This window comes from Umezawaea sp. (assembly GCF_036375055.1).
Classification (GTDB): Bacteria; Actinomycetota; Actinomycetes; order Mycobacteriales; family Pseudonocardiaceae; genus Umezawaea.
Genome location: NZ_DASUSQ010000109.1, coordinates 1 through 57523, shown reverse-complemented (window position 1 = coordinate 57523; position 57523 = coordinate 1). Strand labels below are relative to the sequence as shown.

The following is a 57523-nucleotide window of genomic DNA, read 5'->3' as shown; positions in this document are numbered from 1 at the left end:
CTCGCGGTCGGCCTGGTCCGTGACGCCGTACATCGTGAGGAGGTCGGCGACGTCGCGCTCCTTGAGACCGACCCGGCCGAGCTCCAATCTGCTGATCTTCGATTCGGAACCCCGAATCGAATATCCGGCGTCCGCGCGGGAGATCTCGGCGGCCTCGCGCAGCCGCCGCAACTGGGCCCCGAGGACGATCCGCAGAGCGGTAGGTCCACCGGACGAGGCAGCGGGATCAACCGTGGTCATAACCGTCCTCCTGCGATTCCCGGCACCTGCGTCCACCCGTGACAGCCGGTCCACCCGAACAGCGGTTGCGCTCAGCGAAGGCCTCGAAGCCCGGTAACCGAACGTACACCGCCTGTCCCCAAGGTCAACTTCGTGCCTGATGCTCGCACTTCGAGCCCATATGCTTACGCTAGGTGCACTGTGATCCGGTGCACACACTCCCCCGGAAAACAACGCTCTGTGAGGCCCCAGATGCCTGGTAGCCCGTCCCCGTCGGACGTTGCCGCACCCGTCTACATCGACACGACCAAGGCGAGCATCGCCAGGGTCTACGACGCCTTCCTCTACGGGAAGGACAACTACGAGATCGACCGCGAGGTCCTCCGGCGCGTGCAGCGGGTGGCACCGGAGGCGGCGACGCTGGCGTGGGACAACAGGGCGTTCCTGATCAGGGCGAGCCGGTTCATCGCGAGCCAGACGGGCATCACGCAGTTCCTCGACCTCGGCTCCGGGCTGCCGACGGCGGAGAACACCCACCAGGTCGTGCAGCGGCTCCAGCCCGACGCGACGGTCGTCTACGTCGACAACGACCCGGTGGTGCTGGCGCACGGGCGGGCGCTGCTGGAGGAGAACGACCAGACGCACTTCACCGCGGAGGACATCTTCGAGCCGGAGAAGATCCTGGAGAACGAGGTCGTGCGCAAGCACATCGACTTCGACAAGCCGGTCGCCCTCTTCCAGATGGGCACGCTGCACCACTACGACGGCGAGCGCTCCCCCGCCGACATCATGAAGGCCTACGTCGACGCGCTGCCGTCGGGTTCCTACGTCGGGCTGTCGCACTTCTACGACCCGCAGACCGAGGAGCACAGCGAGCTGGCCCGGCGCATGGAGGAGACCTTCCTGCACAGCCCGATGGGCACCGGCGTGTTCCGCAAGCGGGACGAGATCCTGGCGATGTTCCCCGGCCTCGACCTGATCGACCCCGGTCTGACGCTGTGCGCCGAGTGGTGGCCGGACGGCCCGCAGATCAAGCCGCTCGACCAGGTGTCGTACTGCATCGTCGGCGCGGTCGGCCGCAAGCCCTAAGCACAGCGCCACCGCGCGTGGGCCACACGATCGGGTGACATTTGCCGCCGTTCGGCCTCACGTGGGTGTCCTTGGACGGGTGGGGGCACCCGCGTGACCGGCCACTTCCCCGGTGACTTGACCGGCAACGGTTGTAAGTGTGCACTCACATACATGTCGCTCACCGAGACACCCCGCTCCACCGCCGACGCCCGTCGCACGACGGTCGTCGCCAAGGCGGTGGCGGTCTTCGGCCGCGGCGGCTACCACGCCACGCCGGTCACGGACGTCGCGAACGCCGCCGGGATCTCCCAGGCGTACGTGCTCCGGCTGTTCGGCGGCAAGCTCGGCCTGTTCACCGCCGCGCTCGACCGCTGCTACCTGCTGATCCGCGAGGCCCTCACCGCGGGCGCGGAGCAGGTGCCGGACGGCACGCCCGCCGAGGTGCTGGAGGCGATGGGCGACGCGTACGCGGGGCTCATCGCCGACCGCGACCTGCTGATGCTCCAGATCCACGCGCAGAGCGCGTCGGACGTCCCGGAGATCCGCGACGCGGTGCGGCGCGGCTACGCGTCCGTGGTCGAGCACGCCAAGGAGCTGTCCGGCGGCGGCGACGCCGAGGTGCAGCGGTTCATCGCCCTGGGCCAGCTCTGCCACCTGATCGTCGCCGCCGACCTGGGCGCGGTCGACGCGAACTGGGCCAGGGTCCTGACGGCCGGGATGCGCCACCCCTCCTGACCCCCGACACCGTGCCCCACCCGCGTTCCTGCACGCCCGCAGAAGTATGTGACCACTCACAAACATGAGCAGCACGCCATGGCGCGAACCATCGAGACCGTCCTCCCCGGCGTCGTGGAGCCGACCGGTCACCGCCGTCGGCGCGGGCGTGTCGCCCTCACTGGCGGGCGGGCGCTTCGCCGCGCTGACCAAGACCGGAGCCCAGGCGAGCCACGTGGTGCTGGACGCCGCCGACCTGGCGCCGGTCCCCGACGGCGTCGGCTCCACGCTCGTCCAACTCGCCCGGCACGCCGGTATCCGGGTGATCGGCACCGCGTCGCCACGCCACCACGACACCGTGACGGCTGGGCGCACCACCGGACCCCCGACCTCCCGGCACGGGTGCGGGCGCTCGCACCGAACGGGGTCGACGCGGTGTTCGACCACGTCGGCGGTCCCGGCGTGGTCGACTCGTTCCGACTCCTGGCGAAGGGCGGGACGCTCGTGTCCTACGGCAGCGCCTCCCCCCGCGACGACGGCGGGTCGAAGCGGCTCCCCGTGCTCAAGCTGATCGGCAGGCTGCCGTGGTGGAACCACCTCCCCAACGGCCGCAACGCCACTTCTACAACATCTGGGCGGGCGTACGCCGCACGGCGGCGTTCCGCTCCAGGCCGGCCCGAGGACCTGGGCCGCGTGTTCGACCTGCTCGCAGCCGGCACGGTGACCGCACAGGTCGCCGCGACGTTCCCGCTGACCGAGGCCGCGGCGGCGCTCACGCTCGCCGAGTCCGGCACGGTGGCCGGGAAGGTCGTGCTCGTCCCCGCCACCGACGCCTGACGCCGTGCCCGCGGAATCCACAGTGGACCCACCCAGCCGTGACCGGTTCCGCTCGGGGGACGCGCCCCGCGCCCTCTCCGATCGGGCAGGTGGTCACCCCCTGCCCTTCACCCCGGTCGAAGGGCCGGATCCAGGGGCCCCGAGCACAACCGGCCACACCCACGACGCGAACGACCGGACCGCCTTCCACGTACCAACCGCGCGGTGGCCGACCGCACCAGCTCGATCACCCGCCGAACCACCCGGCGACGTCCAACCGGAACCCGTCCGCGGGCACCACCGCGCGCAACCCGCCTTCCAGGTCCCGCAACCGCCGCTCCCCCAGCACCTCCGCCCACTCCCCCCGCAACCGGTCGAAGATCTCCGCCGACCGCTCCAGCGCGTCGATCCCGTGCGGCGTCAGGCGGACCAGCTTCCGCCGGGCGTCCACGGGGTCGTCGACGCGTTCGGCGTACCCCAGGACCTCCAGCCGGTCCACCGTCTTCCCGGCCGCCTGCTTGGAGATCCCGAGCCGTCGCCCCACGTCGCTGGCGGTGGCGCCACCGACGCCGATGGCCTGCATGGCGAAGCCGTGGGCGGGCCGGACGTCCGGGTGCCCCACCAGCGCCAACTCGGCGTGCAGGCGGTCGATGAGCGAGCGGAAGCCCGCGAACAGCAGCAGCGGCAGCTCGAACCCCGGCTCAGCCATTGCAAAACTCGACAACCAGGTTTACGGTTTGGTCAACCACGTTGTCGATTCTAGGGGAAGTGCGCCATGTTCACCGACCACACCACCGACACCGCGCCACCGGCCGCGCGCAAGACCATGACCGCGATCGAGACCAGGGTCGGGCGACTGCCCCCCGCGGTGGCCAGGATGGCCGAGTCACCGGAGCTGCTCGACGGTTTCCTCAGGAGCAGCGGACTGTTCGACGCGTCCACACTGGACCCGGTCGCGCGCGAGGTCGTCGTCATGACGATGGCGACCCGCAACCCCTGCCACGTCTGCGTCGCGGTGCACACGGCGAAGCTGCGCGCGCTGGACGCCGACGAGGACCTGGTGGTGGCGCTGACCGGGAGCGGACCGCTGCCGGACGAGAGGCTCGACGCGCTCCGGACGTTCACGCTGGAGGTCCTGCGCACCGGGGGCGAGGTGGACGACGACACGCTCACCGCGTTCCTGCGCAACGGTCACACGCGCCGCAACGCGCTGGAGGTGGTGCTGGGCATCGGCGCCTACACGATGTCCACGCTGGCGAACAGGATGACCCGCGCCCCGCTCTAGCGCGCCGCCCACAGCGCCGTCCAGCGGGCCTCCAGCTCGGCGAACGCCTCGTCGTCCAGACCGTAGGTGCTCAGCACGGCCATGGCCGACGGCGCGTCCACCAGGACGAGCAGGCCCTCGCCCCAGGCGTCGACGGTGACGCCGACCTGGTTGGCGGACCGGAACCACGGTTCCCCGTCGAGGTCGACGGTCTCCAGCAGCGTCGTCGCCGGGCCGTCGCCGGAGAAGTACAGGGTCCGCCGCTCCGCACCGGGCTGCCGCTCCACGGCGAACCGCAACTGCTGGAGGAACGTCGTCCACCCCTCGGTGACGAGGTCGTGGAAGGCGTCCGCGTCGTCCCCGCGCGGCGCGCGGTCCAGCACGACCGCGGTGCCCTCGCCCGACGGGGTCAGCCGGAAGCGGTCGCCGCCGCTCAGCGCGAGGACGTGACCGTCCTCGACGACGTCGGTGAAGTAGATCTGCTCGACCTCGGCGTCGAGGCCGTCGTAGTCCCACCCGTGCCACCGGCGGACCACCTCCTCGTCCCGCAACGCCTTCCACACGGTGTCGAGCGGCGCGGCGACGGTGACCTCGAGTCCGGACACGGCTGACCTCCACGGAGACGGCTAATCAGGTCCACAATGCCAGTTCCACGGCTACCGGAGGAGCGGAACGGGATGACGGGCTGGACGTTGCGCGGTGGGACCGACCCGGACTCGGCGAACCTGGCCGCACTGCTGGCGCACCGGGGGTTCGAGGGGCTGTCCGAGGCCCTGCTGTTCGGGATCGGCGGCGGGATCGGGGCCGGGTACATCCTGTTCCAGTTCTCCCACGACGGCGGCCGCGTCGTGGGGGTGGGCTTCGACAACACGTGGCAGTACCTCGGCAGGCGGGTCGACCGGACCGTGGAGCGGCTGGGGATCGCCGTCGACCGGCACCGGACCGCGGGCGGCGCCGGGGCGGCCAAGCGGCTGACCGCGGAGCTGGAGCGGGGCAGGCCGTGCCTGGTGTGGCCGGACCGGTACCACGTGGGCTACTGGCACCTGCCCGAGGCTCTGGACGGGTTCGGCGGTCACTCGATCGTGGTCTACGGCGAGAGCGGCGGCCGGGTGCTGGTGGACGACCGGAACCTGGCGCCGCTCACCGTCGACCGCGCCGACCTCGACCGGGCGCGGGCGCGGGTGGGCACGTTCCGCAACGCGCTGCTGGTCGTCGACGACGAACCGCGCGAGGTGGACGTCCGGAACGCCGTCCGGGCCGGGCTGGCCGACGTCGTGGAGCACCTCGGCAGGCCGTCGGACTCCTTCGGGCTGCCCGCGTGGCGCAAGTGGGGCCGGATGATGACCGACGAGCGCGCCGCGAAGGCGTGGCCGAGGGTGTTCGCCGACGGGGTGGGGCTGACGGGCGCGCTGCTGAGCGTGTGGGAGGGCGTCGAACCGGCCGGGATGACCGGCGGGAACCTGCGACCGCTGTTCGCGGACTTCCTGGACGAGGCGGCGGCGCTGCTGGACGTCCCCGCGCTCGCCGACGAGGCGGTGCGCTGGCGCGGCATCGCGGAGCGGTGGCACGAGCTGGCGGAGGTGGCGCTGCCCGCGGACGTGCCCGTCCTCGCCCGGCTGCGGGAGCTGACCGCCGCGGTGGCGAACGGGGTCGCGCGCGGCGACGAGGGCGCGGAGGACCGCGCGACCGCCGCGGCGGAGCTGTGGGAGCTGCGGGCCGCCCACACCGCCGAGCCGCCGTTCGACGGTGCCGCGACGGGAGAGGTCTTCCGCCGCACGGGCGCTGCGCTGCTGGGCCTGCACGCTGCCGAAACGGCCGCGATCTCGGCCCTCGCGGAGGTGAGGGTCGGTTAACCTGCCCCGGTGGAGTGCACACCGACGTTCCTGCGGGCCCGCAGGCCAGAGCACAAGCAGCAGCGCTACGACGCGATCCGCGCCGCCGCTCGCGCGCTGGCCGTCGAGCGCGGCGTCCGGTCGGTCAGCCTCGGTGACATCGCCGCGGCGGTGGGTGTGCACAAGTCGGCGATCCTGCGGTACTTCGAGACGCGCGAGGAGATCTACCTCAGCCTCGGGGCCGACGCGTGGAGCGAGTGGAACCGGGCGGTGCACGCGGAACTCGACGGCGTGGTGGACGGGTCGCCGCGGCTGGTCGCGGACGTCCTGTCGCGCACCCTCGCGGAACGGCCGCTGCTCTGCGACCTGCTGACCCAGGCCCCGCTGACCCTCGAACGGCACGTGTCCACGAGCGCGCTGCGGTCGTTCAAGGTGGAGCTGCTGGAGGCGGCCGAGTCCCTGGCCGAGCTGGTGGGCCGGGTGGTGCCGGAGGTCGGGCCCGAGCGCGGGTTCGACGTCATCGGCGCGCTGGCCTGCTTCGCGGCGTCGCTGTGGCAGGTCTCGCACCCGTCGGAGGAGCTGGCCGCGCTCTACGCCGCGGAACCGGAGCTGGCACGCGGGTGCCCCGACTTCGTGCCCGCCGTCCACCGCTTCACCCTGGTGTTCATCACGGGCCTGATCGCGACCGAGGACTAGCGCCGCACCGAATGGCAAAAACGGTGAAAGGCCGTGCGCGGCGGCGGGTGGTGCCGATGCGCGGTGGTGCCTACGGGTGATCGCTCGATCACTCCGAGCAGCATGGCGCTGAGCCGTTCGGCCGCGTGCCACCGGGTGCGGCTCCCCCGCCGGGCTACCCTGGCCGAGGAGCGCATGGAGGTGGTGGTGGACGTCGACCTGCGGAAACTCCGGTACTTCGTCGCGGTCGCCGAGGAGTTGAACTTCCGCCGCGCCGCCGAGTCGTTGCACGTCGCGCACCAGGTGCTGTCCCGCCAGATCAGTGCGCTGGAGGGCGAGCTGAAGGCCCGGCTGTTCCTGCGCGACAAGCGCGGCACCGAGCTGACCCCGGCGGGCGCGCAGCTGCTGACCGACGCCAGACCGCTGCTCGCGAACGCCGACGCGCTGCGCCGCAGGGTGGGCAGGGTGGCGCGCGGGGCCGACCGGTTCACCGTGGGGTTCGTGCCGGGGCTGGTCGTGTCGGCGGCGATCCGCGTGCTGGCGTCGCGGCACCCCTCCCTCACCGTCGACGTGGTGCGCACCGGCCCGCACGACCAGACCGACGTGGTCCACGACGGGCGGGTGGACGTGAGCTTCGTGCGGCTGCCCGTGGACCAGCGCGGGCTGCACCTGCGGCCCCTGTTCACCGAACCGCGCGCGGTCGTGCTGCCGGTGGGCCACCGCCTGGCGGGGGCGACGTCCGTCGGCATCGCCGACCTCGCCGACGAGCACCTGGTGCAGGACCCGGACTCGGTGCCGCAATGGCGTGACACCGCCGCGGAACGGCGCACCGGGCGGCGGTCCGCCGCGCCTGCCGTGCGCACGGTGGAGGAGGAGCTGGACCAGGTCGCCGCGGGAGCCGGGGTGCTGGTGCTGCCGCTGTCGGTCGCGGGCTTCCACACCCGCCGCGACCTCACGTCCGTGCCGGTCTACGACATCGGCCCGTCGCACGTCTGCCTGGCGTGGGACGCCTCCCGGCGGAGCCCGCTGGTCCACGAGTTCGCGGCCATCGCCGAGGAGCACCACCGGGCGCGCCAGGCCACCTGAGACGATAAGAGGACACTGGCCTGTTGTTAAGTGGACGCCGTTCTATTAACGTGGCACCCAAGTGGGGTACGCCATGAACGGAGCTGCAACGTGGTCGAGATCCGAATGCGGGTCAACGGCGTGACCGAGAAGGTCGACCTGTCACCGCAGGTCAGCCTGCTCGACGCGCTGCGTGGGGAACTGGGGTTGACCGGTACCAAGAAGGGGTGCGACCAAGGCGCCTGCGGCGCCTGCACGGTGCTGGTGGACGGGGAGCGGATCAACTCCTGCCTCGCCCTGGCCGTCCAGTACGACGACCGCGACATCACCACCGTCGAGGGTCTGGCCGACGGGGGCGAGGCGCACCCGCTCCAGAGGGCGTTCATCCGCAACGACGGCCTCCAGTGCGGCTACTGCACCTCGGGGCAGCTGTGCTCGGCCGTCGGGATGCTCAGCGAGCACGCGGCAGGCGCGCCGAGCGCCGTGACCGAGCACCTGTGCGACACCGACGTGGTCCTGTCGGACGACGAGATCCGGGAGCGCATGAGCGGCAACCTGTGCCGCTGCGGCGCCTACAACGGCATCGTCGCGTCCATCAGGGAGGTGGCGGCGCCGTGAAGACCTTCGCCTACCTGAGCGCGCCGGACGTGCCGAGCGCCGTCCGCGCGATCTCCACCGAGCCGGGGGCGAAGTTCCTCGGCGGCGGGACCAACCTGGTCGACCTGATGCGCGAGGGCGTCGAGGCGCCGGACACGGTCATCGACATCACCCGCCTGCCGCTGACCGGGATCGAGGAGCTGCCCGACGGTGGCGTGCGGATCGGCGCGCTGGTCCGCAACAGCCACCTCGCGGCGAACCAGCTCATCCGGAGCCGCTACCCGGTGCTGTCCCAGGCGCTCCTGACCGGCGCGTCCGCGCAGCTGCGCAACATGGCGACGGTCGGCGGCAACCTGTTGCAGCGCACCAGGTGCCTCTACTTCTACGACGGCGCGGCGGCGTGCAACAAGCGCGAGCCGGGCAGCGGGTGCGACGCGATCGGCGGCTTCAACCGGGGCAACGCGATCCTGGGCGCCTCGGAGAGCTGCATCGCCACCCACCCGTCGGACATGGCCGTCGCGCTGGTGGCGCTGGACGCGGTCGTCGAGGTCGAGAGCGTGCGCGGCACGCGCCGGATCCCGCTGGTGGACTTCCACCAGCTCCCCGGCACGACGCCGCAGGTGGAGACCGCGCTGGCGGCCGACGAGCTGATCACCGCCGTCGAGCTGCCGCCGCTGCCGCTGGCCGCGACCTCGCGCTACCGCAAGGTCCGCGACCGCGCGTCGTACGCGTTCGCGCTGGTGTCCGTCGCCGCGGCGCTGGAGGTCGAGGGCGGTGTCGTGACCGGCGTGCGGATCGCGCTCGGCGGCGTGGCCACGAAGCCCTGGCGCGCCCACGAGGCCGAGCGGGTCCTGCTCGGCGCACCGGCCACCGACGAGTCGTTCCAGCGCGCGGCCGAGGCCGAGCTGGCGCCCGCTGTCGCCAGGTCTCAGAACGAGTTCAAGATCGAGCTGTCGCGGCGGGCGATCGTCGCCACGCTCCGCAGGCTGCTGACCGAGGGAGGCGCGGCGTGACGCAGGTCCAGAACCCGCCGGTCGTCGGAACCACGTCGACCGGCAAGTACGTCGGCCGGGCGATCGACCGCGTCGACGGGGCCGTGAAGACCGACGGCAGCGCCACGTTCGCCGCCGAGGTCCCGTACGCGAACCTCGCGCACGCCGTGCTCGTGCACTCGACGGTCAGCCGCGGCCGGATCACCGCCATCGACACGACCGCCGCCACCGCGCTCGACGGCGTGATCTCGGTGATCACCCACGAGAACGCCGTGCCCATGCGGCCTCCCGCGAAGGTGAGCCCGGTCGACATCGACTCGATGGCGCCGGGAACGATGGTCAACTACCTCAACACCGACGAGGTGTCGTGGAACGGCCAGCCGATCGCGGTCGTCGTCGCCGAGACGCTGCACGCCGCGCACGAGGCGGCCTCGCTGGTCCGCGCCACCTACGACGTCCAACCGTCCACGGTGGACTTCAAGGCCGAGGCGCCGAACGCGGAACCCCAGCCGAGCAGCCTGATCCTGCCGTCGGGCGGGAGCAAGGGCGACGCCGAGGCCGCGCTGGCCGCCGCGCCCGTGTCGGTCGACCTCCGGTTCACCACGCCGATGCACCACCACAACGCCATCGAGCCGCACGCCACCACGGCCGCGTGGGACGGCGACAGGCTGACGGTGCACGACGCCTCGCAGAGCGTCGTGTGGATCCGCAAGCACCTGGCGCACAAGTTCTCCGTGCCCGCGGAGGGCATCCGCGTGATCGCCCCGTTCGTCGGCGGTGGGTTCGGCGGCAAGGCCAACGTGTGGGCGGGCACGATCCTGACCGTGCTGGCCGCGCGGATGACCGGTCGGCCGGTGCGGATGCTGCTCACCAGGGAGGGCGTCTACCGGACGGTCGGGGGGCGCACGCCCACGATCCAGCGGGTGGCCCTCGGGGCGCGCCCCGACGGGCACCTGACCTCGTTGATCCACACGAGCGTGTCCCAGCTGGGCAGGGTCGGCGGCATGGCGGAGCCCGTCACGTCGCAGTCGAGCCACCTGTACGCGGCGGACAACATCCTGCTGAAGCAGGACGTCGTGAAGCTGGACCAGATCGCGAACACGTCGATGCGGGCCCCCGGTGAGGCGATCGGCACGTACGCGATCGAGGTCGCGATCGACGAGTTGGCCTCCGAGCTGGGCATGGACCCGATCGCGCTGCGGATGCGCAACGAGCCGGAGACGGACCCGATGCACGGGCGGAAGTTCTCGCACCGGATGCTGCGCGAGGCCTACGCGCGCGGGGCGGAGCGGTTCGGCTGGGCCGACCGGGCTCCCGTTCCGGGCGCGACGCGGGACGGGCGCTGGCTGGTGGGCACGGGTGTCGCCACGGCCTACCACCCGTCGTTCCAGCTGCGCGCCAACGTGACCGTGCGCGTGTCGGTCGACGGCGGGGTGCTGGTGCGGTGCGGGTTCCAGGAGATGGGCATGGGTGGAGCCACCGCCCAGGCCCAGATCGCGGCGGACGCGCTGGGGGTGCCGTTCGAGTCGGTGCGGGTGGAGTACGGCGACACCGCGCTGCCGTTGGCCCCCATGGCAGGCGGGTCGGCGCAGACGGCCAGCGTCGCGACCAGCCTGCTCGCGGCCTGCGAGAAGCTGAAGAAGTCCGTGCTGGAGCTGGCGGGGAAGTCCCCGGAGTCGCCGCTGCGCGGGGCTCGGCTCGCGGACCTGTCGGCTCGCGACGGCGGGCTGTTCCACGGCGGCAGCGGTGAGACCTACGCGTCGATCCTGGCTCGGGCCGGGGTTCCCTCCGTCGACGAGGCGATCGGGTCGGAGACGAAGCTCGGGAACCTCGTCGGGAACGTGAAGTTCATGTCGAAGTTCATGATGGACCGGCGGCGGTGGGTGAAGGCGGCGTGCGGCGCGCAGTTCTGCGAGGTGCGCGTGGACGTCGACACCGGCGAGGTCCGGGTGTCGCGGTGGCTCGGGGTGTTCGACGTGGGCACCGTGATCAACGCGAAGACCGCCACCAGCCAGCTGCGCGGCGGCATCGTGATGGGCATCGGCGCCGCGCTGTCCGAGGAGTCGCTGGTGGACCCGCGGTCCGGGCGGATCATGAACCCGAGCCTGGCCGAGTACCACCTGCCGGTGCACGCCGACGTGCCGACCATCGACGTCGAGTACCTGGACGTGCCGGACCCGACCATGCCGCTGGGCCTGCTCGGGATCGGCGAGGTCAGCATCACCGGCGTCGCCGGAGCCATCGCGAACGCCGTGCACCACGCCACCGGCAAGCGGGTGCGCGACCTGCCGATCACGCTGGACAAGCTGCTCTGACGGCTCGTACCGGATCGGGAACCGTTGCCCGCCAACGGTTCCCGATCCGGCGTGCCGCGGGACGGACGCCGGTCCGCGGGCCGCGCCGGACCCCGTGGTCCACGTGGTCGCGCCGGTGTGCGCGGCACCCCGGCGGTGCCGAACGCTTCGGGAGCGCCGCGTCACACCACCGCGAACCAACTTGTTGGTCGGTTAGCCTGGATCCGTGACAGGACAAGCAGTCGACGTCCACCGCCCCTCCACACCCCTCGCCACCCGGTCCCCCACGACCGTGGTGGCGGTCCTCGCCTCCGGCGGGCTGGCGGCGTCGCTGATGCAGACGATCGTCATCCCGCTGGTCCCCGAGTTCCCCCGGCTCCTGCGCGCGTCCCCGGTCGACACCTCGTGGGTGATCACCGCGACGCTGCTCGCCGCCGCCGTCATCACCCCGGTCAGCGGGCGTCTCGGCGACCTCTACGGCAAGCGCCGGATGCTGGTGGTCAGCCTGGTGACGCTCGCCGCGGGCTCGGTGATCTCCGCGCTGGCCGAGTCGGTGTGGCCGATGGTCGCGGGCCGGGTGCTCCAGGGCTGCGCGATGGGCGTGGTGCCGCTGGGCATCAGCATCATGCGCGACCAGCTCCCGCCGTCACGGGTCGGCGCGGCCATGGGGCTGATGAGCGCGACGCTCGGCGTCGGCGGCGCGATCGGCCTGCCGCTGTCCGCGGTGGTCGCCCAGCACACCCACTGGCACGTGCTGTTCTGGGGCTCAGCCGTCCTCGGCCTGGTGTGCGCCACCCTGGTCAGGACGCTCATCCCGGAGAGCCCGCGAGCGCCGAGGGCCCGGTTCGACCTGCTCGGCGCGGTGTGGCTGTCGGTCGGCCTCACGGCCCTGCTGCTGGCCACGATCAAGGGCGGGGGCTGGGGGTGGACCGGCGTCCCGACGCTCGCGCTGTTCGGCACCGCGGCGGTCCTGCTGCCGCTGTGGGCCCGCTACCAGCTTCGGACCACCGATCCCCTGGTGGACCTGCGGGTGTCGGCCCGCCGCCCGGTGCTGCTGACCAACCTGTCCGGCGTCCTCATCGGGTTCGCCATGTACGCCTCCTCGCTGCTGTTCCCGCAGCTCCTCCAGGCTCCGGTGGAGACCGGGCAGGGCCTCGGGCTGTCGATGGTCGGCGCGGGTCTGGCGGTCGCGCCGCTGGGCGTGGTGATGATGCTGCTGTCGCCGTTCTCCGCCCGGATCTCCGACCGGTTCGGCGCGCGGACGACGCTGCTGGTCGGGGTGGCGGTCATCGCGGTGGGCAACGGGATGGCGGTCGTGCTGACCTCGGCGGTCTGGCAGGTCGTGGTCGCCTCGGCGATCATCGGCGGCGGCATCGGCATCGCCTTCTCCGCGATGCCCGCGCTGATCATGGGGTCGGTGCCGCTCGGCGAGACGGCGTCGGCCAACGGCGTGAACACCCTGATGCGCTCCATCGGCACGTCCACGGCCAGCGCGGTGCTCGCGACCGTGCTGGCGAACACCGCCACGGCCACCGGCCCGTCGCGCTTCGGCTTCCACGTGTGCTTCATCGCCGCCGCGGGCGCGGCGCTCCTGGGGCTCGCCGTTGCCGCGTTCATCCCGAAGGGCACGGCATGATCGACGGATCCCGACCACCAGGAGGAGCAGCATGACCGACACCGCGCCCGTCTCGGACCTGCGGGGCTGGAAGCACCGACCGTTCACCGCGGCGGGCATCACCCACGACTGCTTCGAGAAGGGCGAGGGCCCGGGGGTGGTGGTGCTGCCCGAGATCCCCGGCATCCACCCCGAGGTGCTGGGCTTCGCCGACCACCTCGTCGACCAGGGGTTCACCGTGGTCCTGGTGTCGCTCTACGGCGTGCCCGGCAAGGAGGTCTCGACGGGCTACGGGCTGTCGTCGATGGCGAAGGTCTGCGTGTCGAAGGAGTTCCGCGCGCTCGCCACCAACGCGCACCGCCCCGTCACCGACTACCTGCGCGCGGTGTCCCGCGACCTGGCCGCCCGCACGCCCGGCAAGGGCGTCGGCGTGATCGGCATGTGCTTCTCCGGCGGCTTCGCGCTCGCCGCGGCCGTGGACGACGTCGTGCTCGCCCCGGTGATGAGCCAGCCGTCGGTGCCGTTCCCGTTCGGCGCCGCCCGCAAGCGCGACCTCGGGCTCTCGCCCGCCGAGGCCGACCGGATCGTCGCCCGCACGAGGGACGAGGGCCTGTGCGTGCTCGGGATGCGGTTCAGCGAGGACTTCATGGTCCCCGGTGAGCGCTTCCAGCACCTGCGGGAGCGGCTCGGCGACGCGTTCGAGGTGATCGAGCTGGACTCCGGGCCGGGCAACGGGGGCGGCTTCACGACGAAGGCCCACTCGGTGGTCACCGGTGAGGTGCGCGACCGGCCGGGCCACCCGGCGCTGGGCGCGCGGAACCGGGTCGTGGAGTTCTTCCGCGAACGCCTCACGGCGTGAGCCTGCACTGCTGGTGAACACGTCGGCGTTCGACGCGTGCCGGCGCGGGCCGACGCGCCGGCGGTAGGTTCGGCCGGTGCGCGTGGGAGAAGCCAGGGCGGCCGCCGCCGCGTGGGTGCGGGAGCAGGGGGCCACGGCGTACCTCACCGGGTCGGTGGTCGGGATGCCGGACGACGCGGAGCTGCCCGTCGGGTCCGACGTCGACGTGTGCGTGGTCGTGGACGAGGCGGGGCCCAAGCCGGGCAAGTTCCTGTTCCGCGGTGCCCTGCTGGAGGTCACCCCCGTGACGTGGCGGGAGGTTCGGGACGCGCTCGGTTCCTACCACGTGGCGGGCGGGCTGCGGACGGACACGGTCATCGCCGACCCGACGGGTGGGCTGCGACCGCTCCAGGCGGTGGTGGCGCGGCACTTCGACGACCCGGTGTGGGTGCGGCGGCGCTGCGAGGAGGCCGCGTCCCGCGTGGAGCGGGGACTTCGGGGCGTCGACCCGGCGGCGCCCTGGCCGCGGCGGGTGATGTCGTGGCTGTTCCCCACGGGCGTGACGACCCACGTGCTGCTGGTGGCGGCCCGGCGCAACCCGACCGTCCGCCTCCGCTACCTCAGGGCCCGGCCGCTGGCGGGCGACCTCTACCCGGACCTGCTGGCGCAGCTGGGGTGCGCCGACTGGACCCCCGACCAGACCCGGCACCACCTCGCCGCGCTGGCGACGACGTTCGACCGGACGGTCCCGGTGGCCCGCACCCCCTTCCCGTACAGCAGCGACATCACGGCGGCGGCCCGGCCGATCGCGATCGACGGCGGCCACGCGCTGGTCGACGCGGGCGACCACCGCGAGGCGGCCTTCTGGATCGCCGTGACGTTCGCCCGCTGCCACACGATCCTGGCCGCCGACGCACCGGACCTGCACCGCGCCCTGGCCCCGGCGTTCGACGCCGTGCTCGCCGACCTCGGCGTCACCGGCGGCGCGGACCTCGCAGCGCGGGCCCGGCGGACCCTCGACTCGCTGCCCGCGGTGCGGGCGCGGGCCGAGGAGCTGGTGTCAGCGACCGGGTGACCCCTCGGCCGCCGCGTCGATCTTCTCCAGCAGTTCCCGCAACTGCGCCTGCTGCTCCTCCGACAGGGGCGCGAACAGCGACGCGGCGGCCTCCGCCCGCGCCTCCCGGAACGCCTCGCGGGTCCGCGCGCCGCGCTCGGTCAGCTCCAGCAGCACCGACCGGCGGTTGGCCGGGTCGACGCGGCGACGCACCAGGTCGGCGTCCTCCAGCGCGTCGACCAGCGGCGTGACGGCGCGCGGGACGACGTGGAGGCGGTCGGCGAGGTCGACCATGCGCGGGGGCGTGTCGCCGTAGCGGGCGATGACCTCCAGGGCACGGGACTGGGCCAGGGTGAAGCCGAGCGGGGTGAGGCGTTCACCGTAGGCGCGGCGGATGCGACGGGCCTGCCTGAGGAACAGCTCACCCAGCCCACCTGCGGTTTCTTCCGTGTGCACGAGTCGAGAATAACAGAGGCACTTTCATTGTTACCATAGGTAAGAGTTACCCCACGGAGGTGTCCTTGCCGACCACCACACCCGAGCACCCGGTCCGCGTCCGGCGGATCCTGGGCCTGTTCCGGCCCTACCGACTGCGCCTCGGCGTCGTCGCCCTGTTCGTCCTGCTGTCGTCGCTCGTGGCGGTGGCGTCGCCGTTCCTGCTGCGCGAGATCCTCGACGTGGCGATCCCGCAGGGGCGCGTCGGGCTGCTGACGCTGCTCGCGGGCGGCCTGATCGCCGTCGCCGTCGCGACCAGCGTGTTCAACGTGATCCAGACCTACGTGTCGACCGCCGTGGGCCAGGACGTGATGCACGACCTGCGCACGAACGTCTACGACCACCTCCAGCGCATGTCGCTGGCCTTCTTCACCAAGACCCGCACCGGCGAGGTCCAGTCGCGCATCGCCAACGACATCGGCGGGATGCAGTCGACCGTCACGTCCACCGCGACCTCGCTGGTGTCGAACGTGACCACGGTCGTCGCGACCGTCGTCGCCATGACCGCCCTCGACTGGCGGCTCACGATCGTGTCCCTCGCGCTGCTCCCGCTGTTCGTGTGGATCAGCCGCCGGGTGGGCACCGAGCGCAAGAAGATCACCGGCGAGCGGCAGCGGCAGCTCGCCACCATGTCCACGAACGTCCAGGAGTCGCTGTCGGTCAGCGGCGTCCTGCTCGGTCACACCATGGGCCGCACGGACTCGCTGACCACGTCGTTCGCCGAGGAGTCGGCGAAGCTGACGAAGCTGGAGGTCCGCGCGAGCATGGCGGGCCGCTGGCGGATGTCGACCGTCGGCATCGTCATGGCGGCCATGCCCGCGCTGATCTACTGGGCGGCGGGCGCGAGCGGCGCGCTGGGCGTGCCGATCGCGTCGCTGGGCACGCTGGTCGCGTTCGTGTCGTTGCAGCAGACCCTGTTCCGCCCGGCCGTGTCGCTGATCCAGACGGGCGTGGAGCTCCAGAGCTCCCTCGCCCTGTTCCAGCGGATCTTCGAGTACCTCGACCTGCCGGTCGACATCGAGCCCCCGGCGAAGCCGGTGCCGCTCGGTGTCGTCCGCGGGGAGGTGCGCTTCGAGAACGTGTCGTTCTCCTACTCCGACGAGCACCGCACCCTGTCCGACATCGACGTCGTCGTGCCGCCGGGCACCAGCCTGGCCGTCGTGGGCGAGACGGGTTCGGGCAAGACGACGCTGAGCTACCTCGTGCCGCGCCTGTACGACGTGACCGCGGGGAAGGTGACCATCGACGGCGTCGACGTGCGCGACCTGGACTTCACGACCCTGGCCGAGGCGGTCGGCGTGGTGTCGCAGGAGACGTACCTGTTCCACGCGTCCATCGCGGACAACCTGCGCTTCGCCAAGCCGGACGCCACCGACGAGGAACTGGTGGCCGCCGCGCGGGCCGCGCAGATCCACCAGCACATCAGCGGACTGCCCGACGGCTACGACACCCTCGTCGGCGAGCGCGGCTACCGGTTCTCCGGCGGCGAGAAGCAGCGGCTGGCCATCGCCCGCACGATCCTGCGCAACCCGCCGATCCTGGTGCTGGACGAGGCGACCAGCGCGCTGGACAACCAGACCGAACTGGCCGTGCAGGAGGCCATCGACGCGCTGTCGGCGGGCCGCACCACGATCACCATCGCGCACCGCCTGTCCACGATCCGCGACGCCGACCAGATCCTGGTGCTCGACCGGGGCCGGATCGCCGAGCGCGGCACCCACGACGAACTGCTCGACCTCGGCGGTGAGTACGCCGCGCTGGTCCGCCGCGACGGCACCCTCGAACCCGCCGCCTAGGCGGGGGTCGTCGTGCACCGGTGATCGGCGTGGTCGAAGATCGGTGCCATGAGCACCGTCCTGATCACCGGTTCGGCAGACGGCCTGGGCCTGATGGCCGCGAAGCTCCTGGTCGACGAGGGTCACGAGGTCGTCCTGCACGGGAGGGACCCGCGACGCGCGGAGGACGCGCTGGCCGCCGCCCCCGGAGCGGCGGGCGCGCTGCACGGCGACCTGTCGACCATCGCCGGGACCACGTCGCTCGCCGAGCAGGCCGACGCGCACGGCCGGTTCGACGCCGTGATCCACAACGCGGGCGTGTACCGGCTGCCCGAGCGCGTGGGGACGGTGGACGGCCTGTCGACGGTGTTCGCCGTGAACGTGCTCGCGCCGTACCTGCTCACCGCGCTGGTGCGCCGCCCGGAGCGGCTGGTGTACCTGTCGTCCGGGATGCACCTGAACGGCGACCCGGACCTGGGCGACCTCCAGTGGACGCGCAAGCCGTGGAACGCCTCCCAGGCGTACTCGGACTCGAAGCTGCTCGTCGTGGCGCTCGCGTTCGCCGTCGCGCGGCGCTGGGCCGACGTGCGGTCCAACGCCGTCGACCCCGGCTGGGTGGCGACCAGGATGGGCGGCCCCGGCGCACCGGACGACCTCGCGCAGGGCCCGGAGACCCAGGCGCGCCTGGCCGTGCACTCCCCCGCGAGCGGCGGCTACTACTACCACCAGATGCTGGGCGAGACCCATCCCGCCGCGTCGGACATCGAGGTGCAGGAGGGCCTGCTGGCCGTCTGCCGCGAGATCACCGGCGTGGAGCTGCCTACGTCGTGAGCCTGCCGAGCGCCAGGTCGAGGTGGGCGCGCACGGCCGCGCAGGCGCGGTCGACGTCGCCGGAGCGGATGTCCTCCAGCAGCGCGCGGTGCGACGCGGCGAGGTCCTGCGGGCCGGGGTACCAGCGGTGCAGCTGCGCCAGGCAGAGCTGCATCTCCTCCTGCACCGCCGGGTAGATCCGGCTGAGCCGGGGGCTGCCCGCCGCGTCGACGAGAGCGGTGTGGAACGCCGTGTGCGCCTCGACCCGGTCGCCCCACGCGGCGGTGTCCGGCAGCGCCTCCATGGCGGCCAGGCTCCGCTCGGCGGCGTCGAGCGGCAGGCCGTTCTCCACGATCTCGCGCACCGCCAGGAGTTCCAGCGGTGTGCGGACGAAGAACAGGTCGCGCACGTCCGCCTCGGTCAGCACCGGCACGGTCAGCGAACGACCGCCGGACGACCGCACCAGGTGACGGCTGACGAGCACCTGGAGCGCGGACCGCACGGTCGGCCGGGCCACGCCGAACGCGCTCGCGAGCCCGGCCTCGGTCAGCGCCTCGCCCGGCCGCAGCTCCCCGCTGAGGATCCGCTCGCGCACCTCGGCCACCAGGGCGTCCCGCGTGCTCGTGGTCCGCAACGTCAGGCTCACCCGCCCAGCCTATCAGCCGGACCGGTTTCGGATATACGGTATAACCGTATGACTGAGCAGGAGAGGTGGGTGTCGTGGCTCGCACCGCCGCACTGGGCGCAGCCGCCGGAGGAGCCCTGCTGTGGGGCACCATCGGTCCGGTCGCGACCGTCTTCACCAGCGCCGAACTGCTCCCGGCTGGCGGTGCCCGGCTGGCGGTCGGCGCGCTGGCCCTGCTGGCGCTGGGCGGTCGCCCGTTCACCCGCGCGTGGCGGCGGAGGGACGTGGGCCCGCTGCTCGCGGGTGCCGTCGGCCTGGCGGGCTTCCAGCTCTCGTACTTCGCGGCCGTCGACGCGGGCGGCGTCGCCGTGAGCACCGCGGTCGCCATCGGCCTCGCCCCCGTGCTCACCGGGCTGTGGACGGCGGTCGTCGACCGCCGCCTCCCCTCCCGCTGGTGGCTCGCGGGCACCGCCCTGGCCGCGGTCGGCCTGTGCCTGCTCACGGTCGCGGGCGGCGAGGCGGTCACGCTCTCCCCCACCGGCCTCGCACTGTCCACAGTGGCCGCCGCCTGCTTCAGCACCCAGGCGCTGGCGATCAGGAGGCTGACGGACCACCACCGCGGCACCACCGCGCTGGCCGCCCTCTTCACCGCCGCCGCGCTGCTGCTCCTGCCGGTCACCCTCGCCACCGCTACCCCGACCCTGCTCTCCGGCCGGGCCGCGGTGAGCCTGCTGTACCTGGGGATCGTCGCCGCGGGCATCGCCTACTGGCTCTTCGCCCACGGCATCCGCCACCTCGGCGCCCCCGCGGCCGTCACCGTCAGCCTGCTCGAACCGGCGGGTGCCGCCGCCATCGCCGCAGTGGTCCTGCACGAGCCCGTCGGCCCCGCGCAGTGGCTGGGCATCGCCCTCGTCTGCGGCGCGATCGTCCTGACCGCCCTGTCCGACTTCCACCCGAATGCCGTGCCGGATCACCTTGATGACGATCGCCACCCCGCGCACTCTGGATCGGCGGTGCGGCGCGGGAGGAGGGGACTGTCGTGATCCGGGAGTACTTCGTTCGGGGTGAGCGCAGGACGGTGGACGAGGTCGACGACGTGGTGGCGGTGCGGGTGGACGGCCCGGTCGTCGCGGAGGCGCTGACCGAAGACGACGAGCTGACCCCGTTCCGGGAGGCGCGGTGGGTGTTCGTGCCCGCCTCGGCGGCGCTCGTGCTGGAGAGCGCGCAGGACGCGGGCCGCCTCGTGCGGCGGCCGAGCGGGCGGCTCGGGATCGTGACGCGGCGGCTGACCGTGCAGTTGAGCGAGGACCTGTCGCGGGAGGCGGCGGAGCAGGCACTCGCCCGGCGCGGGCTGACCCTCGTGCGGCGGCTGGGGTTCGCGCCGAACCTGTTCGAGGTCGACACGACCGAGCACGCGGACTCGCTGGCGGCGTCGGTGGAGCTGAACGCCGACCCGCTGGTCGCGCTGGCCGAACCCAGCCTCGTCGAGCACGTGCCGCAGCGGACCGCGCCGGGCGACCCGCGCTTCGGCGAGCAGTGGCAGTGGGCGAACACCGGGCAGGGCGGAGGTGCGGGCGGAGCCGACGTCCGGGCGCTGGCCGCGTGGGGGACGACGCGCGGCGCGGGCATCCGGGTCGCGGTCATCGACAACGGCTTCAACGCGGAGCACGAGGACCTCAAGGCCGGTGTCCACGCGGCGTCCGGGTTCTTCAGCCGGACGGGCGCGTTCGTGCGCGGTGTCACCGGGATGCCGAAGAACGACCACGGCACGTTCTGCGCGGGCATCGTGGGGGCGCGGCAGAACAACGAGCTGGGCGGCAGCGGTGCGGCGCCGGAGGCCGACCTGCTGCTGATCGCCTGCCTCGGCGACCAGGTCGGCACGCAGACGACGCTGGCCCGCGCGGTCGGCTACGCGGCCGACCCGTCGACCGAGGGCGGTGCGGCCGAGGAGGGCGCGGACGTGCTGGTGTCGAGCCTCGGGCCCAACGGCGCGGACTGGGACCTGACGGCGACCCTGTCCCTGGCGCTGGAGTTCGCGGCGTCGAGGGGGCGCGGCGGACGAGGACTGGCGATCTTCTGGGCCGCCAGCAACGGCCGGGACGTCGACGTGCTCAAGGACGAGGTCGTGTCGCACGCGGACGTGATCGCCGTCGTCCGCTCGACGCGCCGGGACCTGGAGGACAACGCCGCGCGCGGGCCGGAGGTCGAGCTGATCGCGCCGGGCGTGGACGTGGTGAGCACGACCGGCGGCGGCGGGTACGGCACGAGCACCGGCACCAGCTTCGCGGCTCCGTGCGCGGCGGGCTGCGCGGCGCTGGCGCTGGCGGTGAACCCGGAGCTGACCCGCGACGAGCTGCGGAAGGTGATGCGGGACAGCGCGGACAAGATCGGCGGTGTCGCCTACGACGCGGACGGCCACCACGACGACTACGGCTTCGGGCGCGTCAACGCCGCGCGGGCCGTGGAGCTGGCGGCGGCGGTGGTGCGGCCGTGAGCCCCGACGAGCCGGTGTTCCGCGTCCGCGTCGAGGCCGCGTCGCTCGACGACCTGCGCTCGGTCGTGGACGAGCTGGACGCGGACGTCGGCTGCCGGGGCGTGGCGCGGGCCGAGGGCGACGGCTTCGCGGTGGACGTCTACCTCCCGGGGTCGCGGCTGGCCACGAGCCGCTCGGCGACGCTGACGGTGGTGGAGAACCAGACCGAGGTCGGCCTCGCGCGGCAGGCCGAGGTGGGGCGGGGCAACCGCTTCGCGGTTCGGGGTGAGGTGCCGCGCGGGCTGGGTCGCAAGGAGTAGCGGTGGCGTACCTGAACCCGGCGGAGGTCGAGTCGGCGCTGGAGAACCTGGCCGCCGCCTACCCCGGAGCCTGCGAGCTGATCACGTGCCCGAACCCGACCCACGAGGGCCGCACGACCAGCGTGCTGCGCGTCGGCACGCGGTCCGGTGTGGACGGTGTCCTGCTGCTGGGCGGCGTGCACGCCAGGGAGTGGGTGCCGCCGGACGCGCTGGTGTCGCTGGCGGCGGACCTCCTCGAAGCGCACCAGCTCGGCACCGGCCTGGTCTACGGCGGGCAGCGCTACACCGCCGACGAGGTCCGCCGGGTCGTCGAGGACACCGCGCTCTACGTCTTCCCGTGCGTGAACCCGGACGGCCGCGCGCACAGCCAGACCGCGGACCCGCTGTGGCGCAAGAACCGCCGTCCCCACCCGGACGGCGGCGGGTGCGTCGGCGTGGACGTCAACCGCAACTTCGACTTCCTCTGGGACCACCGGGCCAGGTTCGCCGCGGACTCCGGTGTGCGCACGTCCGCGAACCCGTGCGACCGGCAGGTGTACCGCGGCCCGTCGGCGGCCTCCGAGCCGGAGACGCGCAACGTGGTGCGGCTGCTGGACTCCCGGCCCGACGTCCGCGTGCTCGTGGACGTCCACAGCGCCGTGCCGGTCATCCTGCACGCGTGGGGCAGCGACCGGAACCAGTCGACGCGGCCCGAGCAGACGTTCCTCGACGCGCGCTTCGACGGCGTGCGGGGACGGCCGAACGACACCGGGTACGGCGAGTACATCACGCCCACCGACCTCGGCACCGTCACCGCGCTGGCCCGGCGGATGCGCGACGCGGTCAAGGCCGTGCGCGGTGACGACTACCCCGTCGAGCAGGCGTACGGCCTCTACCCGACGTCGGGCGCGAGCGACGACCACGCCTACGGCCGCCACGTCGCCGACCCGACGCGGAGCAAGGTGTTCGGCTTCACGATCGAGTGCGGCCACACCTTCCAGCCGACGTGGGCGGAGGCGGAGGAGGTGGTCCGCGAGGTCTCCTCCGCCGTGCTGGCCCTGGCGCTGGCCCTCCCCGCCGCGCTGTCGGGCACCGACCGCTAGTCCCCCACCCCGGCGGGCACCCCGACCTCGACCAGCCCGCGCAGGAACGACGGCAGCGGGTCCCGGTGCAGGACGCCGAGGCGCTGGGTGGCGCGGGTGAGGGCGACGTACAGCTCGGCCGCGCCGCGCGGGCCGTCGGTGAAGATCCGCTCCGGTTCCACGACCAGGACGGCGTCGAACTCCAGGCCCTTCGTCTCCGACGCCGGGACCGCGCCCGGCACGCCCGGAGGCCCGATCACGACGCTGGTGCCCTCGCGACCGGCCTCGTCCCGCACGAACTCCTCGACGGCGGCGAGCAGCCCGTCGTCGGTGACCAGCCGGGACCACGGCCGGACGCCGCACGCGCGGACCGACTCCGGCGGCTGGGCCTCCGGCGCGAACTCGGCCAGCACCCCGGCGGCGACGGTCATGATCTCCGCCGGGGTGCGGTAGTTCACCGTCAGCGACCGGTAGACCCAGCGGCCGGGCACGTAGGGCTCCAGCACCGCGTCCCACGACCTCGCGCCCGCCTCGGACCGGCGCTGGGCGAGGTCGCCGACCACCGTGAAGGACCGGCCGGGACAGCGCCTCATCAGCACCCGCCAGTCCATTTCGGACAGCTCCTGGGCCTCGTCGACCACGACGTGCCGGTAGGTCCAGTCCCGGTCCGCCGCGGCGCGCTCGACGAGTTCCCGCGTGTCGTGCTCGACGAAGCGGTCGGCCAGGTCCTCGGCGAACAGCAGGTCCGTGGCGTACAGGTGGTCCTCGTCGTCCATCGAGTCCTGGCGGCCGACGAGGCCGTCGAGCACGGCGGTGGCGTGCCTGGCCTCGGCCTGCCGGGCGCGCTCGGCGGTCCGGTCGACGGGCTCGTGCGGGCCGAGCAGGTCGACCAGCTCGTCGAGCAGCGGCACGTCCGACACCGTCCAGGCGTCGCCGTCGACGCGCGCCAGCGCCGGGTCCGCGCCCGCGGCGCTCAGCCTCCCGGGCGAGGTGTACAGCGACGCCAGCAGCTCCGCGGGCGTCAGCACGGGCCACAGTTCGGTGAGCGCGGCGGCGAACCCCTCGTCCTCCGCCAGCTCCTTGCGCAGGTCCGCCCGCATCCGCTCCCACGACGCGCGGTCGTCGCGGGTCAGCCAGCCCTTGCCGATCCGACCGATCGCCCGCTCGGTGAGCGCGTACGTGACGACCTCCTCGAACACCGCGCGGGCCTCGTTGTGCGGCAGGCCGCTCGCCCGCGCCTCCTCCCTGGCCCACTGCGCGGTCTCGGCGTCGATCCGCCCCGTCACGCCCCCCAGCTCGACCGGGATCGGCCGTTCCGGCAGGCGCTGCCGGTCGGCGACGGCCGCCACCAGCACGTCCAGGACCTTGGGGGAACCCTTGAGGCGCGCGACGTCCGGCGCGTCCTCGGCGGTCACGTGCAGGCCGGGCACGAGGTCGCCGGTGGTCGTGAACACCACGTCGGACTCGCCGAGCGACGGCAGGACCCGGCTGATGTGGTTCAGGAACGCCGGGTTGGGGCCGAGCACGAGCACGCCGTGGCGCTCCATCCGCTCCCGCTGGGTGTAGAGCAGGTAGGCGACCCGGTGCAGCGCCACCACGGTCTTGCCGGTGCCGGGCCCGCCCTCGATCACCAGCACGCCGGGGTGGTCGAGCCGGATGATCTCGTCCTGCTCGGCCTGGATCGTGGCCACGATGTCGCGCATGCCCTCGCCGCGCGGCGCGTTGACCGCCGCGAGCAGCGCCGCGTCCCCCCGCTCGGCGCCGTCGGGGCGGCCGAGCACCTCGTCGGTGAAGTCGACCACCCGGCGCCCGCGCGTGTGGAACTGGCGGCGGCGGCGCAGGCCCTCGGGGGTCGCGCCGGTCGCCGTGTAGAACGGCCTCGCGGCGGGCGCGCGCCAGTCCAGCAGCACCGGCTCGTAGTCGTTCCCCTCGTCGAAGAGACCGATCCGGCCGATGTAGGAGCGGTCGCCGGACAGGGCGTCCAGCCTGCCGAAGCACAGCCCGTTGGCGCCGAAGTCCAGCCGCTTCGCCTCCCTGGCCGACGCGCGCACCCGGTCGTCGCGCTCCATGGGCGTTCCACCGGTCCCCCGCAGCGCCGCCTCGTACTCGCGCTTCACCCGTGCGCGCTCGGCGTCGAGCCGCGCGTACAGCCCGGCCACGTACCCGCGCTCGGACCGCAGTTCCTCGTCGTACCCCTGATCGGACACAGGTCCCCCACCACGTTGGACGGAATTCTCGTTCGGCGATCCCGCACGGGTCACGCGGACACCGCCCGCTGTGCCGCGGTGACCGCGTCGGCGGGCGGCGCCCCGACGTCGCCCCTCGACCCGTACGTCGACGACAGCACTCGCACTCGTGGCTCCATTTCCGCGGGTTCCGGCTTCGGCCGGTGATTCTGCGGCACGACGGGGGTCTTGCCACAAGCCCCTGGGTGCGCTATATGTTCAAGTGGGAAGGAGCGGGTGTCCCCCCTTCCCGACTCCCCTCGGTCCTTCCTGAACCGTCCGCTGTGGTCAGAACCGGCGGACCGGTCGAGGTCGTCCGTGCAGGCGGGATCGATCCACGGCGACGTCCACCTCCACGCCGCCCCCGTCCCTCCCCCTCCGGTCCGCTTCGTTCCTCTTCGTCCTCATCGTCATGGTGGTGTGCGTCCTGCTGCGGCGCCGGAACCCGCCGCCGTGACTACATTGCGGCCATGCGGATCCTGTCGCTGTTGCCCGCCGCCACGGACCTCGTCGTCGAACTCGGCCACCTGTCGGACCTGGTCGGCCGCACCCACGAGTGCGACTGGCCGGTGGAGGTGGGAGCGGTGCCGGTCGTCACGGCCGCTTCGTTCGACCCGAACACGCTGTCCAGCAGGGAGATCTCCGACGCGGTCGGGGGGAGTCACCGCGGTTCGTCGCTCTACGCCCTCGACACCGATCTGGTCGCCGCGCTCGCGCCCGACGTGGTGCTGACGCAGGACCTGTGCGACGTCTGCGCGGTCTCCTACGAGCGCGTGTCGGACGCCGTGCGGGTGTTGGAGGGCGACACGCGGGTGATCAGCCTCGAACCCCGCACGCTGGACGAGGTGCTCGACTGCCTGCGGGTGGTGGGGGACGCGGTGGGCAGTCCGGACGTGGCCGTCGAGCGGATCGCGGCCCTTCGGGAGCGGTTGGCCGCCGTGGAGGCGGCGGTGCGGGGGCGGGAACGGCCGCGGGTGGTGGCGATCGAGTGGTTGGACCCGCTGTGGCCCGCGGGGCACTGGGTGCCGGAGCAGATCACCGCCGCGGGCGGGACGCCGTTGCTGGCCGCACCCGGTGAGCACACCGGGCCGATGACCTGGCGGCAGGTGCGGGACGCGGAACCCGACGTGGTGCTGCTGCTCCCCTGCGGGCTGGCGCCGGAGCGGACCGTGGCCGAACTCGGGGTGCTGACGGCGTTGCCGGGGTGGTCGGAACTGCCGGACGTGTGGGTGCTGGACGGGCCCGCCTGCTTCAACCGGCCCGGTCCGCGCGTGGTGCGCGGGGCCGAGGTCCTCGCGCACGTGCTGCACGGCGTGGGCGGGGTCGAGCCGTCCGAGGCGTTCAGGCTCGGCGGAACAGCCGGGCCACGGGACGTTCCGCCTCGTCGCTGACCACGCGGTACTTCCCCCGCGCCGACAGCAGCACCGACGCGTCGAACGTGAACTCCGGGTCGTCGACGGGACCCGCGGCGAGCAGCCAGCCGCCGGGCTTGAGGCAGCGCGCGGCGTTGGTGCCGACCGGGCCGGCGTGCAGCGAGAGCAGCAGGTCCCACGTCGCGACCGGCAGCGCGCCGAACACCCGGTCGTACTCGCCGCCGAGGAACCGGATGCGCGGTTCGCCCTGGTAGGTCTTGTGCTGGTCGGCGAGCCGGATCGCGGAGGCCGGGTCCGCGAAGGCGGTCCTGGTGCGCTGGTCGGTGTCCACGTAGGTCACGTCGGGCCAGGTGTAGGACGGCGTCACGTCGAGCGAGCTGACCGGGTAGAGCACGCGCCGCGCCCCCGTGTGGGCGGCGACCACCGCGTACAGGCCGGTGCGGTCCACCGCGGAGTCGAGGTGGTCGGTGAACGTGCGGGTGGACGGCGTGGCGCGGCGTGACACGGAGAACTCCTGGTGCGTCGGGGATCGCGGGCAGCGTAGTCGGACCGCAGGTTGTTCACATTCAAACCACCGCGTACAGTGGGCCACATAGTTTAAGCTTCAACCAAATGGAGCCCGCGATGACCCGCATGCCGTCCCTCTACCTGTCCCACGGCGCGCCGCCCCTGGCGGACGACCCCATCTGGCCGGGGGAACTCGCCGCGTGGTCGGCGGACCTGCCCGAGCCGACGGCGATCCTGATGGTCTCCGCGCACTGGGAGGAGGCGCCGCTGACGGTCAGCGCCACGACCACCGTCCCGCTGGTCTACGACTTCTACGGCTTCCCCGAGCACTACTACCGCGTGGAGTACGCCGCCCCCGGAGCGCCGGAGCTCGCCGAGCGCGTGCGCAAGCTGCTGCGCACCCCGGCCACGCCGGTGCGCCAGGACGAGACCCGCGGCCTCGACCACGGCGCCTACGTGCCGCTGGTGGAGATGTTCCCGGACGCCGACGTGCCCGTCCTCCAGGTGTCGATGCCGACGCTCGACCCGGCCGAGCTGATGCTCATCGGCCGCAAGCTGGCGCCGCTGCGCGACGAGGGCGTGCTGATCATCGGCAGCGGGTTCTTCACCCACAACCTCCGCGCGCTCAGCTCGACCGGCCGGGTCACGAGCGTGATGGCCGAGTTCGACGACTGGGGCAGGCGCGCGCTGGAGGCGCACGACCTGGACGCGCTGCTCGACTTCGAGCACAAGGCGCCCGCGTGGCGGCTGGCGCACCCGCGCACCGAGCACTTCGCGCCGCTCTTCGTCGCGCTGGGCGCCGGGGCCGACGACATCGCGTCGCAGCGGACCGTCATCGACGGCTTCTGGATGGGCCTGGCGAAGCGGTCGATCCAACTGGGCTGACCAGCCTGTTCGAATTTGAACGACAAGGGTAGGATCGGCCCATGGCGGAACCGAAGTGGCTCGACGCGCGCGAACTGGCGGCCTGGGAGGGCTACCTGGAGGTCAGCACGTTCCTCAACCGCCGCGTCGAGCAGCAGCTGAAGGACGACGCGGGCCTGTCGCACCCGCAGTACGAGGTGCTGGCCCGCCTGTCCGCCGCGCCCGGCGGCGAACTCCGGATGACCGAGCTGGCGGGCGCCGCGCTGACGTCGAAGAGCGGCCTGACCTACCAGGTCGCGCAGCTGGAGAAGTCGGGTCTCGTCCGCCGCCGCTCCTGCGAGTCCGACGAGCGCGGCATCATCGCCTGCCTGACCGAGGCCGGGTGGCAGAAGCTCCGCGAGTCGGCCCCCGGTCACGCCGCCCTCGTCCGCGACCTGTTCCTGGACGGCTTGACCCGCAAGCAGTTCACCGCCTTCGCCGAGGGCGTCGAGGCGATCCGCAAGCGCCTGCGGGCGGACGGCTGACCCGGCGGCGAACGATCCCGGCCAGCGGGCGCGGGCGACCGCAGTCGTCCGCACGGCACCGGAGAAGCCTTCCGGCGCGGATGTGGCCGAATGGGCGGCAATCAGTGGACGAACGCACACCGATCGGCTTTCGCGACCCCGGACGACGTTGTCCCGACGACTTCCGCACTCCTCTGACAACAAGCGCAGAACAGCCGTCCCACATTCTTGCGGTCATTCGTTATTCCCCGAAACGACATCGGGACAACAGATGTGGGCCTGGTAACACCGAGTGCGTCTTACCTGGTCCGGACCTGTGCGCGGTGTATGTTCCCTGAACGCTCTTCCACGGTTGTCGAAGGCGTATTCCCATTCGGCGAATTGTTGCCGGCCCACACGTCATCTCACCGCGGGGAGCAAAGATGACCTCACGCCACACCGACCACGTGCTCACAGCCCGGAATCCAGGGGAGCCCGCCGAATTCCTGGCGAGCCACCCCGGCTACGAGCTGACCCGCGGTCTCGACCGGTTGCGTCGCACGGAGTACTCCTACCTCGACGAGCAGAACCACCTGTACCTGGACTTCGCGGGCTCGGGTCTCGCGGCGGCGTCCCAGCACGAGGCCCACCAGCGCCGGGTGCGCGGCATCCTGCCCGGCAGCCCGAGCACGACCGCGCCCGCGATCGACCACGCCCGCCACGCCGTGCTCCGCCACCTGAACGCGTCGCCGCACGAGTACACCGTCGTGTTCACCGCGAACGCCTCGGCGGCGGCCAGGCTCGTCGGTGAGCGGTACCCGTTCGGCAGGCACGGCAGGCTCGTCCTGACCTCCGACAACCACGAGTCGGTCAGCGGCGTGCGCGAGTTCGCGGCGACGACCACCGTGATCGCGACCCAGCGCCCCGACCTGCGCGTCTCCACCAGCACGGTCATCGCCGCGCTCGGCCGCAAGCGCCCCGACCGCAGGCGCGGCCTGTTCGCGTTCCCGGCGCAGAGCGGGTTCACCGGCGTGCAGCACCCGCTGGGCTGGATCGACATCGCCCGCGAGCGCGGCTACGACGTCCTGCTCGACGCGGCGGCGTACCTGCCGACGAACACCCTCGACCTGAGCATGGTGCGCCCGGACTTCGTCACGGTGAGCTGGTACAAGGTGTTCGGCTACCCGACCGGCGTCGGCTGCCTGGTCGTGCGCCGCGACGCCCTGTCCCGCCTCGGGTCCGCGCTGGAGGACAGCAGCCTCAACTTCCTGTCCATCCCGGACGTCGAGGTGGGACTGTCCCTGCTGGCGGACACCGGTGTCGAGCTGATCTCCCGCCGCGTCCGCTACCTGACCGGCTGGTTCCTCGACCGCCTCACCACGCTGCGCCACGGCAACGGCACCCCCGTGGCCCGCGTGTACGGGCCGACCACGACGGTGGCCAGGGGCGGCATCGTGAGCTTCAACCTGCTGGACCCGACGGGCCGGGTGCTCGACGTCCGCACGGTCGCCGAGGAGGCCACGTCGGCGGGCATCTCGTTGCGCGCGGGCGGTTCCGGCACGCCCGGCGCGGGCACGAACGCCGCCGAGCTCTGCCCGAGGTCGCTGCGGGCGCTGCTCCGGCACGGGACGCGGCACGTCGGCGAGTCGCTCGACGTGGCGGGTCTGCCCAGCGGCGGCACCGTGCGGGTGTCGTTCGGGGCGCCGTCGGCGGTGCGGGACGTGGAGCGCTTCATCGCGTTCGTGGAACGGCACTTCGAGGACCGGCTCGCGGACGAGCCCGCGTGACCGGAGGGGGCGGCCCCTACCGCCCCCTCAGTGCGTTCACCGCCATTCCATTGCAACGAAATCAATCGATCGTTGCGTTAAATTCAGGACCGTTGCAATGATTTCACGCCATCTAACTGCATAAATACTGATCAAGCGCAACAAAGTCTTTGCCGTATCCACGAACGCAACGTAGCTTTTCCAGTGTCGGAAACAACGAGCACTGGAGCTGAGCGCGATGCGCACCTTCACCACCCCCACCCCCATCTCCACCGTCCTGGACATCCCCGCCGGACTCGTCCGGTTCATCGCCGCCGACCGGACCGACACCACCGTCGAGGTCCGGCCCGCGGACGCGGGCAGGTCCCGCGACGTCGAGGCCGCCGAGGGGACCGCGGTCGACTACCGCGACGGCGTCCTGCGCGTCCAGACCCCCACGACCAACCAGCTCCTCGGTCCCTCCGGGGCCGTCGAGGTCACCGTCCAGCTCCCCGCGGGCTCGCACGTCGAGGCCAAGGCCGCCAGCGCCGAGGTCCGGGGGGTCGGACGGCTCGGCGAGGTCGCCTTCGACGGCGCCCACGGCGCGGTCAAGCTCGACGAGGCCGCGGGCGTCCGCCTCACCACCCACGCGGGCGACGTCTCCATCGGCCGCCTCACCGGCTCCGCCGAGATCAGCACCGGCAAGGGCGACATCCGCATCGCCGAGGCCGTGCGCGGCACCGTCGTGCTGCGCACCCAGGCCGGTGACGTCGCGGTCGACGCCGCCACCGGCGTCTCCGCCTCGCTGGACGCGGGCACCACCTACGGGCGGGTCCACAACGCGCTCACCAGCAGCGGGAACGCGGGCGACCGGCTCGACGTCCACGCCACCACCTCCTACGGCGACATCACCGCCCGCAGCCTCTGACCAGCACGGGGAGGACGAGAACGATGAGCACCACCCAGGACTACCAGGCCGCGGAACAGCTCCTCCGGCGTCCCGCCCGCCCCGGCGAACTCGTCGTCGGCGACCGGGTCAGACCGCGCTGGATCGACGGGGGCGCCCGGTTCTGGTACTCGGTGAGCACCGGCGCCGGCAGGCGGTTCGTGCTGGTCGACCCCGCCGCGGGCACCCGTGCGCCCGCGTTCGACCACGCTCGGCTGGCCACCGCGCTGGCCACCGCCTCCGGGCAGCCGGTCGACCCGGACGCCCTGCCGTTCGCGGCGATCGAGCTGAACGGCGACGCCGTGGAGTTCGCCGCGTTCGGCGAGCACTGGCGCTGCGACCCGGAGGGCCGCACCTGCGAGCGGGCCGAGTTCACGCCGCCGGGCAGCCCGCTGGACGTGCCGTCGCCCGACGGGAGGACCGCCGTGTCGCAGCGCGGGCACGACCTGTGGGCGCGCTCGCTGTCCGACGGCCGCGAGTGGGCGCTGACCACCGACGGCGCGGACGCCCACCGGTACGGCCCCGGCCCGGACTCCACGAGCAACGGCACCCTGCTGCGCAAGATCGGCCTGCCGCACCTGCCGCCCGCGGTGGCCTGGTCGCCCGACTCGACGAGGGTGCTGGCGCACCGGACCGACGAGCGCCGTGTCCGGCTGACCCACCTGGTGCAGGCCAGGCCCGCCGACGGCGGCGCCCCGGTGCTGCACGCCCAGCGGTACGCCTACGCCGGGGACGAGGACGTGCCGCTGGCCGAACTGGTCGTGCTCGACGTCGCGAGCGGCACGGTGGTCCGCGCGCGGACCGAGCCGCTGGTCATGACGAGCGCGTCGCCGATCTCGACCGGGTGGGCGTGGTGGGCCCCGGACGGCTCGGCGGTCTACTTCCTCGACCGGCCCCGCGACCCGCGCACGCTCTCCCTGCGCAGGCTGGACCCGGTCACCGGCGAGGTCACCACCGTGCTGGAGGAGACCGGGCCCACCCGCGTCGAGCCCAACCAGTGGCTGTACGAGCCTCCGATCGTGCGGGTGCTGGCCGACGAGGTGCTGTGGTACTCGCAGCGCGACGGCTGGGGCCACCTGTACCGGTACGACCTGCGCACCGGCGAGCTGCTCGGCCGGGTCACGACCGGTGAGTGGGCGGTGCGGCAGGTGCTGCACGTCGACGAGGCCGAGCGGGTGGTCCACTTCACCGCCTCCGGGCTGGTCGAGGAGGACCCGTACCGGCGCACGGTGTGCCGGGTCGGTCTGGACGGCACCGGTTTCGCCGTGGTCACCGACGACGGGCTGGACCACGTCGTCACCGTGTCGCCGGACGGGAGCACCTTCCTCGACTCCGCGTCCACTGTGGACACCCCACCGGTGGCGGCGCTCCGCGACTGGTCGGGGCGGGTGCTGGTCGAGCTGGAGCGGGCCGACGTCGGCAAGCTCACCGCCACCGGCTGGACGCCCCCGGAGCGGTTCCGCGTCAAGGCGGCCGACGGGGTGACCGACGTCCACGGCGTGCTGCACCGGCCGCGCGGGTTCGACCCGTCCCGGAGCTACCCGGTGGTGGACAGCCTCTACCCCGGCCCGCAGGTCACCAGGGTCTCGCCCAGCTTCGACCCCGGTGCGACGGGCCTCGACGCCGAACCGCTCGCGGCGCTGGGCTTCGTGGTGGTGGCGCTGGACGGGCGGGGCACGCCGGGGCGGAGCAAGGCCTTCCACGACGCCTCCGCCGGCAGGCTGGGCGACGCGGGCGGCCTGGTCGACCACGTCGCGGCACTGCGGCAGCTCGCGGAGACCCGGCCGTGGATGGACCTGGACCGGGTGGGCGCGTTCGGCCACTCCGGGGGCGGTTTCGCCGCGGTGCGGGCGATGCTGGACCACCCCGACGTGTACCGGACCGGCGTCGCCCTCTCCGGCTGGCACGACGCCCGCTGCTTCAACCCCGGTTTCGTGGAGACCTACGACGGCGTGGACGTCCCCGAGGTGTGGGCGCGTTCCTCGAACACGGACCTCGCGGACCGGTTGGCGGGCCCGCTGCTGCTCGTGCACGGCGAACTCGACGACCAGGTCCACCCGGACCACTCGCTGCGGCTGGCGGACCGGCTCGTCGCCGCCGACAAGGACTTCGAGCTGCTCGTCGTGCCGGGGGCCGAGCACACGTTCATCGACTGCCTGGCCTACGTCCGCAAGCGCTGCTGGGACTTCCTGGTGCGCGAGCTGATGGGCGTGCGCCCACCGGCCTACCGCCCGGCCCCCATCGGCATCGACCCCGAGGCGCTGGGAGAGATGTTCTCCTGACGCAGGACGCTAGACCCCTCGGGGCACCAGCCCGTTGAGGTGGGCGTAGACCACGGCGTGGACCCGGTCGCGCAGACCGAGCTTCGCGAGGATGCGGGACACGTGGGTCTTCACCGTCTCGTCGCCCACGTGCAGCTCGGCCGCGATCTCCGCGTTCGTGCGCGCCTCCGCGACCAGCAGCAGCACCTCCCGCTCCCGCGCGGTCAACTGCTCCAGCCCCGGCGCGGTCGCGGCGGGCGCGATGCTGCGGGCGAAGCGGGCCACCAGGCGCTGGGTGACGGACGGGTCGATGAGCGCGTCGCCGCGGGCCGCCACGCGGATCGCGCTGATCAGCTCCTCCGGCGGCAGGCTCTTCAGCAGGAACCCGCTGGCACCCGCGCTGAGGGCCCGGTAGACGTACTCGTCGCTGTCGTAGGTGGTGAGCACGACGACCTTCGTGCGGTTGTCGGGCGCGGCGAGGATGGCCTCGGTGGCGCTCAGGCCGTCGAGCTTCGGCATCCGGACGTCGAGCACGGCCACGTCGGGGCGGAGGCGGGCGACCTCGGCGACGGCGGCGCGGCCGTCCGCGACCTCGGCGACGCAGTCGAGGTCCGGCTGGGTGTCGAGGATGGCCCGCATGCCCGAGCGGAGCATGGCGTGGTCGTCGGCGAGCAGGACGCTCAGCATGGTGGGGCGGTCTCCAGGGGGAAGGCTACGGCGGTGCGCCACGTGCGCCCGTCGGGGTCCAGCCCGCACGTGGTGACGCCGTGGAACAGGCGGGCCCGGTTGCGGATGCCCTCCAGCCCGCGGCGGTGCCCCTCGGCGCGGGCGCCGACCAGGGCGGGCACGCGGTTGGTGGTGGTCAGCGCGAGGGAATCCTCCCGGAACGCCAGTTCCACGTCCACACCCGACGGGTCGCCGTGGCGCAGGGCGTTGGTCAGCATCTCCTGCACGATGCGGTACAGCGTGATGCCGAGCGACTCCGGCAGCGCGCGGGGCACGCCGGACGTGGTGAGCCTGGCGGGTATCCCGGCGGCGCGCACGCCCTCGAACAGCTCGTCGAGGTTGTCCAGGCCCGGCTGCCGCGCGCTGTCGGTGTTGTCGCCGTGCAGCAGGTCGAGCAGGTGCCGCAGGTCGATCATCGCGGCCCGGCTGGCGGTCTCGACGGCGCTCAACGACGTGGCGAGCGGCGCGTTCCCCTTGTCCAGCCCCAACCTCGCGGCGCCCGCGTGCAGGTTGATGGCGCTCACGTGGTGCGCGATGACGTCGTGCAGGTCGCGGGCGATGGCGCTGCGCTCGGCCGCTATGGCCCGCGCCAGCGCCTCCTCGGCGTCGCGCCTCTCGCGCTCCGAGCGCTGGTCCAGCTCGGCGATGTGCGCCCGCCGCTTGATCGTGTAGCGGCCGACCAGCCACGGCAGGAGCGACCCGCTGACCACCTCGAACGGCAGCGCCTTCAGGTCGCCCGCGCCGTCGTGGACGGCGAAGTGGGTGGCGACCAGGCCCAGTGCCATCGTGGCGAGGGTGGCGAACGCTGGCGCGCCCACCAGCCAGGCGCCCGCCCGGTAGGCGGCGATCATCATGCCCGCGTCGTTGCCGCAGAACTTCAGGGGCCGCTCCAGCACCAGGGGTATCAGGATGTACACGCCGGTGTGCGCCACGGCCACGACCCCGGACAGGCGGGCGGGGCCCGCGAGCGCCAGGTCCACCACGACGATCAGCAGCAGCCCCACCACGGCCATCCCGGAGAACGGCAGGGGTGCCTTGATGACGTACACGTAGGCGTCGGCGAACAGGCACACCAGCGCCACGAGCAGCGACTGCCGGGTCAGCGACACCCTCGGGTCGTCAGTGCGCCTCCACATCCCCCTCACAGCGTCGATCCTCCGCCCCCGCGCGCCGCCGCGAGTCCCCCGCCAGGGGGATCCACGGTCCCCCCGGGGGCTCGGGTCCCTCTCGCGGGGGAGGCGGGTTCACCCCCGACCGTGACGATCCCACCGCCCGCGATCCCTAGGTTCGACGGCGATGGGGGCGATGATGAGAGCGATACTGGTGATCTTGTGCGCGGTCGGCTTCGCCTGGGGCGGAACGGTTCCGGCGCTCGCGGACGGCGCGCCGGGAGCAGGCGACATCCAGGTCGCGCAGACCATGGGCGACCGCGAGCTGACGGTGGTGCTCCGGCGGGTCGAGCCGGTGCCCGGCCCGGTGCACGTGGACGTGGTGACGCACGTCGGCAGCCCGGCGGGTGACTTGAGGCTGAGGTTGAGCCGCGACGGCACGGCGGTCAGCGAGACGACCGTGCGGCTGACGGCGGAACCCGGCTTCCACACCGGCACGCTGCGGGTGGACGGGCCGGGGCCGTGGGAACTGGCGCTCGACGACGGGCAGCGGGTCGCCACGATCCCGTTCGTGGTGCCCGCGCGGGTGATGTCACCGCCGCAGAACGCGGCCTACGGCGGGTTCGTCGCGGCGGGCGCGCTGATGCTGGTGACGCTCGTGGTGGCGCTGCGCCGCGGCGGCGTCGCCGCGTTCGCGCCCGCGGCGGGTGTGGTCGCGGCGCTGGCCGTGGCGGTCACGGCGGCGCTGCTGTCGTCGTCCGTGCCACCGCCACCCGCTCCGGGCAGCGACCTCGACCCGACGGTGGACAACGTCACCGACCCCTACGCCAACGCGCGGGCCGCCGCGGTGGACCACTCGCGCCCGCCGGTGAACCTGGTCGCCACGGCCGTGGGCGACGACCTCCGGCTGGCCCTGACCGACGGGTCGACCGGACGGCCGGTGGACGACCTGCTGGTGCACGACAACGCGCTGGCCCACCTGGGCGTGGTGTCGCCGAGCGGGAAGCTGTGGCACCTGCACCCGGTGCGGGTCGGGCCGGGCGACTACCGGGCGAAGCTGGTCGCGCCCGAGCCTGGCCGGTACGCGGTGGCCGTCGAGATCGCCCGCCGGGGCGGCGGCAGGCAGCTGCTGCGCACCACGGCCGCGCTGACCGCCTCGGGCACGGCGGTGCCCGCCACCGAGGACGTCGACCTGGACCGGAGGATCGCCGCGGCGGGCTCGCCGAGCACGGTCACCGCCCGGTTCGGTGCCGACGACCTCCAGCCGTGGCTGGGGATGCTCGGCCACATGGTCGTGGTCGGGCCGGTGACCGGGGAGGTCGCGGACGCGCCGGTGTGGGCGCACGTGCACGCCATGACCCCGCCGGCACCGGGGATGCCGGACGAACCGGACGAGAGCGTCGCCGCGTTCGGGCCGGACGTGCCGTTCACCTACACCTTCCCGCTGCCCGGCCGGTACCTCGTGTGGGTGCAGGCCGAGCGCGGCTACGCGGTGCGCACGGTGCCCGCGGTGGTCGACGTCCCGGCGGCCGGGGGTGCGGCTCGATGAGCAGGCGCACGGTCGTCGCGAGCGCGGTGCTGGCGGTGGTGGTCGCGCTGGTGGCGCTGGTGGTCCGCTCGACGGCGGGTGGCGGCGCGACCACCGCGTCCGCCTCCGGTGAGCGGTACACCGTCCGGCTCTCGGTGGAGGACCCGCGCACCGGCCCGAACTCGCTGGGGTTCGAGGTCACCGACCGGTCCGGGGCGCCGGTCCTGCCGGACGAGGTCACCGTCGAACCGGTGATGCCGCAGATGGGGCACGCGCTGGCCCCCGTCACCGCACTACCCGAGGGGCGCGGCCGGTTCCGCGCCCCCGCCGCGGACCTGCCGATGGCCGGTCCGTGGCAGATCACCGTCTCGCTGCACGACGCGAGCGGTGTCGACCACGTCGTTCTTCCGTTGCTGGTGAAGGGATAAGGGGAACCGAACATGGATCTCACCGCGTCGGGGGCCTCCGTGGCCACGACGACCAAGGCCGTGCCGCGCGGGATGACCGCGGCGAGCTTCGTGCTGGGCGGCACCGTGCTGTCGCTGACCGGGCTGACCTGGGACATCCAGTGGCACAACGACGTCGGGCCGGACACGTTCTTCACGCTGCCGCACCTGCTGCTGTACTCGGGCAGCGCGTTCTCCGGCATCGCGAGCCTCGTGGTCGTGCTGGTGACGACGGCCGCGCAGCGCTCGGGCAAGGCGGTGGACCCGATGGTCGGCGGCCGGGCGGTCGCGGTGCTCGGCCGCGCGTTCGCCGCGCCCGTCGGCTACCTGATCTCCGGCATCGGCGCCGCGTCGTTCCTGCTCTACGGCCTGTGGGACCAGTGGTGGCACGGCCTGTACGGGTTCGACGCGACGATCGCGTCGCCGCCGCACATCGGGCTGCTGCTGTCGATCACGATCACGATGGTCGGCGCGGTCATGGTGTTCGCCGTGGCCAGGTCGCGGACCTGGGGCCTGGCGTCGGCGCTGGTCTCGCTGGCGGTGCTGCTGACGTTCAGCACGGTGACCGCGATCGGCCTGTCGGAGATCGACGCCGGGCCGGTGAACACCGTGACGGTGGGCCTGTCGTTCCTGTGCGTGCTCATCGTCGTGATGGGTGCCCGCCTGCTCGACCGTCCGGGCGGGGCGCTCGGCGTCGCGCTCGCGGTGGCCGTGCTCCAGGGCGTGTTCTGGTGGTTCTCGCCGTGGGCGACCGAGGCCTACGCGAACGCGATCGGCCTGCCCATGCGCGACTACGTCGACGGCGTGCCCGCGCTGCCCGCGCTGATGCCGATGAGCCTGCCGCTGGTCGCGGTCCTGGTCGAGGGGCTGCTGGCCCTCGGACGCCGCGACGGCCGGTCGCTGAGGGTGTTCGGGCTGGTCGCGGGCGCGATCGGCGGCCTGCTGGTGGCGGCCGCGGCGCCCGTGCAGAACAACTGGCTGTACGGCAACGGGTTCCCCCCGACCGCGGGGATCGTCGGCACCGCGGTGGCCGGTCTGGTGTTCGGCGCGCTGGGCGGCCTGCTCGGCGTGCGCTTCGGCGGGATGCTGCGGCACCTCGCCCCGGTTCGGGAAGGGCGGTAGCGGCATGAGGAGGACCGTGGTGGCGCTGCTCGGCGTCGTCGGGCTGCTGTTCGGCACGGCGGGCACGGCGCTCGCGTACGAGCCGGTGAACGTCGTGCACACCGAGCGGGTGCAGGCCGGGCCGTACTCGCTGACCGTCGGGTTCAGCACGTGGCCGGTGAAGGCGCTCCAGTCGCTGGACTTCACGTTCGTGCCGGACGGCGGGATCGAGGGCAGGAGCGGCACGCTGTCGGTGTCCAGGCCCGATGGGAAGAGGGCGGGCAGGCCGGACCCGCTGGTGCGGCACCCGCGCAAGCTGGAGGTGTGGGGCCTGGACATCACGGCGCTGCCGGACCCCGGTGACTGGACGTTGGCGTTCGCCGTCGACGGCCCCGACGGACCGGGCACCGGTCGGCTGGTGCTGCCCGTCCAGGAGCAGCCCGGTCCCCCGATGGGGTTGAGTTGGGCGATCAGCACCGTGCCGCTGTTCGGCCTGGTAGCGCTCATCGTGATCGCGTGGCGCAGGACGCGCGAGGACACCTCGGTTTAGTGCTGGGCGGTCTCCTGGGGAACACTGGTGGCGCCCACCCGTCCGGCGGATACCCAGGAGGCCGACCCCCCGTGCGACGCAGGAACATCGCGACGACGCTGGCGGCGCTGGCCCTCGGGGCGATGCTCGCCGCCACCTTCCACCAGGAGGTGGCGCCGAGGCTCGGCCTCCCCGACGTCGCGGCGCCCGCCGGGTCGCGGGACGGCGGGCAGGCCCAGGCGGCGGCCCCGACGGACCCGTGCGCCCCGGTCATCGCTGGCCTGTCGACCCGGCAGCAGCTCGCGCAGCTGCTCCAGGTGGGGGTGAAGCCGGAGAACTCCGAGGACGCGGTGGCGATCGTCACGGCCGAGCAGGTCGGTGGCATCTTCATCGGCGGCGACGCGCCCGGTCTGCTCACCGGGGGCGCGCTGGCGCTGGTCAGGGCCGTGTCGAAGCTGCCGATCACGGTGTCGGTGGACGACGAGGGCGGTCGCGTGCAGCGGATCGACGCCATGGACGGCCCGCTGCCCAGCGCCCGCGCCATGGTCGCCGCGAACTCCCCCGAGCAGGTCCGCGAGCTGGCCAAGACGCGCGGCGGGCAGCTGCGGGCCAGGGGCGTGACGATGGACCTGGCCCCGGTCGTGGACACCAGCGCGCAGGCCGACGACACGGTCATCGGCGACCGGTCCTGGAGCGCGGACCCGGCCGTCGCCCGCGCGTACGCCGCGGCGTTCGCCGCCGGGCTGCGGGACGCCGGGGTCCAACCCGTGCTCAAGCACTTCCCCGGCCACGGCAACGCGAGCGGCGACTCCCACCAGGGTCTGGTCGCCACGCCGCCGCTGGCCGAGCTGAAGACCAACGACCTGGTGCCCTACCAGGACATCCAGTCCTACGGTCCGATCGCCGTGATGGTCGGCCACCTCGACGTGCCCGGCCTGACCGACGGCACGCCCGCCACCCTGAGCCCGGCCGCCTACCAGCTGCTGCGCACGGAGTACGCGTTCGACGGGGTGGTCATGACCGACGACCTCGGCGCGATGAAGGCCGTCACGAACCTGGTCGACCTGCCCGAGGCCGTGCGGCAGGCGCTGGCCGCGGGTGCGGACGTGGCGCTGTGGTCGAACGGCGGCCGGGTCGGCGAGGTGCTGGACGGGCTGGAGCAGGCCCTCGGCAACGGCGGTCTCGCCAAGGAGCGGGTGTCCGACTCGCTGCACCGCGTGCTGAGGTCCAAGGGCGCGTGCTGACCCGCCTCGACGCCCACCGCGCGGCGGCCACGACGCTGACCGGGCTCGACGACGGGGAGCTGGCGGCGCTGCTGGAGGGCGCCACCCCGCTGGGGACGGGCATCGGCGGCACGGCGGCGGCGCTGGACGTCGACGGCGTGCGGGTGTTCGTGAAGAGGGTGCCGCTCACGGACCTGGAGCTGCGGCCGGAGAACGTGCGGTCCACGGCGAACCTGTTCGGGCTGCCGACGTTCTTCCAGTACGGCGTCGGGTCGGCGGGGTTCGGCGCGTGGCGGGAACTGGCCGTCCACGAGAAGACCACGGCGTGGGTGCTGGGCGGCGAGCACGCCGGGTTCCCGCTGCTGCACCACTGGCGGGTGCTGCCCGGCTCGACGCCGCGGGAGGACGACGACGACCTGGAGCGCACCACCGCCTACTGGGGAGGGTCGGCCGGGGTGCGCGCCCGCCTCGAAGCGCTGCGCGACTCGTCGGCGCACCTGGTGCTGTTCCTGGAGTTCCTGCCGCGGACCGTGCACGAGTGGCTGCTGGAGCGGGTCGCCGACGGCGGGCTGGACGCGGCGATCCCGCTGGTGCACCGCGAACTCCTCGCGACCGCGGACTTCCTGCGCTCGCGCGGGGTGCTGCACTTCGACGCGCACTTCAACAACCTCCTGACCGACGGGGAGCGCCTCTACTTCGCCGACTTCGGGCTCGCCATCAGCTCCGACTTCGACCTCTCCCCCGCCGAGCGGGACTTCTTCGCCGCGCACCGCGACTACGACCGCCACTACGTGGTGTCGCACCTGCTCGGCTGGTTCGACCGCAACCTGGACCCGGTGCCCGAACCGGCGGCGGTGCTCGCGCGGCGCTACCGCGCGGTCGCGGACGCGATCGCCCCGTACTACCGGCAGTTGCGGGGCCCCGACCGCGACACCCGCTACCCGAGCGCCGCGCTGGAGCGGGCGTGGGAGTTGCCGGAGGGCCCGTAGCCGGGGAAGGTGTGGCGATGGGAACCTCGGAGGAGCGGGACGGCGTCGCGCTGACCAACCTGGACCAGCCGTTGTTCGACGGGTCCGAGGCGACCAAGCGCGACCTGGTCGACTACCTGGACGCGGTGTCGGACAGGATCGTCCCGGTGCTGGCCGACCGGCCGCTGTCGGTGGTGCGCGTGCGGCCCGGCCAGGCGCCGTTCATGCAGAAGAACCTGCCGAAGTACACCCCGGAGTGGGTGCGCAGGCAGCCGATCTGGGCCGAGGCGTCGAAGCGGGAGATCTCCTACGGCGTGTGCGACGACCGGCGGACGCTGCTGTGGTTCGCGAACCAGCGGGCGGTCGAGTACCACCCGACGCTGTACCCGCGCGACCGGTGGAACCACCCGACGCACCTGGTGCTGGACCTGGACCCGCCGCAGGAGGACGCGTTCCACCTGGCCGTCCGGGCCGCGCACCTCGTGCGGCGGGCGCTCGCCGACTCCGGGCTGGAGGGCGCGGTGAAGACCAGCGGTGCCAAGGGCGTGCACGTGTTCGTGCCGATCGTGGACACGCCCGCGGACGACGTGGCCGCCGCGTGCCGCGCGCTCGCGGCGCGCGCCGAACGGCTGGACCCCGACGTGGCGACGACGGCGTTCATCGTGGACGACCGCGGCGGCAGGGTGTTCCTCGACTCGACCCGCGCGGGCGGCGCCACGGTCGCCGCGGCGTACAGCCCCCGGCTGCGGCCCGGCGCCCCGGTGTCGTTCCCGGTGTCCTGGGACGACCTGGACCGCGTGTCGCCCGCCGACTTCACCCTGAAGACCGCCGCCGGGCTGCTCGGCGACCGCGACCCGTGGGCGGAGTCCATGCCCGAGCCGCTGGCGCTGCCCTCGGACCTGGTCGCCGAGGGCCACACCATCCCCGTCGCCCGCGTGCAGGCGATGCACGAGGGCAAGCGCCGAGCCAAGGCCCGGCGCGGGGAGTAGCGCCTCAGCGCGCCAGCACGTCGGTGTTGTCGACGTGCTGGTCCACCGAGCCCCGCCACGACAGCGCCGCGACCTCCGGGTCGGAGAGGGTGGCGCGCAGGGCGTTCGCGAACCGCTCGGCGTGCAGCACCTGGAACGGCCGGTCGTGGTACGGGCGGGTGGTCGGGTCGACCGGCTCGGTGAGGCCGAGCGCGTTGTGCCGCGCCGCGACCGCCTCGTACGCGCGGGCGAGGTGCCGTTCGCGGTCGCGCCAGCCGGTCGCGGTCACCACCGCCAGCAGGTCCGGCGCTCCCGCGAGACCGGCGTACTGGCTGCCCGCCCACTTGCCGTACAGCGGGTAACGGCGGGCCATGAGCAGGCACAGCCGCATCAGGTCGCGCACCAGCCTGGCCGCCACGACGGCGGAGCCCAGCTCGTCGCCGACCTCGCCGCACCGCCCGACGAACGCCTCCTCCTGCGAGAGCCGCCGCCACTGGCACGCCAGCACGTACCGCCACACCTCGTCCGGGTACCAGCTCAGCCGGGCCCGCGCCACGCGCAGCTCGCCCAGCCCGTCGTGGAAGACCGCGCCCGCGGTGGCCTCGGCCAGCGCCTGGGTGGGCGTGCCCAGCCAGGAGGCGGTGTCGACCGGCCCTCGGGGGTCGAACCCCAGGTGCTCCTCGGCCCAGGCGCTGAACGACAGCACGTCCACGCGGTGGCGCACCGGCCCGTCCGTGGCCTCCATGACCCCGATCGGCCCGTCGCCCGCGAAGTGCGTGGGGTAGCCGAGGAACGTCTTGGGCAGGTGCTCCGACAGCATCCGGCTGATCTCGGCCTCGTCCGCCGTGACGAACAGCTGGAGCCGAGGCCCCCACTCGTGGTCGGCCGACCGGGCCGTGTCGAACCCGAACACCTCCGACCCCTGCCCGATCCGCGCGGACCCGTGCGGCACCGGCCCGAAGTGCTCGTGCAGCAGCGGCCGCACGGCCTCGTCGTAGAACCGGCGCGACAGCTCCAGCCCCGGCACGAAGTCCGTCACCCGGACACCGCCGCGCACGCGGTCCTCGACACCCGGCGCTCGCGCGCGGGCCTGCTGAACGACACGGTGTTCTCCCCCCGGAGCCGCGGACGCGGCAGCCGCAGTCTGCCGCATCCGCGAACCCCCGCACCACCGCGTCGGCCCGGCCGGACGCGGACGAGGTGCACCCCCTGCACCAGCGACCCGAGGGCCGTGCCGGGCGGCCACGCCGAGGTGTCCCGGCCAGGCCGCGAACAGCGCGGCGCAGGCCGCCCTGCCGACTCAGGAGGGCAGCGGCGCGTGGCTGGGCACGGCCAGCCTGTTCCACGTGTTGATGGTGATGATCGCCCACACCAGCGCCTGGTACTGGGGTTCGGTGAACACGGCCGTCGCGCGGTCGTAGACGTCGTCCGGGACGTCCTGGGTCACCGAGAGCCGGGTGACGGCCTCGGTGAGTTCGAGCGCGGCGCGCTCCTGCTCGGTGAACAGCTCGGTCTCGCGCCACGCGCTGAGCACGTAGAGCCTGCGCGGCTCCTCGCCGCCCTTGACCGCGTCCCTCGTGTGCATGTCGAGGCAGAAGGCGCACCCGTTGAGCTGGGACGCCCTGATCTTGACCAGTTCGAGGAGCGACTTGTCGAGCCCGTGCTCGCGCGCGGCGCGGACGACCTCGCCTTCGAGTGCGATCATGGCCTTGTACGGTCCGGCCAGGCCGGGACTCATCTGGATTCGTTTCGACACGCCTCCGACGGTAGTCCGAACTGGCACACGCGTATGGTCCAGTTCCATGCCGGAAACGTGGTCCAGTTCGGTGGACGCCCACCTGAACTGGACGCCGGGCACGGGCAGCACCGGCCTGGCCGACGCGATCAGGGCCGCCATCCGCGACGGACGCTGGCGGGCGGGGGTCGTGGTCCCCTCGACGCGGGCGCTGGCCCACGACCTCGGGCTCGCGCGCGGCACCGTGACCAGGGTGTACGCCGACCTCGCCGCCGAGGGGTACCTGACCACGAGCCAGGGCGCGCCGACCCGCGTGGCGACGGCGGGCGCGGAGCCGAAGACCGGCCCGCCCGCCGCCGGGCGCGCCCGCGCTCCCCGCTGGTCGCTCGAACCCGGCCGCCCCGACCCGTCCACGTTCCCCCGCGACCAGTGGCTGGCCGCGACCAAGCGTGTCGTGCAGCACGCCCCGAACAGCGCGTTCGACTACGGCGACCCCGCCGGGGCGCTGCCCCTGCGGGAGACGCTGGCGGCCTACCTCGGCCGGGCCAGGGGCGTGCGAGCCGACCCGTCGCGGATCGTCGTCTGCTCGGGCTTCTCGCACGCCATCACCGTGCTGAGCCGCGCCCTGCGCGACCTCGGCCACGGGGAGATGGCGTTCGAGGACCCGTCGTACCCCCTGTTCCGCGAGCTGGCCTCGGCCGGTGGCCAGCGCGTGGTCGGCGTCCCCGTCGACGACGACGGCCTGCGGGTGGCCGAACTCCGGAGCCCGACGGCCGTCGTCACCCCCGCGCACCACTTCCCGCTGGGCGTCACCCTCGCGCCCGCCCGCCGCACGGCGCTGGTCCGCTCCGGCGCGGTCGTCGTCGAGGACGACTACGACGGCGAGTTCCGCTTCGACCGCCAGCAGGTCGGCGCGCTCCAGGCGCTGGCGCCGGAGCAGGTCGTCTACGCGGGCACGGCGGGCAAGACCCTGTCCCCGTCCCTCCGCCTCGGCTGGATGGTCCTCCCGCGCTCCCTGGTCGACCCGGTGCTGGCGGCGGTCGTCGCGAGCGGCGCCCAACCACCGACGCTGAACCAGCTCGTGCTGGCCGACCTCATCTCCTCCGGCGCCTACGACCGCCACGTCCGCCGCTGCCGCCTCGACTACCGGTCCCGCCGCGACCGCCTGGTCGCCGCCCTCCCGCCCCACCTGGAGGTCCGCGGCATCTCGGCGGGCCTGCACCTGGTCGTGCCGCTGTCCCTCGACGCCGAGGCGGACCTGCCCGCGGTGGCCGCCCGCCACTCGCTGGGCGTCGAACCCCTGAGCCCGCTGTGGATCGACCGGTCGGCCCGGCGCGGCGGCGTCGTCGTCGGCTACGGCGCGTCGTCCAAGCCCGCGTTCGGCGGCGCGCTGGCGGCGCTGCTGGCCGTTCTGCACGAGCTGACCGGCTGATTCCGGGTTACGTTGACCCGCATGGCTGGCAAGAGCGGGTCTCCGGCGGTGGAACTGGACGCGGGCGGCCGGACCGTGCGGATCTCCAACCCGGACCGCGTCTACTTCTCCGCGCGCGGGGAGACGAAGCTCGACCTCGCCCGGTACTACCTGGCCGTCGGCGACGGCGTCGTGCGCGCGCTGCGGGAGCGGCCGTGCATGACGCACCGGTTCCCCGACGGCGTCGACGGGGAGAAGGTGCACCAGAAGCGGCTGCCGCACGGGGCGCCGCCGTGGGTGGAGACGGTGCGGGTGGAGTTCCCGCGCTACCACCGGCACGCGGACGAGCTGTGCGTGACGCACGTGGCGGACGTGGTGTGGTCGGTGCAGATGTCGGCGGTGGAGTTCCACCCGTGGAACTCGCGGCGGGCGGACACCGAGAAGCCCGACGAGTGGCGCATCGACCTCGACCCGATGCCGGACTGCGGCTTCGCGACCGTCAAGCGGGTCGCGCACGTGGCGCACGAGGTGCTGGACGAGCTGGGCGCGGTGGGCTGGCCGAAGACGTCCGGCGGCAACGGGCTGCACGTGTACGTGCGGATCCGGCCGGACTGGGGGTTCGCCGACGTGCGGCGGGCCGCGCTGGCGTTCGCCCGCGAGGTCGAGCGGCGGGCACCCGCCGACGTGACGACGACGTGGTGGCGCAAGGACCGCGACCCGTCGAAGCTGTTCGTGGACTACAACCAGAACGCCCGCGACCACACGATCGCCGCCGCGTACTCGGTGCGCGGCAACCCCGAGGGCACGGTGTCCACCCCGATCACGTGGGACGAGGTGGACGACGTGGACCCGCGGGAGTTCACCATCGCCACGGTGCCCGCCCGGTTCGCCTCGCTCGGCGACCCGCACGAGGGCATCGACGACGCGGTGTTCTCGCTGGCCCCGTTGCTGGAGTGGGCCGAGCGCGACGAGCGGGAGGGCGCTGCCGACCCCGGCGGCGCCGACGGCTGACGTCAGGCGAACCCCAAGTTTTGCCGCGAGCCGTGGACCCCGGCGGTCGCGGGAGCCGACCATGTCCCGGCGGCGCGACGAGGCGCCCGAGTCACGAGGAGGTCCTCCTGTGCGAGCCGTACTGGCCGGATCACTGGGCGTCGCGCTGGCCCTTGGTCTCACCCCACCCGCCTCCGCGGCGACCGGTCCGGAGGTCGTCGCGTGCCCGACGGCGCTTCCCGCGGACACCACGTGCTACGGCGGCCAGGACGTCAACGGCGCGTACTACACGATCGCGAAACCCAAGGCGTGGAACGGTTCCCTCGTCGTGCACTCGCACGGCGGCCCCGACCTCGGCGCTCCCGCGCCCACCCGCACGGCCGACGACCTGACCCGCTGGTCGGTCGTGGTCCGCGAGGGCTACCTGTGGGCCGGGTCGTCCTACCGGCGCGGCGGCTACGGCACGCGCATGGCCGTGGCCGACACGGAGAACCTGCGCGAGCTCGTCGTCGCGAAGTTCGGCGAGCCGCGCACGACGTTGCTGCACGGCCAGTCGTGGGGCGGCAACGTGGCCGCGAAGACCGCCGAGGTCCACCCCGGCTCCTACGACGCCGTGCTGCTCACCAGCGGAGTCCTCGCGGGAGGGTCGCGCGGCTACGACTACCGCGTCGACCTGCGCGTGGTCTACCAGTACTACTGCGGCAACCACCCCAGGCCGACCGAGCCGCGGTACCCGCTGTGGCAGGGGCTGCGCCCGGACTCCACGATGACCGGCACGGGCCTGCGGGCGCGGCTGGAGGAGTGCACCGGCATCACGTCGGCCACCCGGACCCCGGTGCAGCAGCGGAACCTGGACGACATCCTCGCGGTCACGCGCATCTCCGAGGGCGCGCTGGCGTCGCACCTGAACTTCGCCACGTTCACGTTCCGCGACATCGTCCACAACCGACTGGGCGGCCGGAACCCGTTCAGCAACAAGGGCGTCCGCTACTCCGGGTCCCACGACGACGCCGCGCTGAACGCGGGCGTGGAGCGCTTCTCCGCCGACCCGTCGGCCGCGCGCGACCTGTCCTACGACAGCGACATCACCGGCACGATCTCCGTGCCGGTGCTCACGGTGCACGCCATCGGCGACCCGACGGCGTTCGTGGAGCACGAGGCGGCGTTCCGCGCGTCCCTGGGGTGGCGGCCGAACCTGGTGCAGACGTTCACGACGGAGACCGAGCACAGCGCGTTGAGCGACTCCGAGTACGCGAGCGCCCTGGAAGCCCTGGTGACGTGGGAGCGCACCGGCCGCAAGCCCACCCCGGCGTCGGTCGCCGCGTCCTGCCCGGCCAACGACGTGAAGTACGGCACGGGCTGCTTCTTCGACCCCGCCTACACCCCCGCGTCCTACGCGTCCCGCGTCAACGCCCGGCCCGGCGGCACCCGCTGGCCCGCGCTGACGCCGCTCCAGTCGTTCCTGTGGGAGCGGCAGGGCGTCCGGGGCATCGCCCCGTGACTCAGCCGCGCAGCCACCACTCCAGCCTGCGGGTGACCCACGGCAGGAGGACGTAGGTCATCACCGGCGTCAGCACCAGCGTCGTGATCATCACCCGCGGCACCACGTTCAGGTCGGCGATCACCTTCCCGAGGGTGAGGGTGGCGAGCAGGTTCAACGGGAAGAACACGATCCAGATGATCGTGGCCTGCTTCCACCTCGGCGGCGCCGACGCCGTGTGCTCGACCAGCTCGCGCTCCACCGGCGGGTCGAACCACCCCTCGATCCCGGTCCGCCGCTCGGTCCGCGTGTGCTCGACCAGGCCCTGCGCGGTGTGCAGCCACCAGCGGCGCTGCGGCGACTCCTCCCACGCCGCCAGCGCCGCGGGGCTCGCGAACCGGTAGAGCATGTGCCACTCCCCCGACCCCTGCCCCGTGCGCACCCAACCACCGCCCAGGTAGCCGTCGAACGTCTGCGCCATCGAGATGCCCGCCTGCACCCAGGCGTGCATCTCGGTCTGGTGCGCGGGGTCGGCCTGCCGGGTGATCGCCACCGTCACCGGGCTGCCGGGAGTACCGGTCATGCGGGTCAGCGTGCCGGCAGGACCCCGGTTCCACCCGCTGCGCCACCCCCGCCACGACCACCGTCACCCGGACGCGGGCCGACGTCCCGCACCCGCCGCGGAACGTCGGCCCGGCCCTGCCGACTCACCTGGGCTCGTAGGCCAGGTTGGGGCGCAGCCAGCGTTCGACCTCGGCGACCGGCATCCCGCGCCGCACCGCGTAGTCCTCGATCTGGTCCTTCCCCAGCCGCCCCACGGTGAAGTACCGCGACGCCTCGTGGGCGAAGATCAGCCCGCTCACGCTCGCCGCGGGCGTCATGGCGTAGGACGTGGTCAGGCCCATCCCCAGCGACTCGGCGTCGAGCAGGTCGAACAGCTCCACCTTCTCGCTGTGGTCCGGCGAGGCCGGGTACCCCAGCGCGGGCCGGATGCCGCGGAAGCGCTCGGCGTGCAGGTCGGCCAGCTCCGGCCGGGCGTCCGGCTCGAACCAGTTCCGCCGCGCCTCCAGGTGGATGTACTCGGCGAACGCCTCGGCCAGCCGGTCGGCCAGCGCCTTGACCATGATGGCCCGGTAGTCGTCCTGCCGGGCCTCGTAGGAGGCCGCCAGCGCCTCCGCCCCGTGGATCGCCACGGCGAAGCCGCCGATGTGGTCGCCCTCGGGCGCGATGTAGTCGGACAGGCACCGGTTCGGGCGGCTCAGCGGCTTCACGGTCTGCTGCCGGAGCATCGGGAAGCTCGGGCCGCCCTCCAGGACGATGTCGTCCCCGGAGGAGTGCGCGGGCCAGTACCCGTACGCGCCACGGGCCTGGAACGACCCGTCGGCGATGATCTGGTCGAGCAGCTCGTTGGCGTCGTCGAACAGCTCCCGCGCCACCGGCTGCTCCAGGATCGCCGGGTACTTGCCCTTCAGCTCCCACGCCAGGAACAGGAACTGCCAGTCGACCATGTCGCGCAACGCCGCCAGGTCCGGTTCCACCAGGCGCAGGCCGGTGAACGCGGGCACGGGCAGCTCGCCGAACTCGACCACCTCGCGGTTCGCGCGGGCCTCGGCCAGCGACAGCATCGGCTGCCGCTTCTTGCTCTCGTGCTGCTCCCGCAGGGTCTGCTGGTCCGCGCGGTTGCTCACCGCGAGCGCTTCGGCGCGGTCGTGGTCGAGCAGGTCCGAGACGACGCCGACGACACGGGACGCGTCGAGCACGTGCACGGTGGTCTGCTCGTAGGCCGGGGCGATGCGGACGGCGGTGTGCTGGCGGGACGTGGTCGCACCGCCGATGAGCAGCGGCAGCTTCAGGCCGCGGCGCTCCATCTCCTTGGCGACGGTGACCATCTCGTCCAGCGACGGCGTGATCAACCCGGACAGCCCCACCGCGTCGGCGTTCTCGGCGACGGCGGTGTCCAGGATGACGGACGCGGGCACCATCACGCCGAGGTCGATGACCTCGTAGTTGTTGCAGCCCAGCACGACGCCGACGATGTTCTTGCCGATGTCGTGGACGTCGCCCTTCACCGTCGCGAGCACGACCTTGCCCTGCCCGCGGCTGACCTCCGCCCGGCCCTCCTGGCGGGCCAACTCCTTCTCGGCCTCCATGAACGGCTCCAGGTACGCGACGGAGCGCTTCATCACGCGCGCGCTCTTCACCACCTGCGGCAGGAACATCTTCCCGGCGCCGAACAGGTCGCCGACGATCTTCATGCCGTCCATCAGCGGGCCCTCGATCACCTGGAGCGGCCGGTCCATGATCAGCCGGGCCTCCTCGGTGTCGGCCTCGATGAAGTCGACGATGCCGTGCACCAGCGCGTGCGCGAGCCGCTCCTCCACCGGGGCCTCGCGCCAGGCCAGGTCGACGACCCGCTTGGTGCCCGCCCCCTTGACGTTCTCGGCGAACGACACCAGCCGGTCCGTCGCGTCCTCGCGGCGGTCGAACAGCACGTCCTCGACCAGCTCCAGCAGGTCCGGCGGGATGTCCTGGTAGACCGCGAGCTGACCGGCGTTGACGATGCCCATGTCCAGCCCGGCCCGCACGGCGTGGAACAGGAACGCCGAGTGCATGGCCTCGCGCACGACGTCGTTGCCGCGGAAGGAGAACGACAGGTTCGAGATGCCGCCGCTGATGTGCGCGCCCGGACACCGCTGCTTGATCAGCGGCAACGCGTCGATGAACGCCTTGGCGTACCCGTTGTGCTCGGCGATGCCGGTCGCGACCGCGAGGACGTTCGGGTCGAACACGATGTCCTCGGCCGGGAACCCGGCCTGCCGCGTCAGCAGGTCGTAGGCGCGGCCGCAGATGGCCACCTTGCGCTCGGTCGTGTCGGCCTGGCCCTGCTCGTCGAACGCCATCACGACGACACCGGCGCCGTAGTCGCGGATCCGCCGGGCCTGCTCCAGGAACGGCTCCTCGCCCTCCTTGAGGCTGATCGAGTTCACGACCCCCTTGCCCTGCACGCACTTCAGGCCCGCTTCGAGCACGCTCCACCGCGAGCTGTCGATCATCACGGGGATGCGCGCGACCTCGGGCTCGGTCGCGATGAGGTTGAGGAACGTGGTCATCGCCTGCTCGCTGTCGAGCAGGTCGGCGTCCATGTTGACGTCCAGCAGGTTCGCGCCGCCGCGCACCTGCTCCAGCGCCACGTCCACGGCGGCCTGGTGGTTGTCGCCCTCGATGAGGCGGCGGAACTTCGCCGAGCCGGTCACGTTCGTGCGCTCGCCGATCATCACGAACCCGGTGTCCGGGCCGATCGAGAACGGTTCGAGGCCGCTGAACCGGGTGCGCGCCCGCGCGGGCGGCACGACGCGCGGCGCCAGACCGGAGACCGCCCGCGCGATCTTCTCGATGTGCGCGGGGGTGGTGCCGCAGCAGCCACCGGCGATGTTGACCATGCCCTGCTCGGCGAAGTCCTCGAGCAGCGCGGCGGTCTCGTCCGGGGTCTGGTCGTAGCCGCCGAACGCGTTGGGCAGGCCGGCGTTGGGGTGGCAGGCCGTGTAGGTGTCGGCGAACCGGGCCAGCTCGGTGACGTGCGGTCGCATCTCCTCGGCGCCCAGCGAGCAGTTCACGCCGACCACCAGCGGCTTCGCGTGCTCGACCGCGCTCCAGAACGCCTCGACCGTCTGGCCGGACAGCGTGCGCCCGGAGAGGTCGACGATCGTCACCGAGATCCACAGCGGCAGGTCGGGCGCGACCTCGCGGGCCGCGGCGATGGCCGCCTTGGCGTTGAGGGTGTCGAAGACGGTCTCGACCAGCAGCAGGTCGACGCCGCCCTCGACGAGCCCGGAGATCTGCTCCGCGTAGGTGTCGCGCACCTGGTCGAACGACACGGCGCGGTAGGCCGGGTCCTCCACCCTCGGTGACAGCGACAGGGTCACGTTCAGCGGGCCGATCGACCCGGCGACGAACCGGCCGCCGAACTCGTCGGCGGCCTGGCGGGCGAGCCGCGCGCCCTCCACGTTCATGTCCCGCACCAGGCCCTGGAGGCCGTAGTCGGCCTGGCCGATGCTGGTCGCGGTGAACGTGTTGGTCGTCGTGATGTCCGCGCCCGCGGCGAGGTACTGCCGGTGGACGTCGAGGATGACGTCCGGGCGGGTCAGGTTCAGCAGGTCGGGGTCGCCGGTCACGTCGTGCGTGTGGTTCTGGAACCGGTCCGCCTTGTAATCGGCCTCGGTGAGCCCGGCGCCCTGGAGCATGGTGCCCCACGCGCCGTCGAGCACCGCGATCCGACGATCCAGCAGGTCACGCAGTTCGCTCACGGGCAGCCTCCACGGTGGTGTGGAGGCGCCCTTGCTTCACCGGAGGACGGGCCGAGCGTGGCGGACCGTGGTCCGTTGCAGCGCCTCTCGACCCTGACCCGAGATTACCGGAACCGGCGGTAGATTGCGGCGGTGGACCAGATCGTGGACATCTACACCGACGGCGCCTGCTGGACGAACCCCGGACCCGGTGGTTGGGGTGCCGTGCTGCGCTACGGCGAGCACGAGAAGGAGCTGTGCGGCGGCGAGGCGACGGAGACCACGAACAACCGGATGGAGCTGACCGCGCCCATCCGCGCGCTGGACCACCTCACGCGGCCGGTGACCGTGCGGTTGTTCACCGACAGCACGTACGTGCGCAACGGCATCACCGCGTGGATCCCCAAGTGGAAGGCCAACGGCTGGCTGACCGCGGCCAAGCAGCCGGTGAAGAACGCCGACCTGTGGGTGCTGCTGGAGAAGGCCGTGGAGCGGCACACCGTCGAGTGGCGGTGGGTCAAGGGCCACGCGGGCGACCCCGGCAACGAGCACGCCGACCGCCTCGCGCTGCGCGGTCTGGAGGAGGCCCTGCGCGCGGCGGGCCACGACCCGGCGACGTACCGGTCGGCGGTCGGGTAAACCGCTTGGCCCGGCCGCGGCGGCGCTGCGATGATCCCGGCCGTGGCCGCCCTCCCCGCACGTGACGGAACGACCCTCGCCTACGCCGAGGTCGGCGACGGCCCGCCGCTGGTGTGCCTGCCGGGCGGCCCGATGCAGGACGCGGCCTACCTCGGTGGCCTGGGCGGCCTGTCCGCGCGGCACCGGCTCGTCCTGCTCGACCCGCGCGGCACCGGCGGCTCCGGCACGCCCGCCGACCCCGCGTCCTACCGCTGCGACCGACAGGTGGACGACGTCGAGGCGCTGCGCGAGCACCTCGGTCCGGAGCGGATCGACCTGCTCGCCCACTCCGCGGGCGCGAACCTCGCCGTCCTGTACGCGACCGCCCACCCGGACCGGGTGAGCAGGCTCGTCCTCGTCACGCCGAGCACGTTCGCCGTCGGCCTCACCACCACCGCCGACCACCGCCGCGAGGTGCTGCGGCGGCGCGCGGACGACCCGGGGCACGCGGGCGTCTCGGCCGCTTTCGAGGCCATCGTCGCCGGTGAGGGCTCGGACTGGGACGCGCTGGTCCCGTTCACCTACGGCCGCTGGGACGCCGCGGCCAGGGCGCACCACGCCGCCCAGGCCGGCCACCGCAACACCGAGGCCGCCGCCGCGTTCGGCGCGGAGGGCGCCTACGCCCCGGAGACGACGCGCGCCGCCCTCGCCGCGTTCACGGCACCGGTGCTGCTGCTGGCGGGCGACCTCGACATGTCCGTCCCGCCGCAGGTCGTGGCCGCGTTCGCGGACCTGTTCCCGACGAGCGCCCTGCACGTCCAGTCCGGCGCGGGCCACTTCCCGTGGCTCGACGACCCGGCGAGGTTCACCGCGACCGTCACGGCGTTCCTAGCCGAGCGGCCTGCGTGACCAGGTAGTTGCGCTCCGGCGTGCTCGTCGTCCTGCCCGCGGCCACCCGGTAGTGCTCCACGGCCGCCTCGACGTCGCCCGCCATCTCGCACAGGTGCGCCCGCACGGCGTCCAGCCGGTAGTGGCCGTCCAGGCGGTCGGCCACGGCGTCCAGCAGCACCAGGCCCGCCTCGGGGCCGTGCACCACCGCCACGGCGACGGCGCGGTTCAGGGTGACCATCGGGTTGCCGGTCATGCGTTCCAGCAGCCCGTACAGGCCGAGGATCTCGGGCCAGTCGGTGTCCTCGGCCTTGGCGGCGTCGTCGTGGACGGCGGCGATGGCGGCCTGCAACTGGTACTCCCCCACCATCCCCCTGGACACCGCGCTGGTCACCAGCGCGACGCCCTCGACGATCAGGCCGTGGTCCCACAGGGTCCGGTCCTGCTCGGCCAGCGGCACCAGCGAGCCGTCGGCGGCGGTGCGCGCGGGACGGCGGGCGTCGGTGAGGAGCATCAGCGCGAGCAGGCCCGCCACCTCGCCGTCGTCGGGCAGCACCGCGTGCACGGCGCGGGCCAGCCGGATCGCCTCGCCGGACAGCTCGCCCCGGTGCAGCTCGTGGCCGCTGCTGCTGGTGTAGCCCTCGTTGAACAGCAGGTAGAGGACGCGCAGCACGGACCGCAGCCGGGGCGCGCGCTCGTCGCCGACGGGCATGGCGAACGGCACCCCGGACGCCTTCACGCGCTGCTTGGCCCGGCTGATGCGCTGCGCCATGGTCGTCTCGGGCACCAGGAACGCGGTGGCGATCTCGGCGGTGGTCAGCCCGGCCACCGCGCGCAGCGTCAGCGCGATGGCCGACGCGGGCGTGAGGGCCGGGTGGCAGCACAGGAACAGCAGGACGAGCGTGTCGTCGCGGTCGACCACCTCACCGGGCGGCGGTTCCAGGGACGCGGCGACGTCCTCCCGCCGACGCCGGGCCTGCTCGCTGCGGAACTGGTCCGTCATCCGCCGCACCGCCGCCCGCACCAGCCAGCCGCGCGGGTTGTCCGGCACACCGTCGAGGGGCCAGTGCAGGGCCGCGGCGAGCAGGGCCTCCTGCACGGCGTCCTCGGCGGCGGCGAAGTCGCCGTACCGGCGGGCGACCACGCCGAGGACCTGCGGCGCGTGCTCGCGCAGCAGGTCCTCGACGCCGGTCGTCACTGCTCGACGCTCGGCGCGCTCATCACTTCCCGCACCTCGATCGGCTGCCCGATCGGCACGCCGTTCGGGCCGGGCGCCGCGGAGGCCTGCGCGGCGATCTCCAGCGCGCGCTCCTGCGACTCCACGTCCACCGTCCAGTACCCGGCGAGGAACTCCTTCGTCTCCGGGAACGGCCCGTCGGTCACGACCGGCGCCCCCTCGCCCTTGAAGACGACGACCTTCGCCAGGTCCGGCCCCGCCAGCCCCTGACCGTCGACCAGCTCACCCCTGTCGGTCAGCTCCTGGCCCAGCGCCTGCTGGAAGTCGATGTGCGCCTTGATGTCGCCGGGTGCCCAGCTGGTGATCGGCTCCACACCCTCGATCTTCGAGTAGCTCATCAGCAGCATGAACTTCGGCATCGTGCTTCTCCTCGTGGTCCGCCGCGCCCGGTTTCGGCGCCGTCGTGGAGAGGACGGAGCACGCGACGGGTTCTCGACATCCGACGTCCGAGTCCACCACACGAACCACCGGGAGCGCTCACCCCCGCAGCAGCGTCGTGCCCGCCGAACCGCCGGTGTGGGTGAGCCGCTTGGCGTAGCAGTCGTCGGCCCCGATGCCCTGCGCGTCGCACCACGAGTTGACCTGCGCCCCCGTGGCCGCGGTGCGCGGGACGACGGTCACCCAGAAGTCGTCGCGGTCGTAGCTGACGAAGTCGGCCGACCACAGCAGCAGCGCGTCCGGGTACCGCGCCCTGATCGCCGAGTGGTCCCGCCACACGGCCAGGTGGTCGTAGGTGAGCCCGCGGACGACCAGCCCGAGCTTCTTGGACGACAGCTGCGGCACCCAGCTGTCGACCAGCCGCTCCGCGGACGGGCGGTCGACCGCGACCTGCCGGTCCAGCGCGAGCCGGGCCGACGACTCGTCCACCGGCCCGGACCCGGTGGACGGGGCCGAGTAGGTGGGCGGACGGCCGCTGCCACCCACCTCGACCGTGGAACTCCCCGCACCCCCACCCCTGCCCGCGTTCGACGCCAGGTGCACGCCGAAGAACACGAGCACCAGCATCACGATCCCGGTGAACAGCGCAGGCGCCACGCCGGTCCCCGACGTGGACGCGCAGGGCCGGGCGGGCGACGGCAGCCCGAACGCCGAGGGCGGCAGCGGCGTCCCGCACCGCGCGCAGTAGGCGGCGCCAGGGTGGGCGGAACTCCCGCAACCAGCGCACGTGGTCATGTCGACACCTCTTCCGACTCACCGTCAGCACATTCGCGGAGCACGACCACCCCGCTCCACCTCTGTCGCGGAAAAGCCTCGGGCGTTACGCCACCACCGCACCAAAAAATCACTTCCTGTGGATGCAACGAAATCGCTCCCCACCGCGATTGGCCGGGTGACGAGCGACTGGGAGGAACGCATCATGGAAGTCATGGTGATATTGTTCATCATCGCACTCACGGGCTGGGCGATCGTCACCCAGGTGAAGGCGCGGGAACAGATCGACATCCCGACCCCGCTGAGCGAACAGGACGCGGCGAGGATCGTGTTCGACCACTTCGGGCCGCTGTGGACGCAGGTAGCGGGCGCGGGACACCTGAACTACCGCCCCAAGTTCAGAGCGGGCGCACCCACCGTGTCCATCGCCCTCACCCCCACCGGAATGCACGGGTGCACCGTGTCGATCTGGACTTCGACATTCAGCACGCGCTACGGACTCATGACCCACGCACAACTGGCGTGGCGGAAGAAGCAGACCCTGGCCGACAAACTGGTCACCACCACGCACCCCTCCGCACAACGACGACAAGGAACCTGACAACCCCTTTCTGACCACCTTCTGACCACTTGTCCACACTGTGGCCACAATCAACAAATAGGCGATCGCGAGGGGGCACCCGCGCCCCGCTACCATTCTCGGCCATGACGACGGAGAACTGGCTGGCCGACACCCGCACGTCCTACGACACGGTCGCCACCAGCTACGCGGACCTGCTGCGGGGTGCCATGGAGGACGAACCGCACCAGCGCGCGACCCTGGCGGTGTTCGCCGAGCTGGTGCGGAACGCGGGCGGCGGCCCGGTGGGCGACATCGGCTGCGGACCGGGCAGGCTCACCGCGGAACTCCGAGACCTGGGCCTGGACGCGTTCGGCATCGACCTCTCGCCCGCGATGATCGAGGTGGCCCGCCGGGACCACCCGGACCTGCACTTCGAGGTGGGCTCCATGACGGACCTGAGCCTCCCGGACAACTCGGCGGGTGGCCTGCTCGCGTGGTTCTCCCTGATCCACGTCCCGGACGAGGAACTCCCCGGCGTCCTGGCCCACTTCCACCGAGCACTGCGCCCTGGCGGCCCACTGCTGGTCGGCTTCCACGCGGGCGACGACACCACCCTGAAGACCCAGGGCTACGGCGGCCACCCGATGAACGTGCACATCCACAAACGCGAGCCCGCCACGATGTCGACGCGACTGCGGGAAGCCGGCTTCACCGTGGACGTCGAAACCGTCCTGCACCGAGACGAACACCGAGGCGCGATCCTCTTCGCCCACGCCAACGATTAGGCTAGCCTAACCTCATCACCCACAGGGGAGGTTGGCGGCATCTTGGGCACCTACTCGACACTGGACCAGCTCCAGCACAAGGTCATCGGCAAGGTGGCGTCGCTGGTCATGGCGTCGTCCAACGAACGCGACGAGTACGAGCAGTTCCCCATGACGGTGGCGAGAACCACCACCCTGAACCCCCACCTGCGCCGAATCACCTTCCACGCACCAGAGTTCGGCACCTGGTACACCAGCGGAGCAGACGAGTACTTCGGCCTGCTGGTACCACGCGGCAACGAACTGCACTTCCCGACGGTGGACCGCCTCAACATCCGCGCAGCGGTCGCCAAGATGCCGGAAGCCACCCGCCCAGACCTGCGCTGGTACACGGTCAGAGCCGCACGACGCGCCCAGTGCGAGATCGACGTGGACTTCGTCCTGCACGAGGACGCCCGCGGCCCCGGCTCGAACTGGGCGACAGCAGCGGAACCGGGCAGCATCGCAGGTTTCAGGGCCTGCGGCTCAACCTACGAACAACTACCGGACACAGCACAACGCCTACTGGTGGCGGACGAGACAGCCCTACCGGCACTGTCAGCAATCCTGGAACAACAACCAGGCGCACGGGCAATCGCAGAGGTACCGGACGAGACCTACCAGATCCCAACACCACCAGGGGTCGAGTTCGTCCACCGCGGCAACAACACACCGGGCACCCAAGCCCTACGAGCAGTAGCGGCACTACCAGCACAAGACTTCGACTACGCCTGGATCTGCGGCGAGGCAAACCTGGC

The 57523-nt window shown here is 72.9% G+C and carries 56 protein-coding genes and 1 riboswitch (1 of these 57 cut by a window edge); of the genes, 40 read left to right on the top strand and 16 right to left on the bottom strand.

The window, feature by feature from the left end:
- On the bottom strand, positions 1-240 hold the beginning of the coding sequence (locus tag VFZ92_RS28070) for a helix-turn-helix transcriptional regulator (RefSeq protein WP_330879055.1). Its footprint begins 633 nt before the window's first position; the window shows 240 of its 873 coding nt (coding positions 1-240); it begins with the start codon at positions 238-240; the stop codon falls past the left edge of the window.
- A 231-nt stretch (positions 241-471) separates the two neighbouring features.
- On the opposite strand from VFZ92_RS28070, the gene VFZ92_RS28065 reads away from it, so the two are divergent.
- From VFZ92_RS28065 to VFZ92_RS28055, 3 genes are all read left to right on the top strand, one after another.
- Positions 472-1308 (top strand): SAM-dependent methyltransferase, encoded by an 837-nt coding sequence (locus VFZ92_RS28065; protein ID WP_330879054.1) that lies wholly within the window; start codon positions 472-474, stop codon positions 1306-1308.
- A 153-nt stretch (positions 1309-1461) separates the two neighbouring features.
- A complete protein-coding gene (locus tag VFZ92_RS28060) occupies positions 1462-2025 on the top strand; it encodes a TetR/AcrR family transcriptional regulator (protein WP_330879053.1) in 564 nt (187 codons plus the stop codon).
- A gap of 381 nt (positions 2026-2406) precedes the next feature.
- The gene (locus tag VFZ92_RS28055; protein ID WP_330879052.1) at positions 2407-2841 is read left to right on the top strand and encodes a zinc-binding dehydrogenase; all 435 of its coding nucleotides are present in this window, start codon (positions 2407-2409) and stop codon (positions 2839-2841) included.
- A 226-nt stretch (positions 2842-3067) separates the two neighbouring features.
- Here the strand turns inward: VFZ92_RS28055 and VFZ92_RS28050 are convergent, their stop codons facing one another.
- Entirely contained in the window at positions 3068-3529 is a 462-nt protein-coding gene (locus VFZ92_RS28050) for a MarR family winged helix-turn-helix transcriptional regulator (protein ID WP_330879051.1), read from the bottom strand.
- Between the two features lie 66 nt (positions 3530-3595).
- On the opposite strand from VFZ92_RS28050, the gene VFZ92_RS28045 reads away from it, so the two are divergent.
- Complete coding sequence (locus VFZ92_RS28045; RefSeq protein WP_330879050.1) at positions 3596-4105, top strand: carboxymuconolactone decarboxylase family protein; 510 nt, start codon at positions 3596-3598, stop codon at positions 4103-4105.
- Here the strand turns inward: VFZ92_RS28045 and VFZ92_RS28040 are convergent.
- Complete coding sequence (locus tag VFZ92_RS28040) at positions 4102-4689, bottom strand: hypothetical protein (RefSeq protein WP_330879049.1); 588 nt, start codon at positions 4687-4689, stop codon at positions 4102-4104. The genes VFZ92_RS28045 and VFZ92_RS28040 overlap by 4 nt on opposite strands.
- Before the next feature lie 72 nt (positions 4690-4761).
- Here VFZ92_RS28040 and VFZ92_RS28035 point away from each other — a divergent pair, with 72 nt between their 5' ends.
- From VFZ92_RS28035 to VFZ92_RS27995, 9 genes are all read left to right on the top strand, one after another.
- Positions 4762-5937: a BtrH N-terminal domain-containing protein gene (locus VFZ92_RS28035; RefSeq protein WP_330879048.1), complete on the top strand. Its 1176-nt coding sequence runs from the start codon at positions 4762-4764 to the stop codon at positions 5935-5937.
- Positions 5938-5946: 9 nt separating this feature from the next.
- Positions 5947-6612, top strand: a complete 666-nt coding sequence (locus VFZ92_RS28030) for a TetR/AcrR family transcriptional regulator (protein WP_330879047.1) — start codon at positions 5947-5949, stop codon at positions 6610-6612.
- Positions 6613-6714: 102 nt separating this feature from the next.
- Positions 6715-7677 (top strand): LysR family transcriptional regulator, encoded by a 963-nt coding sequence (locus VFZ92_RS28025; protein ID WP_330879046.1) that lies wholly within the window; start codon positions 6715-6717, stop codon positions 7675-7677.
- A 90-nt stretch (positions 7678-7767) separates the two neighbouring features.
- The gene (locus VFZ92_RS28020) at positions 7768-8274 is read left to right on the top strand and encodes a (2Fe-2S)-binding protein (protein WP_330879045.1); all 507 of its coding nucleotides are present in this window, start codon (positions 7768-7770) and stop codon (positions 8272-8274) included.
- Entirely contained in the window at positions 8271-9266 is a 996-nt protein-coding gene (locus VFZ92_RS28015; RefSeq protein ID WP_330879044.1) for a xanthine dehydrogenase family protein subunit M, read from the top strand. Before VFZ92_RS28020 ends, VFZ92_RS28015 begins: the two co-directional genes overlap by 4 nt.
- On the top strand, positions 9263-11560 hold the full coding sequence (locus VFZ92_RS28010; RefSeq protein WP_330879043.1) for a xanthine dehydrogenase family protein molybdopterin-binding subunit: 2298 nt from the start codon (positions 9263-9265) through the stop codon (positions 11558-11560). The genes VFZ92_RS28015 and VFZ92_RS28010 overlap by 4 nt, the downstream gene beginning before the upstream one ends.
- Positions 11561-11765: 205 nt before the next feature.
- On the top strand, positions 11766-13175 hold the full coding sequence (locus VFZ92_RS28005; RefSeq protein WP_414720035.1) for an MFS transporter: 1410 nt from the start codon (positions 11766-11768) through the stop codon (positions 13173-13175).
- A 31-nt stretch (positions 13176-13206) separates the two neighbouring features.
- Positions 13207-14013, top strand: coding sequence for a dienelactone hydrolase family protein (locus tag VFZ92_RS28000; RefSeq protein ID WP_330879042.1), 807 nt, complete (start codon positions 13207-13209; stop codon positions 14011-14013).
- 76 nt (positions 14014-14089) lie between these two features.
- Complete coding sequence (locus tag VFZ92_RS27995) at positions 14090-15067, top strand: hypothetical protein (protein WP_330879041.1); 978 nt, start codon at positions 14090-14092, stop codon at positions 15065-15067.
- Here the strand turns inward: VFZ92_RS27995 and VFZ92_RS27990 are convergent.
- A complete protein-coding gene (locus VFZ92_RS27990; RefSeq protein WP_330879040.1) occupies positions 15053-15502 on the bottom strand; it encodes a MarR family transcriptional regulator in 450 nt (149 codons plus the stop codon). The genes VFZ92_RS27995 and VFZ92_RS27990 overlap by 15 nt on opposite strands.
- Positions 15503-15561: 59 nt before the next feature.
- Between VFZ92_RS27990 and VFZ92_RS27985 the strand changes: the two genes are divergently transcribed.
- Together VFZ92_RS27985 and VFZ92_RS27980 are read left to right on the top strand one after the other, a co-directional pair.
- The gene (locus tag VFZ92_RS27985; RefSeq protein WP_330879039.1) at positions 15562-17337 is read left to right on the top strand and encodes an ABC transporter ATP-binding protein; all 1776 of its coding nucleotides are present in this window, start codon (positions 15562-15564) and stop codon (positions 17335-17337) included.
- Between the two features lie 48 nt (positions 17338-17385).
- A complete protein-coding gene (locus tag VFZ92_RS27980; RefSeq protein WP_330879038.1) occupies positions 17386-18147 on the top strand; it encodes an SDR family NAD(P)-dependent oxidoreductase in 762 nt (253 codons plus the stop codon).
- Here the strand turns inward: VFZ92_RS27980 and VFZ92_RS27975 are convergent.
- Entirely contained in the window at positions 18137-18772 is a 636-nt protein-coding gene (locus VFZ92_RS27975; protein WP_330879037.1) for a GntR family transcriptional regulator, read from the bottom strand. The two genes, VFZ92_RS27980 and VFZ92_RS27975, sit on opposite strands and share 11 nt — an antisense overlap.
- Before the next feature lie 74 nt (positions 18773-18846).
- Here VFZ92_RS27975 and VFZ92_RS27970 point away from each other — a divergent pair, with 74 nt between their 5' ends.
- From VFZ92_RS27970 to VFZ92_RS27955, 4 genes are read left to right on the top strand one after another with little or no spacing between them, the layout of a single operon-like run.
- Positions 18847-19794, top strand: coding sequence for a DMT family transporter (locus VFZ92_RS27970; protein WP_330879036.1), 948 nt, complete (start codon positions 18847-18849; stop codon positions 19792-19794).
- Positions 19791-21245 (top strand): S8 family serine peptidase, encoded by a 1455-nt coding sequence (locus VFZ92_RS27965; protein WP_330879035.1) that lies wholly within the window; start codon positions 19791-19793, stop codon positions 21243-21245. Before VFZ92_RS27970 ends, VFZ92_RS27965 begins: the two co-directional genes overlap by 4 nt.
- Positions 21242-21544, top strand: coding sequence for a hypothetical protein (locus VFZ92_RS27960; RefSeq protein WP_330879034.1), 303 nt, complete (start codon positions 21242-21244; stop codon positions 21542-21544). Before VFZ92_RS27965 ends, VFZ92_RS27960 begins: the two co-directional genes overlap by 4 nt.
- 2 nt (positions 21545-21546) lie before the next feature.
- Complete coding sequence (locus tag VFZ92_RS27955; protein ID WP_330879033.1) at positions 21547-22626, top strand: M14 family metallopeptidase; 1080 nt, start codon at positions 21547-21549, stop codon at positions 22624-22626.
- Here the strand turns inward: VFZ92_RS27955 and helR are convergent.
- Positions 22623-24812 carry an RNA polymerase recycling motor ATPase HelR gene (gene helR, locus VFZ92_RS27950; protein ID WP_330879032.1) on the bottom strand — a complete coding sequence of 730 codons (2190 nt, stop codon included), beginning with the start codon at positions 24810-24812 and terminating at the stop codon, positions 22623-22625. The two genes, VFZ92_RS27955 and helR, sit on opposite strands and share 4 nt — an antisense overlap.
- Positions 24813-25300: 488 nt before the next feature.
- Here helR and VFZ92_RS27945 point away from each other — a divergent pair, with 488 nt between their 5' ends.
- Positions 25301-26221, top strand: coding sequence for an ABC transporter substrate-binding protein (locus VFZ92_RS27945; protein WP_330879031.1), 921 nt, complete (start codon positions 25301-25303; stop codon positions 26219-26221).
- On the opposite strand, the gene VFZ92_RS27940 is transcribed toward VFZ92_RS27945, so the two are convergent.
- The gene (locus VFZ92_RS27940; protein WP_330879030.1) at positions 26172-26708 is read right to left on the bottom strand and encodes a hypothetical protein; all 537 of its coding nucleotides are present in this window, start codon (positions 26706-26708) and stop codon (positions 26172-26174) included. The two genes, VFZ92_RS27945 and VFZ92_RS27940, sit on opposite strands and share 50 nt — an antisense overlap.
- Positions 26709-26827: 119 nt before the next feature.
- Here VFZ92_RS27940 and VFZ92_RS27935 point away from each other — a divergent pair, with 119 nt between their 5' ends.
- The 5 genes from VFZ92_RS27935 to VFZ92_RS27915 all read left to right on the top strand — a co-directional run bounded on the left by VFZ92_RS27935 (position 26828) and on the right by VFZ92_RS27915 (position 33029).
- Complete coding sequence (locus VFZ92_RS27935) at positions 26828-27595, top strand: class III extradiol ring-cleavage dioxygenase (protein WP_330879029.1); 768 nt, start codon at positions 26828-26830, stop codon at positions 27593-27595.
- Positions 27596-27636: 41 nt separating this feature from the next.
- Complete coding sequence (locus tag VFZ92_RS27930) at positions 27637-28098, top strand: MarR family winged helix-turn-helix transcriptional regulator (RefSeq protein ID WP_330879028.1); 462 nt, start codon at positions 27637-27639, stop codon at positions 28096-28098.
- Between the two features lie 401 nt (positions 28099-28499).
- Complete coding sequence (locus VFZ92_RS27925; protein ID WP_330879027.1) at positions 28500-29843, top strand: aminotransferase class V-fold PLP-dependent enzyme; 1344 nt, start codon at positions 28500-28502, stop codon at positions 29841-29843.
- Positions 29844-30060: 217 nt separating this feature from the next.
- On the top strand, positions 30061-30729 hold the full coding sequence (locus VFZ92_RS27920; protein WP_330879026.1) for a DUF4097 family beta strand repeat-containing protein: 669 nt from the start codon (positions 30061-30063) through the stop codon (positions 30727-30729).
- 23 nt (positions 30730-30752) lie between these two features.
- Positions 30753-33029 (top strand): S9 family peptidase, encoded by a 2277-nt coding sequence (locus VFZ92_RS27915; protein WP_330879025.1) that lies wholly within the window; start codon positions 30753-30755, stop codon positions 33027-33029.
- Positions 33030-33038: 9 nt separating this feature from the next.
- Here the strand turns inward: VFZ92_RS27915 and VFZ92_RS27910 are convergent, their stop codons facing one another.
- Together VFZ92_RS27910 and VFZ92_RS27905 are read right to left on the bottom strand one after the other, a co-directional pair.
- On the bottom strand, positions 33039-33695 hold the full coding sequence (locus VFZ92_RS27910; protein ID WP_330879024.1) for a response regulator transcription factor: 657 nt from the start codon (positions 33693-33695) through the stop codon (positions 33039-33041).
- Positions 33689-34870 (bottom strand): sensor histidine kinase, encoded by a 1182-nt coding sequence (locus VFZ92_RS27905; RefSeq protein WP_330879023.1) that lies wholly within the window; start codon positions 34868-34870, stop codon positions 33689-33691. The genes VFZ92_RS27910 and VFZ92_RS27905 overlap by 7 nt, the downstream gene beginning before the upstream one ends.
- A gap of 172 nt (positions 34871-35042) precedes the next feature.
- Between VFZ92_RS27905 and VFZ92_RS27900 the strand changes: the two genes are divergently transcribed.
- The 7 genes from VFZ92_RS27900 (at position 35043) to VFZ92_RS27870 (ending at position 41627) form a co-directional block, all read left to right on the top strand.
- On the top strand, positions 35043-36392 hold the full coding sequence (locus VFZ92_RS27900) for a hypothetical protein (RefSeq protein WP_414720034.1): 1350 nt from the start codon (positions 35043-35045) through the stop codon (positions 36390-36392).
- On the top strand, positions 36389-36799 hold the full coding sequence (locus tag VFZ92_RS27895; RefSeq protein WP_330879021.1) for a FixH family protein: 411 nt from the start codon (positions 36389-36391) through the stop codon (positions 36797-36799). The genes VFZ92_RS27900 and VFZ92_RS27895 overlap by 4 nt, the downstream gene beginning before the upstream one ends.
- A 12-nt stretch (positions 36800-36811) precedes the next feature.
- Positions 36812-37939: a hypothetical protein gene (locus VFZ92_RS27890; RefSeq protein WP_330879020.1), complete on the top strand. Its 1128-nt coding sequence runs from the start codon at positions 36812-36814 to the stop codon at positions 37937-37939.
- Between the two features lie 4 nt (positions 37940-37943).
- A complete protein-coding gene (locus tag VFZ92_RS27885) occupies positions 37944-38468 on the top strand; it encodes a hypothetical protein (protein ID WP_330879019.1) in 525 nt (174 codons plus the stop codon).
- A gap of 122 nt (positions 38469-38590) precedes the next feature.
- Entirely contained in the window at positions 38591-39691 is a 1101-nt protein-coding gene (locus tag VFZ92_RS27880) for a glycoside hydrolase family 3 N-terminal domain-containing protein (RefSeq protein ID WP_414720036.1), read from the top strand.
- Complete coding sequence (locus VFZ92_RS27875) at positions 39685-40659, top strand: hypothetical protein (RefSeq protein WP_330879017.1); 975 nt, start codon at positions 39685-39687, stop codon at positions 40657-40659. The genes VFZ92_RS27880 and VFZ92_RS27875 overlap by 7 nt, the downstream gene beginning before the upstream one ends.
- A gap of 17 nt (positions 40660-40676) precedes the next feature.
- Positions 40677-41627, top strand: a complete 951-nt coding sequence (locus tag VFZ92_RS27870) for an ATP-dependent DNA ligase (protein ID WP_330879016.1) — start codon at positions 40677-40679, stop codon at positions 41625-41627.
- 4 nt (positions 41628-41631) lie between these two features.
- Here VFZ92_RS27870 and VFZ92_RS27865 read toward each other — a convergent pair whose 3' ends face one another.
- Positions 41632-42645: a DUF4037 domain-containing protein gene (locus VFZ92_RS27865; RefSeq protein ID WP_330879014.1), complete on the bottom strand. Its 1014-nt coding sequence runs from the start codon at positions 42643-42645 to the stop codon at positions 41632-41634.
- A 261-nt stretch (positions 42646-42906) separates the two neighbouring features.
- The gene (locus VFZ92_RS27860) at positions 42907-43362 is read right to left on the bottom strand and encodes a carboxymuconolactone decarboxylase family protein (RefSeq protein ID WP_330879013.1); all 456 of its coding nucleotides are present in this window, start codon (positions 43360-43362) and stop codon (positions 42907-42909) included.
- 46 nt (positions 43363-43408) lie between these two features.
- Here VFZ92_RS27860 and VFZ92_RS27855 point away from each other — a divergent pair, with 46 nt between their 5' ends.
- From VFZ92_RS27855 to VFZ92_RS27845, 3 genes are all read left to right on the top strand, one after another.
- The gene (locus tag VFZ92_RS27855) at positions 43409-44773 is read left to right on the top strand and encodes a PLP-dependent aminotransferase family protein (RefSeq protein ID WP_330879012.1); all 1365 of its coding nucleotides are present in this window, start codon (positions 43409-43411) and stop codon (positions 44771-44773) included.
- 21 nt (positions 44774-44794) lie between these two features.
- Positions 44795-45763, top strand: a complete 969-nt coding sequence (gene ligD / locus VFZ92_RS27850; RefSeq protein WP_330879011.1) for a non-homologous end-joining DNA ligase — start codon at positions 44795-44797, stop codon at positions 45761-45763.
- Between the two features lie 109 nt (positions 45764-45872).
- On the top strand, positions 45873-47243 hold the full coding sequence (locus VFZ92_RS27845; RefSeq protein ID WP_330879010.1) for a DUF6351 family protein: 1371 nt from the start codon (positions 45873-45875) through the stop codon (positions 47241-47243).
- 1 nt (position 47244) lies between these two features.
- Here VFZ92_RS27845 and VFZ92_RS27840 read toward each other — a convergent pair whose 3' ends face one another.
- Positions 47245-47805 carry an antibiotic biosynthesis monooxygenase gene (locus VFZ92_RS27840; RefSeq protein ID WP_330879009.1) on the bottom strand — a complete coding sequence of 187 codons (561 nt, stop codon included), beginning with the start codon at positions 47803-47805 and terminating at the stop codon, positions 47245-47247.
- A gap of 124 nt (positions 47806-47929) precedes the next feature.
- Entirely contained in the window at positions 47930-51526 is a 3597-nt protein-coding gene (gene metH / locus VFZ92_RS27835; RefSeq protein WP_414720033.1) for a methionine synthase, read from the bottom strand.
- 16 nt (positions 51527-51542) lie between these two features.
- Positions 51543-51621, bottom strand: a riboswitch (S-adenosyl-L-homocysteine riboswitch).
- Between the two features lie 37 nt (positions 51622-51658).
- Here metH and rnhA point away from each other — a divergent pair.
- Both rnhA and VFZ92_RS27825 read left to right on the top strand, forming a co-directional pair.
- A complete protein-coding gene (rnhA, locus tag VFZ92_RS27830) occupies positions 51659-52144 on the top strand; it encodes a ribonuclease HI (RefSeq protein ID WP_330879008.1) in 486 nt (161 codons plus the stop codon).
- 42 nt (positions 52145-52186) lie between these two features.
- Positions 52187-53032, top strand: coding sequence for an alpha/beta hydrolase (locus VFZ92_RS27825; protein WP_330879007.1), 846 nt, complete (start codon positions 52187-52189; stop codon positions 53030-53032).
- On the opposite strand, the gene VFZ92_RS27820 is transcribed toward VFZ92_RS27825, so the two are convergent.
- From VFZ92_RS27820 to VFZ92_RS27810, 3 genes are all read right to left on the bottom strand, one after another.
- Positions 53001-54209 (bottom strand): RNA polymerase sigma factor, encoded by a 1209-nt coding sequence (locus VFZ92_RS27820; protein ID WP_330879006.1) that lies wholly within the window; start codon positions 54207-54209, stop codon positions 53001-53003. The genes VFZ92_RS27825 and VFZ92_RS27820 overlap by 32 nt on opposite strands.
- Positions 54206-54607 (bottom strand): YciI family protein, encoded by a 402-nt coding sequence (locus VFZ92_RS27815; RefSeq protein WP_330879005.1) that lies wholly within the window; start codon positions 54605-54607, stop codon positions 54206-54208. The genes VFZ92_RS27820 and VFZ92_RS27815 overlap by 4 nt, the downstream gene beginning before the upstream one ends.
- Before the next feature lie 118 nt (positions 54608-54725).
- Complete coding sequence (locus VFZ92_RS27810; protein ID WP_330879004.1) at positions 54726-55283, bottom strand: hypothetical protein; 558 nt, start codon at positions 55281-55283, stop codon at positions 54726-54728.
- 295 nt (positions 55284-55578) lie between these two features.
- Here VFZ92_RS27810 and VFZ92_RS27805 point away from each other — a divergent pair, with 295 nt between their 5' ends.
- From VFZ92_RS27805 to VFZ92_RS27795, 3 genes are all read left to right on the top strand, one after another.
- Entirely contained in the window at positions 55579-56001 is a 423-nt protein-coding gene (locus VFZ92_RS27805; protein ID WP_330879003.1) for a hypothetical protein, read from the top strand.
- Positions 56002-56105: 104 nt separating this feature from the next.
- Entirely contained in the window at positions 56106-56747 is a 642-nt protein-coding gene (locus VFZ92_RS27800) for a class I SAM-dependent methyltransferase (protein WP_330879002.1), read from the top strand.
- A gap of 42 nt (positions 56748-56789) precedes the next feature.
- A partial coding sequence (locus VFZ92_RS27795; RefSeq protein ID WP_330879001.1) for a siderophore-interacting protein occupies positions 56790-57523 on the top strand: 734 nt, incomplete at its 3' end.

Coding starts and splice junctions, on each gene's coding strand:
- VFZ92_RS28065 (WP_330879054.1), top strand. CDS start 472: ATGCCTGGTAGCCCGTCCCCGTCGGACGTTGCCGCACCCGTCTACATC.
- VFZ92_RS28060 (WP_330879053.1), top strand. CDS start 1,462: ATGTCGCTCACCGAGACACCCCGCTCCACCGCCGACGCCCGTCGCACG.
- VFZ92_RS28050 (WP_330879051.1), bottom strand. CDS start 3,529: ATGGCTGAGCCGGGGTTCGAGCTGCCGCTGCTGCTGTTCGCGGGCTTC.
- VFZ92_RS28045 (WP_330879050.1), top strand. CDS start 3,596: ATGTTCACCGACCACACCACCGACACCGCGCCACCGGCCGCGCGCAAG.
- VFZ92_RS28035 (WP_330879048.1), top strand. CDS start 4,762: ATGACGGGCTGGACGTTGCGCGGTGGGACCGACCCGGACTCGGCGAAC.
- VFZ92_RS28025 (WP_330879046.1), top strand. CDS start 6,715: ATGGCGCTGAGCCGTTCGGCCGCGTGCCACCGGGTGCGGCTCCCCCGC.
- VFZ92_RS28000 (WP_330879042.1), top strand. CDS start 13,207: ATGACCGACACCGCGCCCGTCTCGGACCTGCGGGGCTGGAAGCACCGA.
- VFZ92_RS27980 (WP_330879038.1), top strand. CDS start 17,386: ATGAGCACCGTCCTGATCACCGGTTCGGCAGACGGCCTGGGCCTGATG.
- VFZ92_RS27945 (WP_330879031.1), top strand. CDS start 25,301: ATGCGGATCCTGTCGCTGTTGCCCGCCGCCACGGACCTCGTCGTCGAA.
- VFZ92_RS27935 (WP_330879029.1), top strand. CDS start 26,828: ATGACCCGCATGCCGTCCCTCTACCTGTCCCACGGCGCGCCGCCCCTG.
- VFZ92_RS27930 (WP_330879028.1), top strand. CDS start 27,637: ATGGCGGAACCGAAGTGGCTCGACGCGCGCGAACTGGCGGCCTGGGAG.
- VFZ92_RS27925 (WP_330879027.1), top strand. CDS start 28,500: ATGACCTCACGCCACACCGACCACGTGCTCACAGCCCGGAATCCAGGG.
- VFZ92_RS27920 (WP_330879026.1), top strand. CDS start 30,061: ATGCGCACCTTCACCACCCCCACCCCCATCTCCACCGTCCTGGACATC.
- VFZ92_RS27915 (WP_330879025.1), top strand. CDS start 30,753: ATGAGCACCACCCAGGACTACCAGGCCGCGGAACAGCTCCTCCGGCGT.
- VFZ92_RS27910 (WP_330879024.1), bottom strand. CDS start 33,695: ATGCTGAGCGTCCTGCTCGCCGACGACCACGCCATGCTCCGCTCGGGC.
- VFZ92_RS27905 (WP_330879023.1), bottom strand. CDS start 34,870: ATGTGGAGGCGCACTGACGACCCGAGGGTGTCGCTGACCCGGCAGTCG.
- VFZ92_RS27900 (WP_414720034.1), top strand. CDS start 35,043: ATGAGAGCGATACTGGTGATCTTGTGCGCGGTCGGCTTCGCCTGGGGC.
- VFZ92_RS27895 (WP_330879021.1), top strand. CDS start 36,389: ATGAGCAGGCGCACGGTCGTCGCGAGCGCGGTGCTGGCGGTGGTGGTC.
- VFZ92_RS27890 (WP_330879020.1), top strand. CDS start 36,812: ATGGATCTCACCGCGTCGGGGGCCTCCGTGGCCACGACGACCAAGGCC.
- VFZ92_RS27885 (WP_330879019.1), top strand. CDS start 37,944: ATGAGGAGGACCGTGGTGGCGCTGCTCGGCGTCGTCGGGCTGCTGTTC.
- VFZ92_RS27880 (WP_414720036.1), top strand. CDS start 38,591: ATGCTCGCCGCCACCTTCCACCAGGAGGTGGCGCCGAGGCTCGGCCTC.
- VFZ92_RS27870 (WP_330879016.1), top strand. CDS start 40,677: ATGGGAACCTCGGAGGAGCGGGACGGCGTCGCGCTGACCAACCTGGAC.
- VFZ92_RS27855 (WP_330879012.1), top strand. CDS start 43,409: ATGCCGGAAACGTGGTCCAGTTCGGTGGACGCCCACCTGAACTGGACG.
- ligD (WP_330879011.1), top strand. CDS start 44,795: ATGGCTGGCAAGAGCGGGTCTCCGGCGGTGGAACTGGACGCGGGCGGC.
- VFZ92_RS27840 (WP_330879009.1), bottom strand. CDS start 47,805: ATGACCGGTACTCCCGGCAGCCCGGTGACGGTGGCGATCACCCGGCAG.
- VFZ92_RS27815 (WP_330879005.1), bottom strand. CDS start 54,607: ATGCCGAAGTTCATGCTGCTGATGAGCTACTCGAAGATCGAGGGTGTG.
- VFZ92_RS27800 (WP_330879002.1), top strand. CDS start 56,106: ATGACGACGGAGAACTGGCTGGCCGACACCCGCACGTCCTACGACACG.